The organism is Azospirillum brasilense (assembly GCF_005222205.1).
Lineage (GTDB): Bacteria > Pseudomonadota > Alphaproteobacteria > Azospirillales > Azospirillaceae > Azospirillum > Azospirillum brasilense_G.
The window spans coordinates 115343-173013 of sequence record NZ_CP032350.1 but is presented as its reverse complement, the minus strand read 5'-3'; the positions used below and the strand labels follow the sequence as shown (position 1 = coordinate 173013).

General features: G+C 68.6%; 40 protein-coding genes and 1 tRNA gene (2 of these 41 running past the window's edge). 24 read left to right on the top strand and 17 right to left on the bottom strand.

Annotation, left to right across the window (positions count from 1 at the left end; all coding sequences use genetic code 11):
* From D3869_RS32835 to D3869_RS32825, 3 genes are all read left to right on the top strand, one after another.
* Nucleotides 1-130: the final stretch of an NAD-dependent epimerase/dehydratase family protein gene (locus tag D3869_RS32835; protein WP_137143776.1), read on the top strand. Its footprint begins 950 nt before the window's first position; only the last 130 of its 1080 coding nucleotides appear in the window; the start codon falls outside the window, past its left edge; the stop codon is at nt 128-130.
* Nucleotides 131-180: 50 nt separating this feature from the next.
* The gene (locus tag D3869_RS32830; RefSeq protein ID WP_137143775.1) at nt 181-1251 is read left to right on the top strand and encodes an NAD-dependent epimerase/dehydratase family protein; all 1071 of its coding nucleotides are present in this window, start codon (nt 181-183) and stop codon (nt 1249-1251) included.
* Between the two features lie 63 nt (nt 1252-1314).
* Nucleotides 1315-3048 (top strand): B12-binding domain-containing radical SAM protein, encoded by a 1734-nt coding sequence (locus tag D3869_RS32825; RefSeq protein WP_137143774.1) that lies wholly within the window; start codon nt 1315-1317, stop codon nt 3046-3048.
* A gap of 34 nt (nt 3049-3082) precedes the next feature.
* Here the strand turns inward: D3869_RS32825 and D3869_RS32820 are convergent, their stop codons facing one another.
* Nucleotides 3083-5476, bottom strand: coding sequence for a glycosyltransferase (locus tag D3869_RS32820; protein WP_137143773.1), 2394 nt, complete (start codon nt 5474-5476; stop codon nt 3083-3085).
* Nucleotides 5477-5700: 224 nt separating this feature from the next.
* On the opposite strand from D3869_RS32820, the gene D3869_RS32815 reads away from it, so the two are divergent.
* The 3 genes from D3869_RS32815 to D3869_RS32805 all read left to right on the top strand — a co-directional run bounded on the left by D3869_RS32815 (nt 5701) and on the right by D3869_RS32805 (nt 11221).
* Nucleotides 5701-9051 (top strand): carbohydrate-binding domain-containing protein, encoded by a 3351-nt coding sequence (locus tag D3869_RS32815; RefSeq protein WP_137143772.1) that lies wholly within the window; start codon nt 5701-5703, stop codon nt 9049-9051.
* A 471-nt stretch (nt 9052-9522) separates the two neighbouring features.
* Entirely contained in the window at nt 9523-10335 is an 813-nt protein-coding gene (locus tag D3869_RS32810) for a uridine kinase (protein WP_137143771.1), read from the top strand.
* 13 nt (nt 10336-10348) lie between these two features.
* A complete protein-coding gene (locus D3869_RS32805; protein WP_137143770.1) occupies nt 10349-11221 on the top strand; it encodes a molybdenum storage protein subunit alpha in 873 nt (290 codons plus the stop codon).
* 81 nt (nt 11222-11302) lie between these two features.
* On the opposite strand, the gene D3869_RS32800 is transcribed toward D3869_RS32805, so the two are convergent.
* The 4 genes from D3869_RS32800 to D3869_RS32785 form a co-directional block, all read right to left on the bottom strand.
* Nucleotides 11303-11602: a hypothetical protein gene (locus D3869_RS32800; protein WP_137143769.1), complete on the bottom strand. Its 300-nt coding sequence runs from the start codon at nt 11600-11602 to the stop codon at nt 11303-11305.
* 292 nt (nt 11603-11894) lie between these two features.
* Complete coding sequence (locus D3869_RS32795; protein ID WP_137143768.1) at nt 11895-13100, bottom strand: glycosyltransferase family 4 protein; 1206 nt, start codon at nt 13098-13100, stop codon at nt 11895-11897.
* Between the two features lie 49 nt (nt 13101-13149).
* Complete coding sequence (locus D3869_RS32790; RefSeq protein WP_137143767.1) at nt 13150-13842, bottom strand: TVP38/TMEM64 family protein; 693 nt, start codon at nt 13840-13842, stop codon at nt 13150-13152.
* Between the two features lie 493 nt (nt 13843-14335).
* Nucleotides 14336-14914, bottom strand: coding sequence for an NUDIX hydrolase (locus tag D3869_RS32785; RefSeq protein WP_137143766.1), 579 nt, complete (start codon nt 14912-14914; stop codon nt 14336-14338).
* A gap of 611 nt (nt 14915-15525) precedes the next feature.
* Here D3869_RS32785 and D3869_RS32780 point away from each other — a divergent pair.
* From D3869_RS32780 to pgmG, 9 genes are all read left to right on the top strand, one after another.
* The gene (locus tag D3869_RS32780) at nt 15526-15948 is read left to right on the top strand and encodes a tripartite tricarboxylate transporter TctB family protein (RefSeq protein WP_137143765.1); all 423 of its coding nucleotides are present in this window, start codon (nt 15526-15528) and stop codon (nt 15946-15948) included.
* Nucleotides 15948-17450 (top strand): tripartite tricarboxylate transporter permease, encoded by a 1503-nt coding sequence (locus tag D3869_RS32775; protein ID WP_175426720.1) that lies wholly within the window; start codon nt 15948-15950, stop codon nt 17448-17450. The genes D3869_RS32780 and D3869_RS32775 overlap by 1 nt, the downstream gene beginning before the upstream one ends.
* 80 nt (nt 17451-17530) lie before the next feature.
* On the top strand, nt 17531-18199 hold the full coding sequence (locus tag D3869_RS32770) for a 4-carboxy-4-hydroxy-2-oxoadipate aldolase/oxaloacetate decarboxylase (RefSeq protein ID WP_137143763.1): 669 nt from the start codon (nt 17531-17533) through the stop codon (nt 18197-18199).
* Between the two features lie 397 nt (nt 18200-18596).
* Nucleotides 18597-18671: transfer RNA gene (locus D3869_RS32765), tRNA-Gly, on the top strand.
* 198 nt (nt 18672-18869) lie between these two features.
* Nucleotides 18870-19922, top strand: coding sequence for a UDP-N-acetylglucosamine 4,6-dehydratase (inverting) (gene pseB, locus D3869_RS32760; protein ID WP_432613454.1), 1053 nt, complete (start codon nt 18870-18872; stop codon nt 19920-19922).
* Entirely contained in the window at nt 19922-21175 is a 1254-nt protein-coding gene (pseC, locus tag D3869_RS32755) for a UDP-4-amino-4,6-dideoxy-N-acetyl-beta-L-altrosamine transaminase (RefSeq protein WP_137143762.1), read from the top strand. Before pseB ends, pseC begins: the two co-directional genes overlap by 1 nt.
* 100 nt (nt 21176-21275) lie before the next feature.
* Nucleotides 21276-21572, top strand: a complete 297-nt coding sequence (locus D3869_RS32750; RefSeq protein WP_014200327.1) for a hypothetical protein — start codon at nt 21276-21278, stop codon at nt 21570-21572.
* Nucleotides 21573-21880: 308 nt separating this feature from the next.
* A complete protein-coding gene (locus tag D3869_RS32745; protein WP_137143761.1) occupies nt 21881-23206 on the top strand; it encodes a UDP-glucose dehydrogenase family protein in 1326 nt (441 codons plus the stop codon).
* Between the two features lie 35 nt (nt 23207-23241).
* Complete coding sequence (pgmG, locus tag D3869_RS32740) at nt 23242-24648, top strand: phosphoglucomutase/phosphomannomutase PgmG (RefSeq protein ID WP_137143760.1); 1407 nt, start codon at nt 23242-23244, stop codon at nt 24646-24648.
* Nucleotides 24649-24806: 158 nt separating this feature from the next.
* Here pgmG and D3869_RS32735 read toward each other — a convergent pair whose 3' ends face one another.
* The 4 genes from D3869_RS32735 to D3869_RS32720 form a co-directional block, all read right to left on the bottom strand.
* Nucleotides 24807-25676, bottom strand: coding sequence for a ParB/RepB/Spo0J family partition protein (locus tag D3869_RS32735; RefSeq protein ID WP_137143759.1), 870 nt, complete (start codon nt 25674-25676; stop codon nt 24807-24809).
* A complete protein-coding gene (locus D3869_RS32730; protein ID WP_014200331.1) occupies nt 25666-26658 on the bottom strand; it encodes an AAA family ATPase in 993 nt (330 codons plus the stop codon). The genes D3869_RS32735 and D3869_RS32730 overlap by 11 nt, the downstream gene beginning before the upstream one ends.
* 184 nt (nt 26659-26842) lie before the next feature.
* The gene (locus D3869_RS32725; RefSeq protein WP_137143758.1) at nt 26843-29140 is read right to left on the bottom strand and encodes a DUF4347 domain-containing protein; all 2298 of its coding nucleotides are present in this window, start codon (nt 29138-29140) and stop codon (nt 26843-26845) included.
* Between the two features lie 409 nt (nt 29141-29549).
* Nucleotides 29550-32426, bottom strand: a complete 2877-nt coding sequence (locus tag D3869_RS32720) for a DUF4347 domain-containing protein (protein ID WP_137143757.1) — start codon at nt 32424-32426, stop codon at nt 29550-29552.
* Between the two features lie 1200 nt (nt 32427-33626).
* On the opposite strand from D3869_RS32720, the gene D3869_RS32710 reads away from it, so the two are divergent.
* Complete coding sequence (locus D3869_RS32710; protein WP_137143755.1) at nt 33627-34601, top strand: recombinase family protein; 975 nt, start codon at nt 33627-33629, stop codon at nt 34599-34601.
* Between the two features lie 122 nt (nt 34602-34723).
* Here D3869_RS32710 and D3869_RS32705 read toward each other — a convergent pair whose 3' ends face one another.
* From D3869_RS32705 to cysD, 5 genes are all read right to left on the bottom strand, one after another.
* A complete protein-coding gene (locus D3869_RS32705; protein ID WP_137143754.1) occupies nt 34724-35266 on the bottom strand; it encodes an HAD family hydrolase in 543 nt (180 codons plus the stop codon).
* A gap of 116 nt (nt 35267-35382) precedes the next feature.
* Entirely contained in the window at nt 35383-36321 is a 939-nt protein-coding gene (locus D3869_RS32700) for a replication protein RepA (RefSeq protein WP_137143753.1), read from the bottom strand.
* Between the two features lie 462 nt (nt 36322-36783).
* The gene (locus D3869_RS32695) at nt 36784-37743 is read right to left on the bottom strand and encodes a UDP-glucuronic acid decarboxylase family protein (RefSeq protein ID WP_014200338.1); all 960 of its coding nucleotides are present in this window, start codon (nt 37741-37743) and stop codon (nt 36784-36786) included.
* Nucleotides 37744-37914: 171 nt separating this feature from the next.
* Nucleotides 37915-39837, bottom strand: a complete 1923-nt coding sequence (gene cysC / locus D3869_RS32690; protein ID WP_137143752.1) for an adenylyl-sulfate kinase — start codon at nt 39835-39837, stop codon at nt 37915-37917.
* The gene (cysD, locus tag D3869_RS32685) at nt 39837-40742 is read right to left on the bottom strand and encodes a sulfate adenylyltransferase subunit CysD (protein ID WP_014200340.1); all 906 of its coding nucleotides are present in this window, start codon (nt 40740-40742) and stop codon (nt 39837-39839) included. Before cysD ends, cysC begins: the two co-directional genes overlap by 1 nt.
* Before the next feature lie 198 nt (nt 40743-40940).
* Here cysD and D3869_RS32680 point away from each other — a divergent pair, with 198 nt between their 5' ends.
* The gene (locus tag D3869_RS32680) at nt 40941-43109 is read left to right on the top strand and encodes a hypothetical protein (RefSeq protein ID WP_247896133.1); all 2169 of its coding nucleotides are present in this window, start codon (nt 40941-40943) and stop codon (nt 43107-43109) included.
* A gap of 139 nt (nt 43110-43248) precedes the next feature.
* On the opposite strand, the gene D3869_RS32675 is transcribed toward D3869_RS32680, so the two are convergent.
* From D3869_RS32675 to D3869_RS32665, 3 genes are all read right to left on the bottom strand, one after another.
* Nucleotides 43249-45786 carry a glycosyltransferase gene (locus tag D3869_RS32675; RefSeq protein WP_247896132.1) on the bottom strand — a complete coding sequence of 846 codons (2538 nt, stop codon included), beginning with the start codon at nt 45784-45786 and terminating at the stop codon, nt 43249-43251.
* On the bottom strand, nt 45783-46925 hold the full coding sequence (locus D3869_RS32670) for a glycosyltransferase family 61 protein (RefSeq protein WP_137143750.1): 1143 nt from the start codon (nt 46923-46925) through the stop codon (nt 45783-45785). The genes D3869_RS32675 and D3869_RS32670 overlap by 4 nt, the downstream gene beginning before the upstream one ends.
* A gap of 145 nt (nt 46926-47070) precedes the next feature.
* Nucleotides 47071-48045: a glycosyltransferase family 2 protein gene (locus D3869_RS32665; RefSeq protein WP_137143749.1), complete on the bottom strand. Its 975-nt coding sequence runs from the start codon at nt 48043-48045 to the stop codon at nt 47071-47073.
* 196 nt (nt 48046-48241) lie between these two features.
* On the opposite strand from D3869_RS32665, the gene D3869_RS32660 reads away from it, so the two are divergent.
* From D3869_RS32660 to D3869_RS32630, 7 genes are all read left to right on the top strand, one after another.
* A complete protein-coding gene (locus tag D3869_RS32660) occupies nt 48242-49678 on the top strand; it encodes a DUF2142 domain-containing protein (RefSeq protein WP_137143748.1) in 1437 nt (478 codons plus the stop codon).
* 169 nt (nt 49679-49847) lie between these two features.
* Nucleotides 49848-50957, top strand: coding sequence for a hypothetical protein (locus tag D3869_RS32655; protein WP_137143747.1), 1110 nt, complete (start codon nt 49848-49850; stop codon nt 50955-50957).
* A 117-nt stretch (nt 50958-51074) separates the two neighbouring features.
* On the top strand, nt 51075-52904 hold the full coding sequence (locus D3869_RS32650) for a class I SAM-dependent methyltransferase (protein ID WP_247896131.1): 1830 nt from the start codon (nt 51075-51077) through the stop codon (nt 52902-52904).
* A 25-nt stretch (nt 52905-52929) separates the two neighbouring features.
* Complete coding sequence (locus tag D3869_RS32645; protein WP_014200348.1) at nt 52930-53970, top strand: rhamnan synthesis F family protein; 1041 nt, start codon at nt 52930-52932, stop codon at nt 53968-53970.
* Between the two features lie 355 nt (nt 53971-54325).
* Nucleotides 54326-55489 carry a glycosyltransferase family 4 protein gene (locus D3869_RS32640; protein WP_082188333.1) on the top strand — a complete coding sequence of 388 codons (1164 nt, stop codon included), beginning with the start codon at nt 54326-54328 and terminating at the stop codon, nt 55487-55489.
* 31 nt (nt 55490-55520) lie between these two features.
* On the top strand, nt 55521-56741 hold the full coding sequence (locus D3869_RS32635; RefSeq protein WP_247896130.1) for a glycosyltransferase family 4 protein: 1221 nt from the start codon (nt 55521-55523) through the stop codon (nt 56739-56741).
* A gap of 450 nt (nt 56742-57191) precedes the next feature.
* On the top strand, nt 57192-57671 hold the 5' end (the start) of the coding sequence (locus tag D3869_RS32630; RefSeq protein ID WP_137143746.1) for a mannose-1-phosphate guanylyltransferase/mannose-6-phosphate isomerase. It continues 966 nt past the right edge of the window; 480 of the gene's 1446 nt are visible here — the first part of the coding sequence; the start codon lies at nt 57192-57194; its stop codon lies off the right edge, out of view.

Genomic DNA, 57671 nt, shown 5'->3' with positions numbered 1-57671 from the left:
CGTGACCGACAACGCGGACGTCACGCAGGCGACCGGCTGGCGCCCGCAACGGACGCCCGGCGCCATCATGGACGAGCTGATCGACTGGCTGGGCGCCAACCGGCGCATCCTGGAACCGATTCTGTTATAGACGACGCTTGGCGGTCCCCCCGCTTCACTTTTCCCGAGGAGAACTCCCTCATGTCCGTCGTCATCGTCACTGGGTCCGCCGGCCTGATCGGCGCCGAAGCCGTCGGCTTCTTCGCGGAGAAGGGGTTCGACGTCGTCGGCGTGGACAACGACATGCGCCGCTACTTCTTCGGCGACGAGGCGAGCACGGCCTGGAGCCGGGAGCGGCTGGAGAAGCGGCACCCGTCCTACAGCCATGTCACCGCGGACATCCGCGACCAGGACGCCATCGACGCGCTGTTCGCGCGGTACGGCTCGTCCATCGCGCTGGTGATCCACACGGCCGCCCAGCCCTCGCACGATTGGGCGGCGCGGGAGCCCTTCACCGACTTCTCGGTCAACGCCAACGGCACGCTGAACCTGCTGGAGGCCGCGCGGCGCCATTGCCCGGACGCCCCCTTCATCTTCACTTCGACCAACAAGGTCTACGGCGACACGCCCAACGCCCTGCCGCTGGTGGAGCTGGAGACCCGCTGGGAGCTGGACCCGTCCCACCCCTGGGCCGCCCACGGCATCCCGGAGGCGATGAGCATCGACCAGACCAAGCACAGCCTGTTCGGCGCCTCCAAGGTGGCCGCGGACGTGATGGTGCAGGAATACGGGCGCTATTTCGGCATGAAGACCGCCTGCTTCCGCGGCGGCTGCCTGACCGGGCCGGGCCATTCCGGCGCCCAGCTCCACGGCTTCCTGGCCTATCTGGTGAAATGCGCGGTCACCGGCACGCCTTACCGGGTGTTCGGCTACAAGGGCAAGCAGGTGCGCGACAACATCCATTCCTTCGATCTGGTGAACGCCTTCTGGCACGTCTTCCAGAAGCCGCGCAGCGCCGAGGTCTACAACATCGGCGGCGGGCGTCACTCCAACTGCTCGATGGCGGAGGCCATCACGAAGGCCGAGCAACTCACCGGCCGCCCGATGGCCTGGAGCTACGACGAGACCAACCGGATCGGCGACCACATCTGGTGGATCAGCGACATCCGGCGTTTCCAGGAGCATTATCCGGACTGGTCGCTGACCCGCGACATCGACGGCATTCTGGCCGAGATGCACGCCGAGATGGCCGACCGGTTCGCCCGCCAGTGATTGCCGGCCCGTGATGGCCGGTCCGAGCATGACGATCCGCAGGGAGCGGTGGAAGGAAGCGCGATGAAGGTCCTGTTCAGCAATCCGCCCTGGTGGATCAAGCGGTTCGAGTTCGCCGGCGACGACGCCCCGGCCTCGGCGTGGTTCAGCGGCGTGCGCGCCGGTTCGCGGTGGCCGCACACCAACCAGGCCCACTCCTCGCCCGGCAACTTCGTGTTCGGGGAATATCTGCCCTATCCCTTCTTCATGGGCTACGCCGCGACCTACGCCGCCAAGGCGACGGGCGCCAAGGTGACGTTCCGCGACTCCATCGCGCTGCGCGAGTCCTACGACAGCTATTTCCAGCACCTGCGGGAGGAGCGGTACGAGTACATCTTCATCGAGACGGCGACGCCCTGCTGGGATCACGACCAGACCATCGTGCGACGCGTCAAGGAGATCCTGCCCGACACCAAGATCGTGCTGACCGGCGCCATGTCCGCCAAGGGCGAGGCGGTGATGGAGCAGTTCCCCATCCACGCCGTCATCCAGGGCGAGTACGAGAAGGGCAGCGTGCGCGTGCTGAACGGTGCGTCGGGTGTGCTGCCCCACGAACTGCTGACGGTGGCGGAGATGAACGCCGCCCCTTACCCCTACTTCGACGACGTCATTGCCCACCGCTATTGGGACGTGAACCCCGCCGGGCAGAAGGCGCCGCAGCTCCAGGTCTGGGCCAGCCGCGGCTGCCCCTACAAGTGCATCTTCTGCGTCTGGCCGGCGACCATGACCGGCAACGACCCGGACGGCACCGGCAAGCGCTCGGTCCGCTTCTACGAGCCGGACTATGTGGAAGGGATGCTGCGCGATCTGGTTGGGCGCTACGGCTACCGGTCCATCTACTTCGACGACGACACCTTCAACCTCGGCGACAAGCACGTTCTGGGGATCTGCGAGGTGATGACCCGCATCGGCCTGCCCTGGTCGGCCATGTGCCGCGCCGACACCATCAAGCTGGAGACGTGGCAGGCCATGCGCGACAGCGGCTGCTTCGGCGTCAAGCTGGGCTTCGAGAGCGGCAACCAGTGGGTCAACGACAACATCGTCAACAAGCGCCTGAACCTGGAGACCGCGCGCGCCGCGGTGCATGAGATCAAGCGGCTGGGCATGACGGTGCACGGCACCTTCACCTACGGCCTGCCGGGCGAAACGCGCGAGCAGATGCAGGACACCAAGGCCTACATCGCCAGCCTGCCGCTCGACACCTTCCAGGAGACGGGCTGCGGCGAGATCGAAGGCACGCCCATGTCCACCCTGAGGGAGAAGGGCCATCTCGACCGCTACGCCGGGGCGGCGCTCGACGAGCAGTATCTCTACGTGCCGGACGGCGGCGAGAAGATGCGCCGTTTGTCCGAAGGCGACCTCGCCATCGGGGCCGACAAGGCCAAGAGCAGCTCCGACTACCTCATCCGCCAGTGGCGCGCGCTGGGCGCTGCGGTGACCGAAGCCGCGGCCGACGGCCCCGTGGCCCTGTGGGGCATCGGCACCGACTTCTTCGAGACGCTGGGGCAGGTGCCGGCGCTGAAGCCGCTCATCACGGAAGGCCGCGTGCGGCTGTTCGACGGCAAGCTGGCCGGCCAGTCGCTGGACGGCGCCCCGGTGGAGGCCCCCGCCGCTCTGCCCGGCTTCGCGGGGCCGGTCTTCCTCACGCCACGCATCGTCTCCTCCCGCACGGCGATGCGGCAGGACGCGGCGCGGCTGGGAATTTCCGCCGCCATCCTGCGCGATCTCTACGACGACGCGCCTGTGTTGGCGGAGTAAGGTCCGGCGGAGTGAAACCGGACGAAGAGGGCGGTCAGGCCAGGAACCCGGCCAGCCTCTCCCACCCGCCGTCCGGGGTATCGGCCCGCTTGCGGACGAACCAGACGGCGGTGATGTGCAGGGCCTCGCCGGTGCGGGCGGCGAAGTTCGGGTTCCCGGAACCCGGCGCGCCGGTCGTCACGAACCGGTCGAGCGTGGCGTCGCTGAGCGACAGGTCCACCGCCCCTGTCAGTTCCAGTCCGATGTCTGACAAGGCGTCTCCCAGGCCCTCGGCCTGACGCGGGGTGAGCCCCGGCACGCCCGGACGCCCGTTCAGCCGGATCTCCGCCGAAAAGGCCAGAACCCCGCCCGGGGCCAGACGCCGGTCGATCCAGGTCAGAAGCGCCGCCGCCTTTCCCTCCGCCACCAAGCGCGGCAGCGTGTTCTGGGGGAGGACAGCGATGTCCCACAGCGCGTCGGCGAACAGATCCGCCCCCGGCGCGCCATGGTGGATCACGATGCGGTCGCGATGGAAGCGGCGCGGCTTGGCGAGCCAGGGGTCGCGGTCGCCGCGCTCCACCCGCTCCGCGTGGGCCGCCGCCGCCGGCCCGACATCGACCACCCCGACGCACCGCGCCAGCTCGGTCAGCATGAGGTAGAAGCCGTCCACCTCGGCGCTCAGCACCAGGGCGCGGGGTCCCCGCTCCAGCAGGCCCAGCCGGTCGAGGCCGTAGAGGAACTGCGCGCGCTCCCAGGTGCCGCGGCTGCGCTTGAAGAAATTGTCGATGTTGTTGCGGGCGTCCTCGTCGCGGCGGCGCTCCGCGTCGGCGTCGTCGATGTAGGGGGCCTGGAAGGTCGAGACGTTGGTCCGCACCCGCACCGCCCAGGGCCGCCAGGACGGATCGTCCCAATCCTCCGCCGCGGCGAGCTTGCTGAGCGCCGGGGGGCCGGGGGGGCGTTCCCGCACCGGCAGGAGGATCTCCGGGCGCAGCCGGGCGGCGTTGCGATGGCGGGCCGCGGCGGCCTTCAGGGCGGCCACGCGGTCCGGCGCCACCCGCTCCACGCTGGTCAGGCCGGGCCAGTCGAGGGCGGCGACCAGCGGCCCGCTCCAGCGGCGCGGGTCGGCGGCCTCCAGCTCCTCGGTGGCCAGCAGGGCTTCCAGGTCGCGGCGCATCAGATGCACCTCGCGCGGGGCCGGCGGGACCGGCCGGGCGAGGCGAACCGTCAGGAAATCCTCCAGCGTCGTCACGGGCGGGGCCTCCGCCCGCTCCTGCGGTTCCAGCAGGCCGCGGACGACGGCGGCCAGCCGGGGGGCGATGCCCTGGAGGGAGAAACGCTCCATCGCCACCCGATGGGCGGCCTCGGCGACGCCCCGGCGGAAGGTGTCGTCGCCGATCAGCCGGGTGAGCGCGGCGGAGTAGCCCTCCATTCCTTCGGCCAGCAGTCCGGACACGCCGTTTTCCAGGCAGTGCGTCACCTCGCCCACCGGCGTGGCGCAGACCGCCACCTTGGCCAGCAGGAACTCGAACATCTTGGTCGGGCTCTTGGCCACGTTGAACTCGTTGGCCGAATAGGGCAGCACGCCGATGTCCATCTCCCGCAGCACGGCGGGGATCTCGGCGGGCGGAATGAACTCGTGCAGTTCGAGGTTGGGCAGATCCGGGAAGTGCTCTCTCAGGCGCCGCTTCAACTCTTCCCAGGCCCGCCCGAAGCCGATGATGTGGAAACAGGCGCGGTCGCGCACGGCGCGGGGGACCAGCGCGAAGGCGTCCACCGCGAACAGCACGTCCTTCATGGGGATGTCGCCCCAGAAGTCGCCGGAATAGAGGATGTTGACCCGGTTCCCGAAGCGGCGGCGCGGCGCGTCCCGCCCGTCCGCGGTGAACAGGTCCTGATCGGCCACCGTGTGGATCAGGTGCGTGTTCGGGTTCAGCGGAGCCAACAGCGTTTCCAGCCGGTGGCTGGCCGCCACGCAGGCCCCGGCCCGGTTGGCCACCGTGTGGAAGAGCTGGTCGGGGCGCAGGCTGGGGAACCAGGGCTCCAGCCGGCGGAAGGGCTGCATGTCCAACTCGTAGTCGTCGTAGTCGAGCACGATCCGGTTGCCGCCGCGCTCCGCCGCCAGGGCCGCGGCCAGCGTGTGGTAGCCCACCTTCTGCACATAGAGGACCGCCCGCGGGTTGCTCGCCAGCACCCGGTGGGCCTCCAGGTTCAGGCGGATCTTCTCCTCCTCGGGGATGGTGGAAAGGGCGCCGGCCTGGTCGGCGGCGCCCAGATGGTCGAAGAAGGACAGCACCTCCGCCCGCAGCCCCTGCTGGCGCAGCGCCTTGGCGAAGTTGTAGCAGCGCACCCGCGCGGAGGGCTGTCGGAAGCCGTCCTGGGCCAGGAAAATGACGTCCGCCGCCGCATAGCGGGCGAGGGCATCCGCGTCGAAGGTCGGCGGCAGGGTCATGGGGACTCGGTGCAGGAGGCGGGAGTGGCACCGCTATCTACCGCCGCTCCACGAGCCCCGGCAAGCCTTCCCGCATGGGCTGTGACCAGTGTCCCGGCTGTGGCCATTCTGGGACCAATGTCACACACCCAATCGATAGTGGTATGCCAGTTTTGGAGCGCGAGGGAGCATTCCGCAACCCTCGGGACGGGCGGTTTCCCCGCCCGCAGGCTCCAGGATCCCGCATGTCCACGTCCCCGCAACGGACCATCGACATCCCGATCGTCGTGAACGCCTGGGGCGTGTCCGCCGGCCAAGCGCCGCATTTCCGGCTGCTGGTCGACGGCGTGATGATCGGCGAGGCGTGGGTCGCCGCCACCTCCAGCACCCCCTACCGCTTCACCGCCACGCTCGATCCCGATCAGGCCCACCGGATTTCGATCTGGTACGACAACGACGGGGTGGTGAACGGGGTGGACCGCAACCTCTTCGTCGGCTCCATCCTCGTCGACGGGCAGGAGGTCAAATCCACCGACGCGCGGGCCACCTACGACAAGGGTGCGGTGGACGGGAAGGACGTGGTTCCCGGCCAGGTCGGGCTCTATTGGGGCGGACTGCTGTCCTTCGGTCTGGGCGAGGAGATGTTCGGCGGCCCTCTGGTCCGCCCGCCCCCCAAGCCGGAGGAGGTCATCACCCGGCCCATCCCCATCACCGTCGAGGCGGCGCGCGGCGCGTCCGCCACCGGGCCGGTGCGCTTCAAGGTCCTGGTGGACGGCACGCTGGTTGGGGAGGCGGAGGCCGCGTCCGGCACCGCCGAGCGCTTCACCTTCGGCGTCACCCTGGACCCGTCCATCGCCCACACGGTGCGGATCCTGCCGGTGGACGGGACACCGGCCGGCGCTCTGGCGCTCGGCGCCGTGACGGTGAACGGCAAGACCGTGGCCCCCCCGGCGCCGTCCAACGACGGCTCCGTCACCCTGGCGGTCGCCGCCCCCGTGTTCCAGGGCAGCGCGTCGGACGCCGCGGCTCCGCAGGGCGACGCCTTCTACGTGGCGAAGAACGGCAACGACGCCTGGTCCGGGCGGCTGGCCGCGCCGAACGCCGAGGGCACCGACGGCCCCTTCGCCAGCCTGGAGCGGGCGCAGGCGGCCATGCGCGCCGGCACCGTCAAGACCACCTACGTCCGCGAGGGCTCCTACAATCTGACGGGCACGCTCAGCCTCGGCGCGTCGGACAGCGGCGTCCGCATCCTCGGCTATCCGGGCGAGCAGGCGGTCCTCAGCGGCGGCGAGCGGGTCACCGGCTTCACCTATGAGGGCAACGGCGTCTGGTCGGCGCCCCTGTCCGCGGCGCCGGGGCTGGACGTCACCGTCGACGGCGTGCGCTACCGGCTGGCCTCCAAGGGCGCCTACGACCCGCAGGACCCGACCACCGGCTGGTTCGTCGCCGACGCGAGCGCCTATGGCGCCAGCAAGAACGCGCTGCGCTACCGGGCGGGCGACGTCACCACCGCCGATCTGGTGCCGGGCAGCCGGGTCCAGGTCTTCGACACCGAGCGGCTCCAGGACGCGATCCTGACCGTCGCCGGCATCGACACGGTGACGCGCACCCTGACCTTCACCGCCGACGCGCCCTTCACCATGCGCGACGGCTCGACCTTCAAGCTGCTGGGCAACAGCGCCCACGTCGATCAGGTCGGGGAGTTCGCCTACCGCGCCTCGGACGGGCGGCTGGTCATCAAGGCGGGGGAGGACTTCACCGGGACCGGGGTGGAGGTCGCCCGGCTCGGCACGCTGCTGCGGCTGAACGGCGCCAACGGGGTGACGGTCCAGGGGCTGACCTTCACCAACACGACGACGGACGGCAACGCTCTGGACGTCGTCAACGGCGACGTCAACACCATCGCCGGCAACGGCTTCGTGAATGTCGGCACCGGCATCCGGCTGACCCAGGGATCGGACCGCAATCTGGTCAGCGGCAATTACCTGGACCATCTGGGCATCAACGGCATCGCACTGACCGGCCAGTCGATCGGCAACACCGTCACCGGCAACCGCATCCAACACATCGGCGAGGTGCGCAAATACGCCGGCGGCATCATGGCGTCGGGGATCAGCGACACGGTGATCTCCCACAACGACATCGACCACAGCTCGCGCTATGGCATCTCGGTCAAGAACTGGGACACCGCGACGATCAGCCTGAACAACGCCATCCTTTACAACCGCGTCCGCAACACGGGGCTGGAGACGGCGGATTCCGGCGGCATCGAACTGCTCGGGCGGTCGAACCTGAACACCGGCACGCGGATCGAAGGCAACCGGGTCGAGCACACCGGCGGCATCGCCACCACCAGCACCGGCCAGTGGCTGCGCGACTACAAGGGCTACGGCATCTATCTGGATGACCTGACCAGCGGCGTGACCGTTCAGGGCAATTTCCTGCGCGACACCGCCTGGGCCGCCGTCATGATCCATGGCGGCCACGACAACACCGTGACCAACAACATCGGCGTGCTCGGCGCCAACGGCGAGAGCTTCATCCGCATCGAGTGGGTGCCCCTGGCCGGAGCGGCCGGCATCCCGGCGAACAACACGGTCACCGGCAACCTCGTGTCGGGGGCGGTGCCGCTCGGCGGCTACGTGACGATCCTGTCGGCGGGACAGAACGCCATCGACGCCAACTTCCTGCATCAGGTCGGCGCCTATGGGGCGAACGACCGGACCGGCGACCCGCTGTTCGCCGACGCCTACAACCACGATTACAGCCTGTTGCCGCTGTCCCCGGCCCTGACGGCCGGTCTCCAGGATCTCGCCTGGACGCTGATGGGCATCGTCTCCGGCGGCGGCTCGGCGCCCCCGCAGGACGGCGGCGGGACCACCCCCCTGCCCCCTTCCGATCCCCAGGCCAACGAGCCGCCCGCCCCGGTGCCGGTGCCGGTGCCGGTGCCCCAGCCCGACAACAGCACCCCCGCCGCCCCGCCCGCCCCCTCTCCAACGCCGTCGCCGGCCGCCCCGTCGGTCTCGGCGCCCCTCCCCGACCCGGCTCCGGCGCGGCCCTCCGTGCCTTTCAGCCGGATCGTGGACGGTGTGCAGACGACGGTGGTGGCCTACGCCTACGAGGGGCCGGTCGCCACCCTGCAATGGAGCTTCCTGGGAACCACCGAGAACGAGGTGGTCGGCGGGTCGGACGGCAACGACTTCATCAACCTGATGGGCGGCGACGACGCCGCGTCGGGCGGGGCCGGTGACGACGTGCTGGACGGCGGCTCCGGCTCCAACTGGCTGATCGGCGGGCCGGGCCACGACACCTTCTTCGTGGATGGGCGCGGGGGCGAGGTCACTTGGTCCACCATCGTCGATCTGGAACGCGGCGAGTGGGCGACCCTCTGGGGCTTCGTGCCCGGCCAGTCCCGGCTGACCTGGGAGGAGATGGGCGGCGCCGAAGGCTACAAGGGCGCCACCGTCCGCTGCGACATCGACGGCAACGGCACCATCGACGCCAGCATGACCTTCACCGGCAAGGCCGTGGGCGCCATGACCGTCACCACCGGCATGGCCGGCAGCGAGCCCTACATCGCCTTCATCACCCTGTAGCCGACTCCTCTTCCTTTTCCCCATTCTGGCCCAGCATGCGCCGCCGGGCCCACTAAAGCGGATTGCAATCCGCTTTGGACCGCGACGGCGGTCCCGGTCGCACATGCGACCGGAGCCCGCCGGCGAATGAGGCGCTATGAGTCTAAAGCGAACGGAAGTTCGCTTTAGCACGCCCCGGCGGATTGAACGGGGACAGAAGCGGCGTTTCATCGGCGTTATCACCACCCCCTTCATAACGCCATGAAAAACAACGGTATTTTCATTTTCCGGGTTGACGGGTAAACGGGAAGAGATCACGGTTCCGTCAACGTCTAATACAAAAGACAGTCTTCCATACGCCGTTCCACGGGATCCATGGAGCAGGACCGCACCCGCGTGCCCCGATTCCGGCGGATGCCCTTTCCCCAGACCGGACCGGGAGGAAACGGCCCCTTCCCGACATGCCTTTGAACCGAAAGGGAACAGCCCCTCATGACCAGCACGACAGCGGAGCTTGAAGCGCTCCTCATGCAGCGGTCGCTCACCGACACGCAGCTTCTGGCGGCGGCGGAGGCCGCGGCGGATTTCCGCATCCTGCCGAACGCGACGGTGCTCAAGATCGGCGGGCAAAGCGTCATCGACCGCGGCCGCGCCGCCGTCTACCCGCTGGTCGACGAGATCGTCGCCGCCCGCAAGGAGCACAAGCTGCTGATCGGGACCGGCGCCGGCACCCGCGCCCGCCACCTCTACTCGATCGCGGCGGGGCTGAACCTGCCGGCCGGCCTGCTCTCGCAGCTCGGCGGCTCGGTCGCCGATCAGAACGCCGCGATGCTCGGCCAGCTCCTCGCCAAGCACGGCATCTCCGCGGTGGACGGCGCCGGCCTGTCGTCGGTACCGTTATTCCTGGCCGAAGTGAACGCCGTCGTTTTCAGCGGCATGCCGCCCTACAAGCTGTGGATGCGCCCCGCCGCCGAGGGCGTCATCCCGCCCTACCGCACCGACGCCGGCTGTTTCCTGGTGGCCGAGCAGTTCGGCTGCAAGGCGATGATCTACGTGAAGGACGAGAACGGGCTCTACACCGGGAACCCGAAGACCTCCAGCAACGCCACCTTCATCCCGAAGATCTCGGTGGACGAGATGAAGGCGAAAGGGCTGCAGGACTCGATCCTGGAATTCCCGGTGCTCGACCTGCTGAAGAAGGCCCGCCACGTCCGCGAAGTGCAGGTCATCAACGGCCTGGTCCCCAGCAACCTGACCCGCGCGCTCGCCGGCGAGCATGTCGGCACCATCATCACCGCGAGCTGAAGGACCGTCTTCCATGTCCGACACCCAGCACAAGAAGCATGCCAACAGCATCAAGCATGTGGCCTCGCCGCTCGCGCGCCAGACCCTTCTCGACGGCAGCCTGACCGCCCCGGTCGCCGGCGTCCGCCCGATCCGCCTGCTGCCCTGGCTCCAGGTCGTGAAGATCGGCGGGCGGTCGATCATGGACCGCGGCCACGAGGCGATCCTGCCGATCGTCGAGGAGATCCGCAGCGTCCTGCCGGAGCACCGGCTGCTGATCCTGACCGGCGCCGGCATCCGCGCCCGCCATCTCTACAGCGTCGGGCTGGATCTCGGCCTGCCGGTCGGCTCTCTCGCCCCGCTCGCCGCGACCGAGGCCGGGCAGAACGGCCACATCCTGGCCGCGCTGCTCTCGCCCGACGGCGTGTCCTACGTCGAGCACGGCACCATCGCGAACCAGCTCGCGGTCCATCTGTCGGCCGCCCGCGCGGTGGTGGGCAGCGCCTTCCCGCCCTACCATCACCACGAGTTCCCCGGCTCGCGCATTCCGCAGCACCGGGCCGACACCGGCGCCTTCCTGCTGGCTGACGCGCTGGGCGCCGCCGGGCTGACCATCGTGGAGGATGTGGACGGCATCCACACCGCCGATCCGAACGGCCCCGAGGGCGGCGCGGCGGAGCTGCTGCGCGACACCACCGCCGCCGAGCTGGCCAAGCAGGGCGGCACGCTGCCGCTGGACGGCGCGCTGCTGGAGGTGATGGCGAACGCCCGCCACCTGGAGCGCGTGCAGGTCGTGAACGGGCTGGTGCCGGGCCGCCTGACCGCGGCGCTGCGCGGCGAGCATATCGGCACCATCATCCGCACCGGCATCCGCACCGGCATCCACACAGGCGCCCGGCCGCTCTGAGCGGGTTCGGTCCGGCAGGAACGACAAAGGCGCCCGGTGTCGTCACCGGACGCCTTTCGCGCAGCGGGCACCTTCAGGACTTCAGTTGCTCGCCACCGGCTTGCGGACGGCCTTCTGTCCGTCGGCCTTCGCCACGGCCTTCAGGACGGGCGGCGCCATGTCCTCCGAGGACGCCTGCTGAAGCCGGCCCTGTGGGCTCGCTTTCGACGGAAAAGCCACCGGCAGCAGCATCGCGGCGAAGACGGCGACGGCGATCAGGGTCTTCACGGCTTCCCAGGCGAAGCCGCCGCGGCGCGGGGACTTGGACAGCAAGAGGGCGTCATCCGCCTCCAGGGCGGTTGCCGAGGCAGTCGGCATCGGCTGGACTGCGGTCATGGACATGGCAGGCACTCGTGTTCGGGTTCGCCGGATTGGTACCCACACCATCGCAAGGGTCATGCCATGCCCCGCGCCCCGAACCCGCCGCTCCCAGGCCTTCGTTTGGAAATTATCTCAAAATCAAACCAATGCCGGGGAGTCCGCCCCGCTGCCGCCCTCGGTGCGGGCATCGCGTTTCGCGGGCGCAGAAAAGCCATTTCCAGCCCACGCGCTCGGCAAAAACCTCCCCATGGGCGGCGGCTTCTGCCCACCCGCCGGGAAAATATTGCCTCTTGGAGTAGGGGCTTTTCCCGCCTCAGGCCATCGCGCGGATCAACGCGATCTGGCGTTCCAGGCAATGGGACAGGTCGAACCGCTCGACCGCCGTCTCCCGCGCGGCGCGGGCCAGCGGGGCGAAGGCTCCGGGGTCCTGCAGCACCGCGACCGCCTTGGCGGCGATGTCGTCGGGGGAGAAGAAGTCAGCCAGCAGCCCGTTCTCGCCGTGCCGGATGACCTCCCGCACCGGCGCGGTGTCGGAGCCGATCACCACGCAGCCGAGCGCCATGGATTCCACCATCGACCAGGACAGGACGAAGGGATAGGTCAGGTAGATGTGTGCCCGCGACAGCCGCAGGACCGACAGATACCGGTCGTAGGGAAGGTGCCCCAGGAAATGGACGCGCGCCGGGTCCAGCGGCACCTCGGCCAGCATGGTTTCCCGCCAGCTCTTCCCGCCGGGGGGCGCCGAACCGTAACTGACCTCGTCGCCGCCGGCGATCAGCACATGGGCCTTCGGCCGCGCCTCCAGGATGCGCGGCAGGGCGCGCATGAAGCTGGGGAAGCCGCGGTAGGGCTCCAGGTTGCGCACGGCGTAGGTCAGCACCTCGTCCTCGCGCGTCAGCACCGTGCCATCGGCCAGGGTGACGCGGATGTCCGGATCGGGCAGGAGCTGCGCGGTGTCCACCCCGTCGTGGATGACCTCGATCTTCGGGTGGAACGGCGCCGGATGGGAGTTGCGCTGCCACTCGGTCGGGGCGATGCCGCGGTCGCAGGCCTCCAGGGCGAGCAGCAGCGGCGTGCTGCGCATGCGCAGCCGCAGCACCGTGTCCACATTGACCGGGACCGACGGGTCGAAGCCGACGTCCAGCCCCTGGGCGCGGTAAAAGAACTCGCAGTAATTCAGGTAGGGGGTGTTGGGGAACACGTCCTTGACGAACAGCGTCTCGCCCCAGCCCGGATGGCCGACGATGACGTCGGGGCGGAAGCCCTCCTCGCGCAGGCCCATCAGCAGCCGCGCGGCGGCTTGGCCGTGCAGCACCGCGTTTTCGGTGGACACCAGGTAGGGATGCGCGTTCTCCCGCGCCTTGCGGCTGGGCTGGTAGGACAGGCGGCGAACGTTCGGAATGTCCCGGTCGGTGCGCTTGGTGATGAAGACGACGCGGTTCGCCGGATCGGCGGCCAGACGGGCGGCCAGATGCTTGTACTGGCCCGGCATGTTCTGGTGGATGAAGACGATGTTCATGATGCCTCCGCAAGGGCCGCCGGCCGGACGTCTTGATGAAACCTGGCCGTCAGGCGCGCCCGGCGCCGAATTTCTCCCGCAGCTTCGGCCCGACCTTCGGCAGCAGAACCGACAGGATCAGCAGGCTGAGCCCGATGACGGTCGGCGCGATCCAGTCCGGCTTGCCGGCCAGGGCGTGATCGCCGGCGGCGCCGAACTGCACGAAGGCCACGGTCATCGGCAACTGCCCGACCAGCGACCCGAAGGCGTAGGCGCCGAGCCGCACCCGCGTCAGGCCGAGCGCGTAGTTCACCCCGCTGTGCGGCAGCACGGGAACCAGCCGCAGCATGGCGACGGCGCGCCAGCCGCCGGTCTCCAGCCGGCGCAGGACGTCGCCCCAGCGCGCCCGGTCCAGGGCCGGAACCAACCCGTCGCAGACGTAGCGGGTCAGCAGAAAGCCGGTGGAGGCGCCGATCACGCTGCCCGCCGCCGCCAGCACCCCGCCCCACCAAACGCCGAAGACCAGCCCGGCGACCATCGCCATGACGGAGCGCGGGAAGAACAGCAGGCTGGCCAGGATGTGCAGGAAGAGGAACAGGACCGGTGCCGCGGGGTGATGGCGCAGAATGTCCTGGAGCGCGTCCATCCCGAAGGCGCCATGCCATGCCCACCAAGCCCCGGCTCCACCGAGCAGAAGCAGGGCGAGCAGCCCCCGCCCGAGATTGCGGAGGGTGGACAGGGAGGGCGTGCGGCGCTCGGCCATGGTACGGGCCTTCGGTTCGACGAACAGGGCTTCTATGGTCGGCTTGCATATCACGGGCGCTACCGCGCCGCGAGAGACGATCGCGTGGGCGCCGGGCGGACATCCACGAGCCGCGGGCAAGAAAAAGGCCGCAGCCAGAACGGCGCGGCCTTCAAGTCTAGGGAGGAAACGCCCAAAGGGCATCCGGGATTCAATTTATGCTGCATCGCAGCAAAGGTCAAGCCCCCGGCGGATGCTCTCCGCTGAAAATATTTCTTTTCTTCCCCAGCTGGACCTGCCGCCTCTGCAGCCATGATGCCGGAAAAAGAAAAGGCTGCAGCCGGTGAGGCGCAGCCTAGTTCTGGGAGGGAGGAAACCAAGAGAACTTGGTGAAGCCATTTATGGACCGATTTGATTAACGGCTCGTAAACAGGCCATGTATTCCGAAGACATACCTATTTTTTGAGAAAGATCAACAAAGACAAGCTCACGCTCAAGCTTCAGACACGCCGCATCACGGCGTCTGGCTGGCGAGCGCCGTCCGGATGTCGTTCTGCCAGACCATGCTGACCAGGGCGATCTGGGTGAGCAAAGCGATCTCGCCGTGCCCGACGGCCGCCAGCAGTTCCTGCCGCGTCATGAACAGGATCTCGGTTTCCTCGAGATCATCGGACAGGGGATCGGCCACCCGGCGGCAACCGACCGCGTGGAACATGTGCGACACGGCACCGCCCTGGTTGGCGTTGACCGTGTAGCCGCCCAGCGATGTCCAACGGTCCGAGACGAAGCCGGTCTCCTCCAACAGTTCACGCCGGGCGGCCTCAAGCGGGTCCTCGCCCGGTGACAGGTGACCACCGGGAAAGGTCAGATTCACCCGCCGCGGTCCGTGGCGGTACTGTCGGTAGACGATCACATGCCCATCCTCCGTCTCTGCGAAGATACAGGCAAAAGACGGCATGTCGAACTGATAGTAATCCGGGATGATCCGGCCATCAGGAAGGGCCACCGTCTCCACATGGACTTTCAGGAACGGGTCTGCGTCAAGCAGTTCACGAGTTTCCAGCACGGTCCATGGGCGCAGACGGCGCGTCATTCCTCAATCTCCTTGATGGTGGCCTGCTGTGTGGCCGCGCAGCATGGGTAACGGCCCAAGGCCGCGAGGGCAACGGCGCAATCGGGGAGACGCGAGCAAGGCGGCTCAAACCGGGCTGCTCTGGCCGGGAGCGATGCTGCCGGGGCAAGCGTCCCGGATCCCTGGCCACCGAAGACACCAAACCGCGCCCGTCCGGAAAACGTCATCAACCAAAATAAGCCCCATTAAACCGAGAGACAATCTCAGGTTACTGATCCACACACAAATCCGACACCTAAAAAGGGGATTTTCGACGCTCTTGCTCTCTATAGGGATATTGGTAGGATGGATAAACAACGATGGATAATGGCGACCCATCAAATTTTACCCTTATATTTGCAAAAGCTTATGACGGAATATCTTCCGATGGAGCGCCGCCATCGACAACCGCCGACCGAAAGCCGTCCACCGAAAGCCGGAATCTCATGCCGAGCCTGCCCTTCCCCGATCTTCGTTCGACCTCTTCCGTGCCCACCCCGCTCCACGGCCCATCAACAGCACCGCGAGGCACGCCGGACGGCGCGTTCCAAGACCGCAAGGCCTCCGGCGGTCACGCCCCGGTACGGGCGCCGTTGGATCTGGGGGCCGGGTTGCTGATCGCCGCCTTCGGGATCGGCGCCTTGTGGCTGGGACGCGACTGGCCGACCGGCACGCTCGCCTCTGTGCAGTCCGGTTTCTTTCCGCGGATGATCGGCATGCTCATGGTTCTGGCCGGCGCCCTGGTGACCGGGCGGGGCCTGCTGATCCATGGCGCCGCCTGGCCGTCCTGGGGATGGCGCCCGCTGATCTGGGTGACCGCGGCGGTGCTGGCCTTCGCCGGAACAGTGGAGACCCTGGGGTTGGTGCCCGCGGTGCTGATCCTGGTCGGACTGGGCAATCTGGCCGGCCAACCGCTCCGTCCGGTTCCTTTGCTGCTGCTGGGGGGTGCCCTGGCGGCGGGCTGCGTCGCGCTGTTCGTCTGGGGCCTGGGCCTGCCCCTGCGGGTGTGGCCATGATGGACCTGCTTGGCAACCTGCTGCTCGGCCTGTCGGTTTCGCTGTCACCGGACAACCTGCTGCTCTGCTTCGGCGGGGCGCTGATCGGCACGCTGATCGGCGTGCTCCCCGGTCTGGGACCGACCGCCACGGTGGCGATGCTTCTGCCGCTGACCTTCTATCTGCCGCCGGTCGGCGCGCTCATCATGCTGGCGGGCATCTTCTACGGTTCGCAGTACGGCGGGTCGGCGACGGCCATCCTGGTGAACCTGCCAGGCGAGTCCTCATCCGTCGTCACTTGCCTGGACGGTCATGCCATGGCCCGGCAGGGCCGGGCCGGGGTGGCGCTCGCCACGGCGGCGCTCGCCTCGCTGTTCGCCGGGATCGTCACCACCATCCTGATCGCCGTGGCCGGCCCGCCGCTGGCCGGGGTGGCGCTTGCCTTCGGGCCGGCGGAATATGTGTCGCTGATGCTGCTGGGCCTGATCGGGGCGGTGACGCTGGCCCATGGATCGGTGGTGAAGGCCATCGCGATGATCCTGCTGGGCCTGCTGCTGAGCATGGTCGGCACCGACGTCAACTCCGGCGACACGCGCTTCACCTTCGGCCTGCCGCAGCTCTACGACGGCATCGACTTCGTTCCGCTCGCCATGGGCCTGTTCGGGCTGGCCGAGATCATCTCCAGCCTGGAGCAGACCGGCGGCGCCGGGCAGACCACCGCTCGCATCGTCAGCCTGTGGCCGAAGCGTGAGGACGTCCGCCAGGCCTGGCCGGCGACGGTGCGCGGGACGGTGATGGGGGCGCTGCTGGGCATCCTGCCCGGGGGCGGCGCCACGCTCGGCTCCTTCGCCGCCTATTCGCTGGAGAAGAAGGTGTCCCGCCACCCGGAGCGCTTCGGCCAGGGCGCCATCGAGGGGGTGGCGGCACCGGAAGCCGCCAACAACGCCGCCTCGCAGGCCTGCTTCATCCCGATGCTGAGCCTGGGCATCCCGCCCAACGCCATCATGGCCCTGATGATCGGCGCCATGACCATCCACGGCATCACGCCGGGGCCGCAGATCATGGCGAAGCAGCCGGAGCTGTTCTGGGGCATGATCGCCAGCATGCTGATCGGCAACGTGATCCTGGTGATCCTGAACCTGCCGATGATCGGGCTGTGGGTACGGTTGCTGCGGGTGCCCTACGGCTATCTGTTCCCGGCCATCCTGGTCTTCTGCTGCATCGGCACCTACACGCTGAACAACAGCGGCTTCAACGTGCTGCTGATGGCTCTGTTCGGCGTCCTGGGCTACGCGCTGCGCAAGCTGGACTGCGAGCCGGCGCCCTTGATGCTGGGCTTCGTGCTGGGGCCGATGCTGGAGGAGAATCTGGGCCGCGCCCTGCTGCTGTCGGGCGGCGATCCCACCGTCTTCGCCACCCGCCCGATCAGCGGCAGCCTGTTGGCCACCGCCGCCCTGCTCCTGATCCTGATGGTGATGCCGTCGGTGCGCCGCCGCCGGGACGAAGCCTTCAAGGACGAGTGAATCCCGAACGCCTTCCTATCCCCGCCCGCCTCTTCTTTCCAAAGGCCGGCGGCCTTCACGCCGTGAAAGGTGCCTGTGCGATGACCGTCGTCAAAGAGTTCCCCCGTCCCGCCCCCGATCTGGTCGCCGCCTTCCGCGGCCAGTCCCCGGCCACGCTGCACGAAGCGATGGGCAAGAAGGGCGCGATGTCCTTTCCGATCAAGCCGCTTTACCAAGGCATGGCGCTGTTCGGCACCGCGGTGACCGTGTCCGGCGGCCCCACCGACAATCTGATGATCCACGCCGCCATGGCGCTGACCCGTCCGGGCGACGTGCTGGTGGTCGATTTCAAGGGCATGACCGAGGCCGGCCCCTGGGGCGACGTGCTGACCGAGGCGGCGATCCAGCGGAGCCTGGCCGGGTTGGTCATCGACGGCTGCGTGCGCGACGCCGCGGCCATCCGCGCCATGGGCTTTCCCGTCTTCTGCCGGGGAACCAGCATGAAGGGCACCACCAAGACCCAGCCCACGGGCGACGTGAACACCCCCATCGTCTGCGGCGGCGTGATGGTCATGCCGGGCGACATCCTGGTCGGCGACGACGACGGGGTGGTGGTGGTGCCCCAGGCCGAGGCTGCGGCCACGCTCGCCAAGGCGGCGGAGCGCGAGCGGATGGAGGAGGGCCTGCGCGAACAGCTCCGCGCCGGGCGGACGACGGTCCAGGCGCTGACCCTGGAATCCTACCTGGAGGCCGGCGGCATCGCCCTGTGACGCGAAGCGCTGCGGAAAAGCGGGCGGGGCCAAGTCCCGCCTGCCGTTGCCCGGAGTGGTATTACCGGCTTCCGGCAAAGGAATGGCGATAGGCAAAAAAAAGCCGCGTCCGGACACGAGGTCGGCGCGGCAGACGAATGCTCTTAGAGCATCATGATGTTTTTGGTTTCCTCCCCAGACCTCAAGGCCTTTGTTTTGTGAGAGGAAATTTCCACAGTCGACGCAGGGAAGTCAACAGCATTGAGCGGGTTATAACTTTAAGCCTAACGTCTCCTTCCGATGCGCCAGGAAGGCGGATGGGGACGTCCGAAGAGAAAAATCTCAGCGCAAGCCAAACAGGGGGCTTGCGTTCCGCCGGGCGCGTGGGGTATCTCCCTGCCTCCTTCGTTGGAGCGGCGCGGGCGTAGCTCAGGGGTAGAGCACAACCTTGCCAAGGTTGGGGTCGAGGGTTCGAATCCCTTCGCCCGCTCCAGTATCACGAAGCCTTTCCCACATCACCGCCGGTCGGGCGGAACACAGGCCGCGGCCCAAGCGCCGCCGCGCCGCCGCGCCATCCCTGCGCGTGGAAGCCGCGGATTCCTTGCTGGAATGTTAACCCACTGCTAGGGGTCTCGGGCTAAGGTCGATCGAACCGGCCTGAATGAACCACGAAGCGCGGACGCCCTTGACCATGCAGCAGCTTGACCGTCCGAACGAATCGCCGACCGAGGCGCTGCTCCCCGGCTTCGGCATGCTGAACGGCCAGTCGATCCTGGTGACCGGGGGCAGCGGGTCCTTCGGAAAGCGTTTCGTGGAAACGGTGCTGCGCCACGCCAGCCCGCGCCGGGTCATCGTCTTCTCCCGTGACGAGTTCAAGCAGTACGAGATGCAGCAGCAGCTCGGCCCCGAATGGGCATCCACGCTGCGTTTCTTCATCGGCGACGTGCGTGACCGCGAGCGGCTGGAGCTGGCCATGCGCGAAGTGGACGTGTGCGTCCACGCCGCCGCGCTGAAGCATGTGCCCGCCGCCGAATACAACCCCATGGAATGCATCCACACCAACGTCTATGGGGCGGAAAACGTGGTGCGGGCCGCGCTGAACACCGGCGTGAAGCGGGTGATCGCCCTGTCCACCGACAAGGCGGCCAACCCGGTCAACCTCTACGGCGCCAGCAAGCTGGCCTCGGACAAGATCTTCATCGCCGCCAACAACCTGTCCGGCTCGCTCGGCACGCGCTTCTCGGTGGTGCGCTACGGCAATGTGGTGGGGTCCCGCGGGTCGGTGATCCCGCTGTTCCGCCGGATGATCGCGGAAGGGGCGCAGTCCCTGCCGGTCACCGACGACCGGATGACCCGCTTCTGGATCACGCTGCAGCACGGGGTGGACTTCGTCGTCTCCTGCATCGCGATGATGCAGGGCGGGGAGATCTTCGTGCCCAAGATTCCCAGCATGCGCATCACCGATCTGGCCCGCGCGATGGCTCCGCATCTGCCGCACAAGCTGGTCGGCATCCGCCCCGGCGAGAAGCTGCACGAGGTGATGATCACCGAGGACGATTCCCGCCAGACCTTCGAACTGCCGGACCGCTTCGTCATCGAGCCGGCCTTCGCCTTCTGGACGCACGAGCCCTATCAGCGGCTGGGCGCCAAGCCGGTTACCGACGGCTTCCGCTACGCCAGCGACACCAACGGCGACTGGCTGGACGGCGCGCGGCTGATGCGGCTGCTCGCGGAAGCGCCGTGATGGGCGAACCGGTGTCCCGGCCGCCGCTGCCCTTTCTGCCCTATGGGCGCCAGGACGTCGATCAGGCCGACATCGACGCGGTGACCGCCGTCCTGCGCGGCGACTGGCTGACCCAGGGGCCGACGGTGGAGGCGTTCGAGCGCGCGCTGTGCGAGCGCACCGGAGCGGCCCATGCGGTGTCCTGCGCCAACGGAACCGCCGCCCTGCATCTGGCCGCCCTTGCGCTGGGGCTCGGCCCCGGCGACGCGGTGGTGGTGCCCGCCGTCACCTTCCTCGCCACCGCCAACGCCGCCCGCTACGTGGGGGCGGAGGTCGCCTTCGCCGACGTCGATCCCGACACCGGCCTGATGGGGCCGGAACAGGCGGAGGCGGCGATGGAGCGGGCCGCCCGCGCCGGCTGGCGGGTGCGCGCCCTGGCGCCCGTGCATTTCGCCGGCCAGACCACGGACATGGCCGGGCTCGGCGCGCTCGCCGCCCGCCACGGGCTGGCGGTCATCGAGGACGCCTGCCACGCCATCGGCAGCGTGGACGTGACGCCGGATGGGCGCTCCCTGCCGGTCGGCTCCAACAGCTTCGGCACGCTCACCGCCTTCTCCTTCCACCCCGTGAAGACCATCGCGGCGGGGGAAGGCGGCGCCGTGACCACCAACGACGCGGATCTCGCCGCCCGGCTGCGCCGCTTCCGCAACCACGGGATGGAGCGGGACCCGGCGGGGTTCGAAGACCGCGAGGCCGCCTTCGCCGCCGACGGGACCGCCAACCCCTGGTACTACGAGATGGCGGAGCCCGGCTTCAATCACCGTCTGACCGACATCCACTCCGCACTCGCCCTCAGCCAGCTCGCCCGGTTGGATCGCTTCGTGGAACGGCGCCGGCACCTGATGGATCTCTATGCGGAGCGGCTGGCCCCGCTGGCCCCGCTGGTCCGGCCGGCGGCCCGCGTTCCCTGGTGCCGGCCGGCCTGGCATCTCTGCGCCGTCCGCATCGACTTCGCCGCCGCCGGACGGACCCGGGCGCAGGTCATGGCCGATCTGCGGGCGCGGAGCATCGGCAGCCAGGTCCACTACATCCCGGTCCACCGCCAGCCCTACTGGCAAAAGCGGTGCGGCCGCCTCTCCCTGCCCGGCGCCGACGCCCACTACGCCCGGACCCTGTCGCTGCCTCTCTACCCGGCCATGGCCGACTCCGACGTGGACCGGGTCGTCGGCGCCCTGGCCGAAACACTGGGCCTGCCAAGCCCCAATCCGCCATGATGCCCCCGGCCCGTCGCTCGGGGCGTGCTTGCTCGGAGGTTTTCTCCCTTCCAAAAATGCGCTATGCCAAGCGTCATCTCGAACGCTTCGGAGCAGGGTCATGGCCGAGGGTACTGTGGACTATTACGCGATGGTCGAAGAGGCCTGGCAGCTGAGCGACACCGCGCGCGACTATGTGAAGAACGCGGGCCGCGACGTGGACAATGGTGAGCTGTGGGAGAAGGTGTTCGCCGCCTCGCCCCTCATCGATCTCGAGCGCACCCGCGCCGAAGGCGGACAGCCCCTTCAAAAGATCTTCTTCAAGAACCCCTACGGCCTGCAGTACCGGGCCGACCACAAGGATTGGATTCCGTTCCGCCACGGCGCCCTCGACCCCGCCTACCTCCAGGCGATCTGAGCCGTACCGGAACCGGGCTTGTCTCGTGAAGGCCGGACCGTGCCGACAGGACGGGCATGCAGCCCTTTCTCCGGTCCGGCCCCGCCCCGCCTGCTGTTCCATGAGCCAGCATCCGACGGGCTGGCGCTCCACGGGCCGGCTTCGCGCCGTCCGATGAACGCCACTCCTCAAGACCTCCCCGGCAATCCGCAACCGGACGGATTCACCAGAGCAGCGACCCGAAACGCAACCTGCGGCGTTTGAACGCCAGGAACCGCCTCCCGGCCGGAGACGGGCAAAGGCGCGTGGCTTTCAGCAAAGGAACTTTCATGCGCATCGCGATGATCGGTACGGGCTATGTCGGATTGGTGTCCGGCGCCTGTTTTTCGGAGTTCGGCGTGCACGTCGTCTGCGTGGACAAGGACGCAGGGAAAATCGAACACCTGAAGCGCGGCGAGATTCCGATCTACGAACCGGGCCTGGACGATCTGGTGGCGCGCAACGTCGCCGCCGGCCGGCTGTCCTTCACGCTCGACCTGAAGGAGGCGATGGCCGGTGCGGACGCCGTCTTCATCGCCGTGGGCACGCCGACCCGCCGCGGCGACGGTCACGCCGATCTCTCCTACGTCTACGCCGCCGCCGAGGAGATCGCCGCCAACCTCGACCACTACACGGTGGTGGTCAACAAGTCGACCGTGCCGGTCGGAACGGGACGCGAGGTGGCGGCGATCATCCGCCGCACCAACCCCAACGCCGATTTCGACGTGGCGAGCAACCCCGAGTTCCTGCGCGAAGGCTCGGCCATCGGCGACTTCATGCGCCCCGACCGCGTGGTCATCGGCACCTCTTCCGAGCGCGCCGCCGACGTCATGCGCCGGCTCTACCGCCCGCTCTACCTGATCGAGACGCCGATCGTCCTGACCGCGCTGGAAACGGCGGAGCTGACCAAGTACGCCGCCAACACCTTCCTTGCCGCCAAGATCACCTTCATCAACGAAATCGCCGACCTGTGCGAGAAGGTGGGCGCCAACGTGCATGACGTGGCCCGCGGCATCGGCCTCGACGGGCGCATCGGCAAGAAGTTCCTGCACCCCGGACCGGGCTACGGCGGTTCCTGCTTCCCCAAGGACACGCTGGCCCTGGTGCGCACCGCCCAGCAGGTCGGCAGCCCGCTGCGCATCATCGAAACGGTCGTGGAGATCAACGACGCCCGCAAGAAGGCGATGGCAGGACGCATCGTCGCCGCCTGCGGCGGATCGGTGGAGGGGAAGACCGTCGGCGTGCTGGGCGTCACCTTCAAACCCAACACCGACGACATGCGCGACGCCCCGTCGCTGGACATCGTGCCGGCGCTGCAGGCCGCCGGCGCCACCGTGCGCGCCTTCGACCCGGCCGGCATGCACGAGGCCGAAAAGCTTCTGCCCGGCGTGGTGTGGGCCCAGGACGCCTATGGCGCCTTGGAAGGAGCCGATTGTGTGGTCATCCTGACGGAGTGGAACGAGTTCCGCGCGCTGGACCTGAAGCGGGCCAAAGCCCTGCTGAAGCGGCCGGTCATGGTGGATCTGCGCAACGTCTACAATCCCGAGGACATGGCGGCGGCCGGCTTCGCCTACAGCTCCATCGGGCGGCCCGCGGCGCCGTCTTCGAAGGCCTGAAAAACCATCCTGCCCCACGGAGGTCAGTCGAGAACATGGGCGAGCCCCACACCTTCCATCCGACTCTGCTGCGCGAGTACGACATCCGCGGCATCGTCGGCACGACGCTCACGACCGAGGACGCGCGCGCGGTGGGCCGCGCCTTCGGGACGATGATCGTGCGCAAGGGCGGCACGACCGCCTGCATCGGCTACGACGGGCGCCACAGCTCGCCGGCGCTGGAGGAGGCGCTGGTCGACGGGCTGGTCTCCACCGGCCTGCGGGTGACGCGCATCGGGCTCGGCCCCACCCCCATGCTCTACTTCGCCACCCGCGACCGCGCGGCCGACGGCGGCATCATGATCACCGGCTCGCACAACCCGCCGGAGTACAACGGCATCAAGATGATGCTCGGCAAGGGGCCGGTCTACGGCGCGATGATCCAGGAGCTCGGCGCCATCGCCGCCGCCGGCGACTACGCCACCGGCCCCGGCAGCGCCGAGCGCGTCGACGTCCAGGACGCCTACGTCGCCCGCCTGCTCAAAGATTACGACGGCGTGCGCGACCTCAAGATCGCCTGGGACGCCGGCAACGGCGCCACCGGCGAGATCCTGCGCCGCCTGACCGCCAAGCTGCCCGGCGAGCACATCCTGCTGTTCGACGCCATCGACGGCGACTTCCCCAACCACCACCCCGACCCCACCGTCGAGAAGAACCTCGTCGACCTCAAGAAGGCGGTCGCCGAGCACGGCTGCGACATCGGCATCGGCTTCGACGGCGACGGCGACCGCATCGGCGCCATCGACCATCTCGGCCGCGTCGTGTGGGGCGACCAGCTGGTGGCGATCTACGCCGCCGACGTGCTGAAGAGCCACCCCGGCGCCACCATCATCGCCGACGTCAAGGCCAGCCAGACGCTGTTCGACGAGATCGCCCGCCTCGGCGGCCAGCCGCTGATGTGGAAGACCGGCCACTCCCTGCTCAAGGCCAAGATGGCCGAGACCGGCTCGCCGCTGGCCGGCGAGATGTCCGGGCACATCTTCTTCGCCGACAAATGGTACGGCTTCGACGACGCGCTCTACTGCGCGGTGCGCCTGATCGGCCAGGTCAGCCGCTCCGGCGGCCCGCTGGCGGCGCTGCGCGACCGCCTGCCCGAGGTGATCAACACCCCGGAGACCCGCTTCCAGGCCGACGAGGAGCGCAAGTTCCAGGTCGTCCGCGAGGTCAAGGAGCGCCTCAAGGCCGAGGGCGCCCAGGTCAACGACATCGACGGCGTGCGCGTCCAGACCCCCGACGGCTGGTGGCTGCTGCGCGCCTCCAACACCCAGGACGTCCTGGTCGCCCGCGCGGAGTCCTCCACCCAGGAGGGCCTGGAGCGCCTCAAGAGCATGGTCGTCGCCCAGCTCGAAGCCTCCGGGCTCGAGGCCCCCTCCTTCGAAAACGGCGGCAACGCCGCCCACTGATACGGATGGACAAAGAAAAAGGCCCTTTCCTGCGGATGCGGGGAAGGGCCTTTTTCTTTGTCCGTGCCTTCGAGACGGGTCGGTGAGAATTCTCACCGACCCGTGTGAGGAAAAGGGTGTGGGGAAAAGCGATCGGTGAGAATTCTCACCGGTCCGGGTCAGCCCTCCCCGCCGTCCAGAATGGCGTCGATGGAGCGGCGGAGGTCGCGCAGAACCTCGCGGTCCACCTCCTCCAGCCGCTTCGGCTTTTCCTGGAAGGCCTGGAGAGCTTCGCGCGTGCGCAGGATGTTGCGGGAGACGCGCAGGCTGAAGGCGCTCAACACCACCTCCGGCTCGTCGCGCGCCGGCGCTGACCCCGTGCCGGTCTCCCGGGGTTCGGGCAGCGGCTGATCATTGGCCAGGCTGTCCAGAAGGCTCATCTGCGCCGCCGCGTCGTCGAGCGCCGCAATCTGGTAGAGCTTGTAGCGGGCGACCTTCCTCGCGGCATTCTCGTAGCGTTCCCGCACCGCCGGGGCGATCCGGGTCAGGCCGAGGGTCCGGGTGATCTCCGCCTTGTCGCGTCCCATGATCTGGCCGAGGTCGGCATGGGAATAGCCGTGCTTCTCCACCAGAGCCACGAAGGCGTCGGCTTCTTCGAAGGGGGTCAGGTCAGCGCGCAGGACATTCTCGATCACCGCGACCTCGGCGGTGTCGATGCCGTCCGGCACCAGGATGCAGGGGACCGTCTGCTGGCCCAGCGCGCGCACCGCGCGCAGGCGCCGCTCCCCGAAGACGAGCTGGAAGCGGCTCGGCCCCAGCTCGCGCACGCCGATCGGCTGCTGCAGGCCGTATTTGCGGATGGAGTCCGTCAGGGCGGCCAGCTCCGCCTCGTCGAAGCGGCGGCGCGGCTGGTCGGGATTGGCCTCGATCCAATCCACGTCGGGATAGACGAGGCGGACGCCCTGTTCGGGCTCCGCGAAGACGGCGAGGGCGCCGCGGCTCATGGCGTTCAGCCGGGCGAGGTTCCCGGTTCCGAGCTTACGCGACATTGGCCACCTCCACGCGCTTGCGCCGCTCCACGACGATGGCGTCGGCGAGCGCCCGGTAGGACGAGGCACCCGGTGCGTCCGGCACCGCCTCCAGGGCAGCGCGTCCGGCAAGGGCGGCGTCGCCGTAGATCGTCGCCCGCGGCACCGGCGGGAAGATGCGCAGCGTGCCGCCCAGCGCGCTGTGGAGCTGTTCCAGCGTCACCTGATGCTGGTTCAGGCGGGCGTTGTGCATGGTCGGCAGGATGCCCAGGACCGCGAGGCTGGGGTGGCAGCGCCGCTTCAGCTTGTTGATCGTCTTCAGCAGATGGTTCACGCCGATGGAGGACAAATACTCGGTCTGGCAGGGGATGACGATGAGGTCCGACGCCACCAGCCCGTTGGCGGTGCACTGGCCGAGGTTCGGCGGGCAGTCGATGAAGATGAAGTCGTAGGCCGATCGCGCGTCCTGAAGCCGTTCCCGCAAGGCCATAGGACCGCTGGGGTCGGCGGTCAGCTCCACCTCGACCGACGCCAGCTCGATGCTCGACGGGGCGATCTCCAGCCCGATGTCGCCAACCGGGACGACGATGTCCTCGACGGCGACCTCCTCGCGCAGCACATGGGCGAGCGACTTGCGCCGCCCCTCCTCATACTCGATCAGGTCGATGCCGAGATGCGCCGTGGCGTTCGCCTGCGGGTCGGCGTCGATGATGAGCACGCGGTAGCCCTCGCGCGCCAGGATGCTGGCGGTGTTCACCGTGCAGGTGGTCTTGCCGACCCCGCCCTTCTGATTGGCGAGGCAAATGACCAGGGCCGGGCCATGCTTGCCGTCCACCACCGCCGTCTCCTTCAGCAGGAAGCGGACCACCGCGTCGGGGATCTTCTCACTGTTGCTTTCCCAACGGGAAATCTTGGAACGGTCATAGCGCCGCTCCAGCCGCTCGTTCAGCCAGGCCGCGAAATCCGGCTGTGAAAGTTTGCGCTCCTCGCGCAGGAGCCTCATGTCTTCGCCACGCAACGTCAACCTCCACAGCGAATGCGCTTGCCGTGTTCAACCGATACGATGGACGCCCGAATCGGTCAAGGTTGACGGTCACCCCCGTTGCATCAACAGCCGGCATCAACAGGAAAAAGCCGGCCCAGGGGAGGGCGTCCCCCGGACCGGCGCGTTTCCGGCTGCCTTCAGCTCACAGGTTGATGAAGGCGATGTAGTTCTGGTCGCCCATGGTGCCGATCGTCGTGGTCATGGCGCCCACGCTCTTGCCGGTGAAGGTCATGCTGGCGTCGATGGTGCCGTTGCCGTCGATGTCGCAATGGACCGTCGCGCCCTTGTAGCCTTCGGCGCCGCCCATCTCCTCCCAGCGCAGGGTGGAGGTGCCTTCCTTGTAGCCCCAGAGGGTGGCCCACTCGCCCTGCTCCAGGTCAGTGACGGTGGACCAAGTGGTCTCGGTGCCGCGGCCGTCGACGAAGAAGGTGTCCTTGCCCGAACCGCCGATCAGCCAGTTGGAGCCCGAGCCGCCGTCCAGCACGTCGTCACCGGCCCCGCCCGCGGCCGCATCGTCGCCGCCCAGCAGGTTGATGAAGTCGTTGCCATCCGACCCGCCCAGCACCTCGCTGCGGGAGTCGCCCAGGAAGGTCCATTGCAGGGTGGAGACCGGCCCCTCGTAGGCGTAGGCCTTCACGTCCTCGGTCACGCCGTCCACGATGCGCTGCATGGCGGCGGAGGGGCGATCGTCCACCGGCGGGGTGGTGGTCGGCGGCTCCGTGGTGGGGGGCGTCGTGGTCGGCGGTTCGGTGGTGGGAGGCTCGGTCGTCGGCGGGGTGGTGGTCGGCGGTTCCGTCGTGGGAGGCGTCGTGGTGGGCGGCGCGTCGATCAGCGTGACGGTGTCGCCGTTGAGCTGGAACTGCCCGGCGGTGAAGCTGCCGACGAAGCGCAGGGTCACGTCGGCGCCCGCCGTGGCGTCGGTGCCGATGCGCAGGAAGGTGACGCCGTCCACCGTCTCGGCCTGCACCTGTCCGGCGCCGAGCTGGCTGCCGTTGCCGGCGGAGGCCGTCCCGGTCATGGCCGTCCCGGCGATGGTGAAGGCGTCGCCCACCATGGCTCCGGTCACCCCGCTGGTGAAGCCGCTGGCCTGGGCGGCGGTCATCGTCACCGTGTGGCGGACGCTGCCGACCAGATCGAGGTTCTCCACGCTGGTCAGGGTCATGCCGGAAATGTCGATCTGCGGCGTCGCCGTGGTGATCTTGCCTTCCGGATCGGTCACGTTGTCGGAGCTGATGCGCAGCGTGTCGGTGCCGGTGCCGCCGTCGTAGGAGACCGTTCCGGCGTCGCCCTGCGCGGCGATGATGAAGGTGTCGTTGCCGGCGCCGCCCTCGATGACGTCGGCCTCGTTCAGGTCGCCGTGCTCGCCGCTGTAGAAGACGTCGTCGCCGTCGCCGCCGATCATCGTGTCGGCGTCCCAGTCGCCGACCAGCGTGTCGTTGCCGGCCCCGCCCATCAGGCTGTCCTTGCCGCCGCCGCCGACCAGCAGGTCGTCGCCGTCGTCACCATAAAGCATGTCGTCGTCGGCGCGCCCGAAGATCTGGTCGTTCCCGGCCCCGCCATGGACGGTGTCGTTGCCGTTGCCGCTCTCCAGCGTGTCGTTGCCGGCCCCGCCGGTCACCAGGTCGGCGCCGTCGTGGGCCCAGAACCACACGGGGTCGTTCCCGGCCACCATGGTGTCGTCGAAGTTGGAGCCGACCCAGCGCTCAATGTCGATGAAGGTGTCGCCCGCAGCGTCTCCCGTGCTGTTGCCCGGGGTCAGCAGGTCCAGCACGAGGCCGGAGGTCGCGGTCTCGTAGGACGCCTCGTCGAAGCCGGCCCCGCCGTTCAGAACGTCGGCACCCGCACCGCCGATCAGCGTGTCGTTGCCGCCGCCGCCGATCAGCGTGTCGTTGCCGGCCCCGCCTTCGATCACATCCGGCTCATCATCGCTGGTCAGCAGGTCGGGACCCGCCGTCGGGGTGCCGGTCACGGCCAGGACATGGGTCCAGCCCTCAACCGCCGCGAAGGGGGAGGGAGCGCCGACCGGCGCGGTGCTCAGATCAAGCGTCCAGGAGGCGCCCTGCGCCGCCGGACCGACCAGACCCGAGGAGGCCGCGACCGCGGCGCCCGTGGCGGCGGCCAGCCGGTCGAGGAGGAGACGGCCCTCGGCACCCGCGCCGGCATGGCAGGCGTGGATATGGATCTCGGTGCCGCGCGCGTCCGGCCAGGAGCGGTCGAGCAGCGACCGCGCGTCCAGCGGCTGGGCGCCCAGCAGGACCCGTCCCGGCTCGCCATGGGCGACCAGATGCAGGACGGACGGGCGGGCGGCGAGCGCCTCGGCCAGAACGGCGTGGGCATCGTCGGCGGCGGAGACGAGCATGACCTGGACGTCCGGATGGCGGCGGCTGAGCAGCCCGTCGAGATCCTCAAGTCCAGCGTCCGCGATGATGACTTCGTTCAAGGGAAACTCTCCGTGCATTCTGTTGTGATCGCTGGGGCGCCCGATCGCATTGTTCGCGGTTGCGGGGGGTTCGCGAATACGGGGAAGCGCGACACCCAATCACATGCGCTTTCGGAGAGGGCTTCTGCAATTGCCCAAGAAGAAATAACTCTTCGTCTTCAATGAAACATAGTCGTCGGGTTATCTTGCAAGATAAAGGGGAATCTCAACGTCCTATGATATTTCGTTTATATATGACCTCAGAACACAGATATTAAACTTCAAGGGGGTGCTCCGGGTAAGGAGATAAAAGGGTTTGCGATTTCGGGGGAGCCGATCATCCGGATGGGGTGCCGCCTCCGGCGCTTCCGTCATGAAAACGCCGGCCTGGAGGATGACTCCAGGCCGGCGCGTTTCGGACCGCTTCAGATCACAGGCTGATGAAGGCGATGTAGTTCTGGTCGCCCATGGTGCCGGTCGTCGTGGTCATGGCGCCCACGCTCTTGCCGGCGAAGGTCATGCTGGCATCGATGGTGCCGTTGCCGTCGATGTCGCAATGGACCGTCGCGCCCTTGTAGCCTTCGGCGCCGTCCATCTCCTCCCAGCGCAGGGTGGAGGTGCCTTCCTTGTAGCCCCAGAGGGTGGACCACTCGCCCTGCTCCAGGTCGGTGACGGTGGACCAGGTGACCTCCGTGCCGCGGCCGTCGACGAAGAAGGTGTCCTTGCCCGAACCGCCGATCAGCCAGTTGGAGCCCGAGCCGCCGTCCAGCACGTCGTCACCGGCCCCGCCCGCGGCCGCATCGTCGCCGCCCAGCAGGTTCAGGAAGTCGTTGCCGTCCGACCCGCCCAGCACCTCGCTGCGGGAGTCGCCCAGGAAGCTCCACTGCAGGGTGGAGACCGGCCCCTCGTAGGCGTAGGCCTTCACGTCCTCGGTCACGCCGTTCACGATGCGCTGCATGGCGGTCGAAGGACGGTCGTCGACCGGCGGGGTGGTGGTCGGCGGCTCCGTGGTGGGGGGCGTCGTGGTCGGCGGTTCCGTGGTGGGCGGTTCGGTGGTCGGCGGGGTGGTGGTCGGCGGGGTCGACGGGGTCCCGCTCAGGGTGATCCCGCTGCCGCTGACCTGGAACTGGTCCGCCGTGAAGCCGCCGGCGAAGCGCAGGGTCACGTCGGCACCCGCCGTGGCGTCGGTGCCGATGCGCAGATAGGTGACGCCGTTCACCGTCTCGGCCTGGACCTGCCCGGCGGTGAGCTGGCTGCCGTTGCCGGCGGTGACCGCGCCCGTCATGGCCGTTCCGGCGATGGTGAAGACATCGCCGCCGGTGGCGCCGGTGATGCTGGCGAAGCCGTTGGCCTGGGCGGCGCTCATCGTCACCGCATGACGGACGCTGCCGACCAGTTCCAGCCTCTCCACGCTGGTCAGGGTCATGCCGGAGATGTCGATCTGCGGCGTCGCCGTGGTGATCTTGTTCTCCGGATCGGCGACGTTGTCGGAGCTGATGCGCAGCGTGTCGGTGCCCTCGCCGCCATCGTAGGAGACCGTGCCGGCGTCGCTCTGCGCGGCGATGATGAAGGTGTCGTTGCCGGCACCGCCCTGGATGATGTCGGCCTCCGGCAGGGGATCATGCGCGCCGCTGTAGAAAACGTCGTCACCGTCGCCGCCGATCATCGTGTCGACGCCCCAATCGCCGATCAGCGTGTCGTTGCCGGTGCCGCCATCGAGCATGTCGTTGCCGCCGCCGCCGGCCAGCAGGTCGTTGCCGGCCTCGCCGTAGAGCATGTCGTCGTCGGCCCGCCCGAAGGCCCGGTCGTCGCCGCCGCCGCCGTAGATCGTGTCGTTGCCGATGCCGCTTTCCATCGTGTCGTTGCCGGCGCCGCCGATCTCGACATCGTTGCCGCCATGGCCCCAGAACCAGACGCCGTTGTCGTTGCCGACCAGCCGGTCGTCGAACTCGCTGCCGATCCAGCGCTCGATGTTGGTGAAGGTGTCACCCGCGGCGTCGCCCGTGCTGTTCGCCGGGTTGCGCAGATCCAGCACGACGCCCGCGGTGGCGTTCGCGTAGGTCACCTCGTCGAAGCCGTCGCCGCCGTCGAACACGTCGGCTCCGGCGCCGCCCTCCATGGTGTCGTGGCCGATGCCGCCGATCAGCGTGTCGTTGCCATCGCCGCCATACATCAGATCGTTGCCTTGGCCGCCGTCCATGCTGTCGTCGCCGGCGCCCCCGTACATGGTGTCGGTATCCCCTTCACCGAACAGGGTGTCGTTGCCGTCGCCGCCGTCGAGCATGTCGTTGCCCCAGCCGCCGTAGATCAGGTCGTTGCCGGCCTCGCCGTAGAGCACGTCGTTGTCGGCGCGGCTGTAGATCTGGTCGTCACCGGCGCCGCCGTGGACGGTGTCGTTGCCGTCGCCGCTCTCCATCGTGTCGTTGCCGGCGCCGCCGATCTCCACGTCGTCGCCGGCATGGCCCCAGAACCACACGGGGTCGTTGCCGGCCACCATGGTGTCGGCGAAGTTGGAGCCGATCCAGCGCTCGATGCCCGTGAAGCTGTCGCCCGCGGCGTCGCCCGTGCTGTTCGCCGGGTTGCCGATGTCGATGACCATGCCGGTGGTGGCGTTCTCGTAGGTGACGACGTCGAAACCGTCACCGCCGTCGAACACGTCGGCCCCGGCGCCGCCGTCCATGGTGTCGTGGCCGATGCCGCCGATCAGCGTGTCGTTGCCGCCGTTGCCGATCAGGATGTCGTTGCCGGCCCCACCGTTGATGTTGTCCGCGGCGTCATCGCTGGTCAGCGTGTCGTTGCCGTCGGTCGGGGTGCCGGTCACAGCCAGTTCATGAGCCCAGCCGCGCGCGCCGGCGCCCTCGACCCCGGCGAAGGGGGAGGGGGTGAACACCGGCGCGGTGCGCACGTCGAGTTTCCAGGACGCGCCGCGCGCCGCCGGACCGACGGGACCCGAGGAGGCCGCGACCGCGGCGCCCGTGGCGGCGGCCAGCCGGTCGAGGAGGAGACGGCCCTCGGCACCCGCGCCGGCATGGCAGGCGTGGAGGTGGATCTCGGTGCCGCGCGCGTCCGGCCAGGAGCGGTCGAGCAGCGACCGCGCGTCCAGCGGCTGGGCGCCCAGCAGGACCCGTCCCGGCTCGCCATGGGCGACCAGATGCAGGACGGACGGGCGGGCGGCGAGGGCGGCGGCCAGAACGGCATGGCCGTCGTCGGTGGCGGAGACGAGCGTAACCTGAACGTCGGGACGGCGGTGGCTGAGCAGCCCGTCAAGATCCTCAAGCCCAGCGTCCGCGATGATGACTTCGTTCAAGGGAAACTCTCCGTAAATTTTGTTGTGATCGTTGGGATGACCGGGCGCCCCGCCCGCGTATATGGCAAAGCGTGCGACTTCCTATGACATGAATTCCCGAGGCATATTCCCGCAAGTTCCTAATAAGGAATAACTCCTACTCCTCATTAAAACTGCCGCTTCTATTGGCATCCATTCCATATGGAGGTCTTCATCAGAACCATCACTTTAGGACAACTTAAGTCCTTTGGATGGATCGGCGCTCCGTGCGGTGAAGGGCGGGCGCAATCGATATTGCCGGAGCGTATTTCGAAGGCGTGGCGGGCGGCGGCGGTGACACGGATGCGCCGCCCTCTCCTTCGCGCTAAGCCCCCCGCCCAGGCGGTGGCCTTCTGCGCTCTCGCAGCCATCATGATGCTCATCCCGGACATCACGGGCGCATTCCATCGCACACGGCGCGGGACCGCCGCGGCGTGTATCTGCCGCATCGGCTTCATGAGCCGATGCCGTTGTCGGGCGGTTCAGTTCAGGGTCTGGCAAGGCTTGAGCCGGTCAAGAGCGGCGGCGAAGGCGCATCCGGTCGCATTGATCCTGCTGTCCTCGGCAACCGCCAATCTTTGGAACAGGCAACCGTCCAGGGCGCTGGGTCAGCCGCACCGCGATGATAGTTATTCGGATATTCACTTCCGAATGAGGGGCGCCATTTCGCAAGCTGGTCTGCGGGGGCTTGCCGCGCAAAACCTTCCCATTTCGGTTGTCGTTTGTCGCCGTCTTGTGGTTCGTGCGAAAGGCCGGATTCCAAGGGGTTCGACACCCTGCCTGCCCCCGCTTTGCAGACCGGATCGTGCAAAATGTGGCGGTTCATGCGAAAAGTTCCCCGTCGGCGCGCGGGGCATCGCCCTATATCGTTGAAAAGCCGACGCTTTTTCAGGAAGGCAGATCGAGACGCGGTCCATCCGGCGGGCGTCCCTTGCCCGATGTCCCAACGCCATTGAGGCCGACGCGGCTTGGCATCTTGTCTCGCGCCGGCTTGTGAACCGCGGCGATCAGCGGAGCGCATGGCGACCCACGACTCACAGATATTTTACCAAACAACCGTTACGTGACGTCTGCGTGTTTGGTAAAACGCCCCGGCTGGACGCCGGCGACGGTGTCTGAAGCTCAATCGGATGAGATTTGGCGGTGTGCACCGTTTCCGGGCCGCTGCGCTGGGAGAGGTTCATGGCCCTGATCGGGTACGCCCGCGTGTCGACCGACGAGCAAACCACCGACCCGCAGTTCGACGCGCTGGAGGCTGCCGGTTGCTCGACGATTCACCGGGAGCATGGGTCCGGCGGCGACCGGTCGCGACCGGAGCTGAAGCGCGCCATCGCGCGCTGCCGCGCCGGCGACGTGCTGGTCGTCGTGCGCATCGACCGGCTGGCCCGCTCGCTCGCCCATCTCCTGGAGATCATCGAGGCGCTCGACGCCCAAGGGGCGGGCTTCCGCTCGCTGGGCGATCCCATCGACACCACCAGCCCACAAGGCCGCTTCACCCTGCAGATCCTTGGTGCGGTGGCCGAGTTCGAACGCGCGCTCATCCGCGAGCGCACCAAGGCCGGGCTGAAGGCCGCCCGGGAACGCGGCCGGATCGGTGGCAATCCGGGCCTGCGCTTCCGCTCCGCGTCGGCGGTGCGCGCCGTCAACGACGCCCGCGAGGCGCGACGCGACGCCGATGTATTGCGGGTGGCCGACGACATCCTGCCCCACGTCCGCGCGATGCGCCCCGGCTATTCCTGGGCGACCGTGGCCCGCATCCTGGCCAGGAATGGCTCACGGCGGCCCGACGGCGGCCCTTGGACCGGAGCGGCCCTGGCGCGCGCCGTGCGTCGCCTCGCCCGCGACGGGTTCGTGGACGACCGGGTGCTGGAGCGCACCCCGCGGCGGCGGGACAGCGACGATCTCGTCACCTTGGTCGCCTCGGCGGTGAAGACGCTGGACAACCCGACCCTGACAAACATCGCCCGGCATCTTGAAGAGCTGCATTGCCGGACGCCCCGCGGCGAAACGCGCTGGTCGGTCTCGTCGGTTCAGAACCTGTTGGCTCAGGCCGTCGCCCAGGGGCTTCTGGAAGACCGGCCGCTTCCTGCAGCGGAAGCGCCCCGCCGGCGTGGCCGCCCACCCAAATCGCTCAAAAGCCTGAAAGGCAACCCATAACGGTGACGGCGGATATGTCTGGTCGGCCCAGCTGTTTTGGCCTCCCAAAATTTTTCCGGGGGCCGGATTGGTTGAGCCACGCCCTCATGACGGCGTCGTCCGGTTTGTGCGGGAGCCGCCGGTCAGGCCAAATAAGGGATCAGCTCGGTCAACCCGTGAACCGTCAGCGTTGCCGCTGTTTCCCGTGGCGGTTCCCCGGCCGGTTCGAGCATGACCCGCTGCGCCACGCCTGCGGTCTGCGCCGCGGCCATGTCGGTCGGCTGGTCGCCCAGGAAGACCGACCGGGACAGGTCGAGGTCCAGCCGCCGTGCCGCCTCCAGGATCATGCCGGGGTTGGGTTTCCGCCAGAAGCTGTCGCGGGCGTAACGCTCCACCGTGCCGCCTTTGTGGTAGGGGCAATGGAAGACTCCAGCCACTTCCACGCCCTGGGAGCGGAACATGTCCCGCATCCAACCGCTCAACTCCAGGAACGCGGTTTCGCTGAAATAGCCGCGCGCGATGCCCGATTGGTTGGTGATGACGGCGATCCGGAAACCACGGTCCGCCGCGTGCCGCGTCAAGGGAAAAATGCCGTCCATGAACGTGAAACGGCCACGGTCGCCGACATAGCCGTGATCGACGTTCACAATCCCGTCGCGGTCGAGCAGAAGGGCTCTGTGGGGCATGGAATCCTTTGCTGGAGCGGGGCCGTCTGGAGTGTTGTCGCGAGCGCCGCCGGCGGGGAGTTTGGAGTCTTGTCGCGTGTCCCGAAAAAGCTGAGCCGCCTTGCAGAGAGTTGCGCTCAGCGCATGAGCTGGCTCATCTTCCGTTCGGGAATCGGGGGAGGCGAGGGGTGCAGGAGCAGTCCATGATCCTCCACGTCGACGCGCGCCTCGGGATAGACGGCGAGGGCCAGTTGAAGAGCTTCGATGAAGCGCTTCCGGAAATCGCGCAGACGCGAATAACCGGCCCCGAACTGTTCGAACACCGCCGGCCAAGTGATGGTCGTGGATTTGTTCAGGCTGTGCAGCCGGTAGGCCAGCCAGATGTAGATGTCGATGCTCGTGCTGTTGTTCTGGATGTGCCGCAGCGCCGGTTCCCAGATCGGCACGGGATGCGCTTTCAGCTCACGGAAGAAGGCCTCGGACAGCAGGACCCTGTCTTCCCACAGCGTCCCCTGGGGGGAATTGTGCTCCGAGGAGAAATGGATGCCTCCCTTGACGATCGAGTCCTTCTCGAAGCCGAGGCTGTTAGCGTCTTCCCAGGCGAAGGTCAGGTTGCAGGCGGCGATCCGCGAGGCCTGTTCTCGGATGTCGCGGTAGGTCTGCCCGCCCACCGACAGTCCCATGCGATCCAGCCAATCATGCATGCTGCGGCCCAGTTCGACCTCACGGCTGTCCGTTTGCAGCGCGCGGGTCTGCAGATACAGCAGGATCATGCGGGCCCGGCTGCCATAAGGAACGCCGTAGAGTTTGAAGCCGCCGCCACGAACGGGCAGTCGGCCCGGCTCGATCAGCAAACGAATACGATGCCCGCGCCTTTCCCAGGGCTGATCGTCGGGAAGGCGGCGATGCGGAAGCGCGGTCAAGGCAAAGCCTGAATAGGTAATGCCAAGGTCCTGCCGTTCTTCCTCCAGTACCGCCGCGGCGATGTCGACCAGCGAACGCTGATCAGGGTCGGTCTGGAGTGCTTTGGCCTGCTCACGGCCCACTTGGCTGATCAGGCGATGCAACTGGCCCATAGCGCGCTGTTCTCGCCGTTTGTTCCGGGTCCATTTATGGTCCGATCCATAACACGGCAGGTTGACAGCCGCAATTTGGAATCTTGTCGCGCAGACTATTTGTAAGGTTACTAGATTCACCTATTAGTTTGAGCGACAAGACTCCAGTAGAGAATCGCGAGTCGCGCGACAAGAGTCCAGGAATCGCGCGACAACATTCCAGGGGATAACCCATTCTTCCTGTGGAAGCTTGGTCACACGCGACAAAACTCCAGTTCTACGTTTCCGAATCGCTTTTGAAGGCGATTCGGAACGCGACTCGGTGAATTGGGCAGGGACGGCGGGGTGTTCCGGTCTTGCGGGAGCCAGCCGGCGCGCCTGAGTCGGGGGAGGGGCGCGACAAGACTCCAAACCCATGGCCTTCCGTATTCGGTCCGGACGGTGTGCGGGGGGCTGGACGCGCCGTCCGGATGGGCCGCTGGCTCAGTCGATGAAGCGCTGCCGGAAATAGGCGATGGTGCGCTCCAGCCCGTCGCGGAGCGGTACGGTCGGCTCCCAGCCGAGCAGGGCCTTGGCCTTGGTGATGTCGGGGCGGCGCTGTCTCGGATCGTCCTGGGGAAGCGGACGGTGCTCGACCAGCGAACGCGATCCGGTCAAGGCGATCACCTGCTCGGCCAGTTCCAGCATGGTGAATTCGCCGGGGTTGCCGACGTTCACCGGGCCGGTGACCTCGTCGGGGGAATCCATCAGCCGGATCATGCCCTCGATCAGGTCGTCGACGTAGCAGAAGGAGCGGGTCTGCTGGCCTTGGCCATAGACGGTGATCGGCTCGTTGCGGAGCGCCTGCATGATGAAGTTCGAGACGACGCGCCCGTCGTTGGGGTGCATGCGCGGCCCATAGGTGTTGAAGATGCGCATCACCTTGATCGCCAGCCCGTGCTGGCGGTGATAGTCGAAGAACAGCGTCTCCGCGCAGCGCTTGCCCTCGTCGTAGCAGGAGCGCGGCCCGATCGGGTTGACGTTGCCCCAATATTCCTCCGGCTGCGGATGGATGGCGGGGTCGCCGTAGACCTCGCTGGTCGAGGCCTGGAGGATGCGGGCGTTCAGCCGCTTGGCCAGCCCCAGCATGTTGATGGCGCCATGCACGCTGGTCTTGGTCGTCTGCACCGGATCGTGCTGGTAATGCACCGGCGAGGCCGGGCAGGCCAGGTTGTAGATCTGGTCCACCTCGACATAGAGCGGAAAGGTCACGTCGTGGCGGATCGCCTCGAAGTTCGGGTGGCCCAGCAGGTGGGCGATGTTGCTCCGCGATCCGGTGAAGTAGTTGTCGGCGCACACCACCTCGTCGCCGCGGGCCAGCAGGCGTTCGCAGAGGTGGGAGCCGAGGAAGCCGGCGCCGCCGGTCACCAGGACGCGCCGATTGTAGCTGCGGATTGCGGTCATGGTGTCTCTCCAGGCGGTTTCAGCGGACTGGGCGGTTTCAGCGGGCATGATGGCCTCGCGCCGGCGTCCGGGCGCGGAACGGCCTTGCAGATGGCCGCAAGCGTCCGGCTTTGGCAAGCGATTGTGCCGTGCCGGCGATGTCAGGCCAAGAGATCCAGCCTACGGCCCGCCTCAGGCTCCGGCAATGCCTCTCCGCCGCAGTTCCTCCACCACGCGCCGGGCGAGCGCGTCGGCGTCCTCCGCCGCCGTGTCGAGCCGCAGCTCGGGCGCGATGGGCGGTTCGTAGGGGGAGTCGACGCCCGTGAAGTTCTTCAGGGCCCCGCTGCGCGCCTTGGCGTACAGCCCCTTGGGATCGCGCCGCACGCATTCCTCCAGCGGCGTGTCCACGAAGACCTCCAGGAAGGCGCCCTCGGGGAGCAGGGCGCGCACCGCTTCCCGCTCCGCCCGGAAGGGGGCGATGAAGGCGCACAGCACGATCAGCCCGGCGTCCGTCATCAGCTTCGCCACTTCGCCGACGCGCCGGACATTCTCCACACGGTCGGCGTCGGTGAAGCCCAGGTCGCGGTTCAGCCCCAGCCGGACGTTGTCGCCGTCCAGCATCATCGTGTGATGGCCGAGCGCGTGGAGAAGCCGCTCCACCCGGTTGGCGACGGTGGATTTGCCGGCTCCCGACAGGCCGGTGAACCACAGCACCGCCGGGCGCTGCCGCTTGAGGTCCGCCCGTTCCGCCGCGGAGACGGCCAGCTCCTGGGGGTGCAGGTTGGCGGCGCGGCGCAGCGGGTGCTGGATCATCCCGGCCCCGACGGTGCGGTTGGTGTAGCGGTCCACCAGGATGAAGGAACCGGTGTCCCGGTTCGCCGTGTAGGGATCGAAGGCGAGCGGGGCCGCGGTCGACAGGTTGCACAGCCCGACCGCGTTCAGCTCCAGCGTCTGCGCCGCGGTGTGTTCCAGCGTCTCCACGTTCAGCGCGTGGCGCAGCGTGGTGACGGTGGCCGGGACCCAGCGGCTTCCGGCGCGCAGCAGATAGGAACGGCCGGGCATCAGCGGGTCTTCCGCCATCCACAGCAGATGGGCGGCGAACTGGTCGGCCACCTCCGGCGCGTCGCCGGGGTGGCTCAGCAGGTCGCCGCGCCCGGCATCCACCGCATCCTCCAGCGTCACGGTGACCGCGTCGCCGGTCGCCGCGCGCGCCACGTCGCCCTCGAAGGTCAGGACGCGGGCGATCCGGGCGGGCCGCCCCGACGGCCACACCGTCACCGCGTCGCCCGGCGCCAGCGACCCCGACAGCACCGTCCCCGACAGGCCGCGAAAATCGGGGTCCGGACGGTTCACCCATTCCACCAGGAAACGCAGCGGCCCGTCCGCCGTCCGCTCGTCTCCGACCTCCGCCGTCTCCAGATGCGCCAGCAGGGTCGGGCCGGCGTACCAGGGCATGGCGCCGGAGGGGTGGACAACGTTGTCGCCGCGCCGCGCCGACAGGGGGATCGCCGTGACCGACCGGAAGCCGAGCGGCTCCGCGAAGCTCTGGAAGTCCCGTGCGATGGCGCTGAAGACCGCCTCGTCGCCGCCGGCCAGATCCATCTTGTTGACCGCCAGCACGACGTGCCGGATGCCCATCAGCGAGCAGACGATGGCGTGGCGGCGGGTCTGGGTCAGCAGGCCCTTGCGCGCGTCGGCCAGCAGCACCGCCAGCGACGCGGTGGAGGCGGCGGTCGCCATGTTGCGGGTATACTGCTCGTGCCCCGGCGTGTCGGCGACGATGAAGCTGCGCCGTCCGGTGGCGAAGAAGCGGTGCGCGACGTCGATGGTGATGCCCTGCTCGCGCTCCGCCTCCAGCCCGTCCACCAGCAGGGAGACGTCGATGTCCCCCTCGGTCTCGACGCGGCCGCGGCTGTCGCGCCGCGCCTGTTCGAGCTGGTCGTCGGGCACCAGCCCGGCGTCGTGGAGGAGGCGGCCGATCAGCGTGGACTTCCCGTCGTCCACCGAACCGCAGGTCAGGAAGCGCAGCAGGCCGCGACCCGCGGCGGGTTCGGCAACGAGAGCGGCGGCAGACGTGACGGAGGAATTGAGGGTGGAATTGAGGGGGGTCGTCATCAGAAATAGCCCTCGCGCTTCTTGCGCTCCATGGAAGCCGGTTCGTCGCCGTCGATCAGGCGCCCCTGCCGTTCGGAGGTCCGCGACGCGCGCATTTCCGCCAGGATGTCCTCCACGGTCGCGGCGTCGGAGGGGATGGCCCCGCTCAGCGGGTAGCAGCCCAGCGTGCGGAAGCGGACCCGCATGATCTCCGGAACCTCGCCGGGGTTCAGCGGCAGGCGGCCGTCGTCCACCATGATCAGCGCGCCCGACCGGCGCACCATCGGGCGCTCCGCCGCGAAGTAGAGCGGCACCACCGGCAGGCGCTCCGCCGCGACGTAGCGCCACACGTCCATCTCGGTCCAGTTGGACAGGGGGAAGACGCGCACCGACTCCCCCGGTGCGAGGCGCGTGTTCCACAGCCGCCAGGGTTCCGGCCGCTGGTCGCGCGGGTCCCAGCTGTGGGCGGCGCTGCGGACGGAGAAGACGCGCTCCTTCGCGCGGCTCTTCTCCTCGTCGCGCCGTGCGCCGCCGATGGCGGCGTCGAAGCCGTGCCGGTCGAGCGCCTGGCGCAGCGCCTCGGTCTTCATGACGCGGGTGTGCAGGGCCGAGCCGGAGCGGATCGGGTCGATGCCGCGGGCCACCCCGTCCTCGTTGCGGTGAACGAGCAGCCGCAGGCCCAGCCGGCGCACCGTCTCGTCGCGGAAGGCGATCATCTCCCGGAACTTCCAGCCGGTGTCGACGTGAAGAAGCGGGAAGGGGATCGGCGACGGGTGGAAGGCCTTGCGCGCCAGGTGCAGGAGAACGCCGCTGTCCTTGCCGATGGAATAGAGCATCACTGGGCGGGTGAAGGCGGCTGCGACCTCCCGCAGAATGGCGATGGACTCGGCTTCGAGAAGCCGGAGGTCGTCGGGCAGCGTCGGCATGGGATTCCAAGGCGGTGCTTCGGGGGCGGCGCCACCCTATGCGCCCGGCCGACCGGGAGTCTAGTGTCCTATCCGTGACAGGTTTCGTTTCGCTTGTTCGTGTCTACGGATGATAGCGGTACCACCGCTTCATTATGTCCACCCGCAAAATTCCTGACGGCTCCGTGTTTTTTGGTATGTTCGACGCCCTTCCGCAACGTGATCGAATTGGTAGAGATGGGAAGAGAGAACCACCGCATCTCATCGGGGGGTGCCGCGACGCGCATTCTACTGCCCGCAGCGTGGCTGTTGGTGTTGATAACGGCGCTGTTGAACGGTTTCCGGCTCAGCCTTCACAGCGATATGCTGTTTCAAGCCGACCTGTTCCAGGATCTGTTCGACCTCGGCGGCGCATGGTCCCATTGGCGGTTCACCCCGGCTCCGGCCTACGTTCCGGACACCGCCTTGAACGCTCTCGCCTATTTTCTGCTCGCTCAGCCAGGCGACCGCATTCTGTTGGTCACCATCCTTCAGATCCTGATCCTCGCCGGGTCCGCCATCTTTCTGGCGCGGCAGATCATGCCCGACGTCTCGAAAGTCGGAATCGCGTTGTTGTTGATTGCCCTGTCGCTGGCAAATCTCGTGGCCGTGGACCATGGTTGGTTCTACCACATCCACAACAACGTGCATGTTCCGACGACCATCTTTGGATTGCTGTGCCTGGGCGCGTTCCTGCGTTTCATCGATCGGGGCGGTGTTGTCTGGCTGCTGGGCCTTGGTCTTGGCGTGGTCGTTGCGGTGCTTTCGGGCTCGCTGTTCATCCTGGCCTTCGTTGTGCCGATGGCCCTCGTCGGATTGATGACGGCCGCGCTTGCGGGAAGGGATGCACGGACGCGAAACCGGGTGATTCTCGCAACCCTGATGGTTCTGGGGGCGTTTGCCGTGGCCAAGGGGCTGGAAGGCTACGTGACCTACAACGACCCGCTGCTTGGCCGGGCGTCGATCTCGCGTGTGCGGATGATCGCGTCCTTGAACAAGTTCCTGGACAGCTTTGAGCTTCTCTACAGCGCTGCCGATGCCCTTGTCTGGGTTTTTCTCGGGTCCATGGCCGCGGCCTTGCTGTATTCGATGGCGGCGTTGCCCGGCATCGTGCAGTTCCGCCGCGAAACTGGCGCACGGACCGAAGGGCTGTCGAGCCTGCGGGTCGGCATGGTCGAGTGCGATGGCAAGCTGACCATCGCCTGGGCATTTTTGTTGGCGTCATGCGGTGTTCTGATCACGGGGTCGATCATCTCCGGCGGGTATGCGGACGAATTCGGCCTGCGGTACCTTATGCTTCCCGGCGCCCTAGTCTTTTTGTTGAGCCTGATCGTTCACGACCGCCGGTGCGCCGGGCGGCCGACCCGCTTCCGCTGGTCCGCCTACGCCGCAGGGCTGTGCCTCGTTGGCTTGGGAGCGACAGGTGCGGCGATGGCGACGTCCCGGATCATGACCCCCAACTTTAGCTTGCTCGATTTGCGCGAGAGCGGAAACCTCCCAATTCTCGGACTGCAGGGCGACAACCGCCTTAATGAACGGGAGATCGGCGCTTGCCTTGACGATCTGGGCGGCAAGCATAAGCTGCGCACCGGTATTTCCGATTACTGGCATGCTCGGGGCGTTCAGTACCAGACCCGCTCCATCGACCGGATGATCGCGGTGCAACCCGATCTCCGTCCCCTTTTCTGGATGTCGACCGTCGGCCCCCTCATCCGCCAGCAGCACTACGGGACCCACATCAACTTCGTGATCGCCGCAAGGAATTCGGCAGCCGCCGGCTCCACCCCGTTCCTGGCCGACAACATTGAGGCTCAGTTGCCTTCCGGATACGAGCGCCACCGGTGCGAACAGGCCGCCTTCGATGTTTTCTATTACAGCGGATCGGAACTGCACGATTTCATGATGAAGCGGCGTGTTCCGCAGACCAAGCTTGAGACCGGCCTATGGGGCGGGTCCGCAGTCGCGCTTGTGGCGGCCGATCTGCCGGGCATCGTCGGGCATGTCCAGGGAGACGCGCGAACGGTCCAGGGAGGGGATGGGCAAGGTGGTGTCCTGACCTTCGGCCCCTACGCAAATCTGTCGCCGGGGAAATACGTCGCCTGTGTCGACTACCAATCCAGCACAGGGGGTTCGGGTGGGGCCGACGTCGGCTCCTGGGACTTTGTTGGCGTCGTGGACGGCCCGGAAACGTTTTTCCAAGCACCTTTGAAAACGGGCGGGCAGAGCGCTTGCAGTGGTGAGGTTTCAGTTCCAAAAGGTGCCAAGAATGTGGAGGTTCGCACCTTCTTCAATGGTGTCGGGGACCTGTCGGTTTCAGGCATTGCACTGAAGCGCATTGATTCAAAATAAGACGATTCCTTGTCTGTTAAAATCTGCGCCGTATCTTCGGTTTGCCGGCGAGCGCAAAGCCCGATGTGCCGGGCTTTGCGCTCGCCGGCATGAAGCCGGAGCGAATACAAATTGGCTTCGATAAAGCCCGGCAGCGGCGTCAGGGTGCGGGAGGCGCAGCCCGCCCCGTCACCTGAAGCAGGGCCGACAGCGCCGCCTCCGCCGTGACCGTCGGGACGACGAAGCCGTTCGGCCAGTGGCGCAGCCGTTCGGCGGGCGCGCCGACACCGAAGACGCCCACCGGCAGCCCCAGCCCGACCACCTCGTCCAGCACGTAGCAATGGGTTTCCGGCCAGATCGAGGGCAGGAAGACGGCCCGGCACCCCCGCCCGGCCAGCAGGCGCGGCAGCTGGTCCGGCTCGTAGGGGCCGTTGTCGTGGAAATGGGCGGAGGGGATCGGGCGGTCGATGTTGCCGAACAGCTCGAAGACGAGAGGAAGCCGGTGCGCCTCGGCCAGGCGGACCATCGCCTCGACGATGTTGGACCCCTTGGCCACCCCGATGCCGCCGACGATCGCCACCCGCGCCGCCGGATCGGATCCGGCCGGCGGAGGGGACGGGGGCGGCAGCGGGGTCACCGTCACGTGACCGGCCAGATGCGGGATGATCCTCAGCCGTCCGTCCTCGAGCGAGAAGGCCCGCCGCATGGTGGCGAGCGCGCTCCGCGAGAAGAAGACGTGGCGGTCGGCGAGGTCGAAGAAGGCCTGCCACAGGCGGCGGTGTCCCGCCAGATCGAAAGCGGGGTCCGGCGTCACCGTCCCCACCGGCCCGTGGCGGTGCGGGTTGGCCGGCAGGCAGGCGCGGCAGCGCTCCAGTTCCGGGACGCCGCAGAACCGGTCCTGCGCGTCGATCAGGTTGAGCGACGGGCACACCGGGAAATAATCGTGGTGGAGAAGGCGCAGCGGCACGCCCCGCGCGGCGCGCAGATCCCGGATGAAGGCCATCACCGCCGCCGGGTCGGCGTAGCCGACCAGGGAACTGACCGTGATCCCGGCCAGCGGCAGCGCGCCGGCCAGGGCCGCGAGGTCGGACAGGTCGTTGGCCGGCCAGCGGAAGCTCAGCCCTTCCTCCGACGGTTCTTCCTGCGCCGGGTCGCGAAGCCGCAGTTCCAGGTCGAGCGCGCCAGCCGGCATGCCGGGCATCGGCCGGCCGGCCGGGCGCACCAGCAGGACGGCATGGCCCGCCGCCTGAAGGCGCGCGATCTCCGCGGCGCGGAAGGTGGCGGTTCCGCCGCCGCCCGCATGGTCGAACAGCAGAACGGTCCGTTTGCGGCCGAGCCGGCCCAGGGCGACCACCGCGGCGGCGGCGCGGATGGGGCGCAGCGGATCGGCGCGGATGAAGTCCTGGACCTCCGCGTCGAACTCCGGATAGCGCTGCCGGATGACCGCGCCGGAGGCGGCGATCAGGCGTTGCCTCTCCTCGCCGGGGAAGCTGCCGCCGTGGCGGTGGTGGACGTAGAGGTTGGGCACGGCGACGTTGACGAAGCCGTGCCGTTCGGCGCGCCGGCACCAGTCCACCTCCTCGCCGTAGCCGCGTCCGAAGGCGTCCAGGTCGAAGAAGCCGGCGGCGCGCAGGGCCTTGCGGTTCAGCGCCATGCAGAAGCCCACGCCGGTCGGCACCTCCACCGGCGGCAGCTCCGCCAGCGACGCGAAGGCCGCGTCGATCTCCCCGACCGTGGCGCCGAGGAAGGGGGCGTTGTCCTCCGGCATGGTGGGAAAGCCGCAGATCGTGCCGGCGTTGGTCAGCGGCGTGGTGCTGGCGACCCGCGGCATGCGCTCGATCGGGCCGACCAGCCGCTCCAGCCAGCCCGCCGGCAGCTCGACGTCGGTGTTCAGCAGGACGACGTGCCCGTCGGGGTTCAACCGGGTCGCCACCTCCAGCCCGTCGGCGACGGCGCGGGGATAGCCCTCGTTGCGCGGCTTGGCGACGACCGTGACGTTGTCCAGCGACACGCCGAGCGCCACCAGGAAGGCGGAGACGCTGCGGTCGGGGTTGCCGTCGTCCACGAAGACGATGGGGTGCCGGGATTCGACCGTGTCGAGCAGGCTGTGGAGCAGCGGGGTCAGGAACGTCTTGCCGCCATAGACCGGAACCACGATGGAGACGGGCGCGGCGAGCGGCGCGGCGGCGTGGGGCATCCCGGCGTGCCGTGGCGTGGCGAACAGGCCGAGCGCCGCGCCCGCTCGGCCCAGCGCCGGGGGGAGGGCGGTGGCGAAGGACACCCCGCGCTCGGTCAGGAAACGGTGCTCCATCACCGCGATGCCGCTGCCCATGGCCGGTTGCCAGCCGCGCAGCGACGGGCCTTCGCGCACCAGCAGCGGCAGGCTGGCCCCTTCCTCGCCGGCGCCGGGGGTTCCGGCGGCCAGATGCAGGGTCACCGACGTGGCGCCCGAGGGCAGGGCGGCCACCAGCTCGAAGCCGGAGCGGTCGGCCTGCGGCATCCTCAGGGCGAGGCCCACGTCGTGACGGCCGATCCCCATCAGCAGCCGGTCGGCGGGAGAGGGCGGCGCGCCGTCGACGGAGGCCGCGACGAGGCAGGGGCCGTGGCGGTGGTGGAAGGCCCAGCCCTCGACCCGCAGCTCGGTGCCGACGGTCACCCTGTCGATGCCGATGGTGAAGCTGGAGGCCGTGTCGGTCATGGAACGCATCCGGAAACGGGTGTCGCGTCGGGGAGCGGGAACTCGCGGCTTTCGAGCCCAAGGACCTCCGCCGCGTCCTCCGGGTCCAGGAGCAGATCGGTGTCCCAGGGCATGTTGCCCCGCACCGGGCCGCTCGGGGTGCAGCGGATTTCCGTGTAGTCCAGGCCGCGCAACGTGGCGATGAACCAGAAGAAGGTGTCCGGCATGCCGGCCGGGGCCAGGGCGGTGACGCGGGTCCCCGGTGCGGCGAAGGCGATGTTGGTCAAGGCCGCCCCCATGACCCCGGCGATCCGCGACGCCCCCTTGAACAAAGCGATCTGGTCGGCCAAGGGCAGAAGGGCCGGTTCCACCGGAACGCCGCCCGCCGCCATGGCGTGCATCAGCAGCGCGTCCTCATCGACCAGACGGCGGAAGCCGACGCTCTGGCGGCTGACCAGCAGGGGGCGGGGCGACTGGGGGGGAACGGCCGCGGCGAGGGCCTCCACGCACTCCATGACCAGGGGGGACATGTAGGCCCCGTGATCGGTCAGCCCCTCGACCAGCAGCAGCTCGCCGAAGGCCCGGGGGGCGTCGCCGGCCACCACGGCGTGGGCCGGGTCGATGCCGAGAAGGGCGAGCGACGCCGCCATGGAGGCGCGCAGCTGGCCGGGCACGTCGGCCACCAGGACGCGCGCCCCAAGGTCGGGACGATGGCGGTGGACGAGGTGCGCCCTGGGCAGCATCTCCATCAGCCAATGTCCGTAGTTGCCGACGCCGCGCTTCTTGCACAGCACGACCGGGCCGTCGCGGTCGGGCGTGGCGCCGCCCCGCGCGATGGCCTCCCGGACGGCGGCCTGCGCCACGGCCACCTCCGCCGCGCCGTGCTGGGTGACGGTCCTGTGATAGAGCGCGCCGTCGCGGTCGAAGACCAGCCCTTCCTTGGCGACCCAGACGTCGCGCAGCCGCAGCACGCTCACTTGGCGCTCCTCGAAGCGGCCCGGCGCCCAGGTGGCCTCCATGGTGCGCAGGACGTCGGGGGGCACCCGTTCCCTGTGGCGGATGGACGGGGGCGGCGCCTCGAAGGCGGGCGACAGGAGAGTCAGAAGATCCGCGCCGGCCGGCAGTTCCGTTGTGATGGGCGGGATCGGGGTGGACGGCATGCAAAGGTCCAGTCAGCGTGTCCGGATCGGCGAAGCCCGGCCAGCCGGCGCCGTGGCGACTATAGCCGCAAGGCGGTTGTGGGACAAAGAGTTGTGGGACAAAGGGATGAGCGGAAGGTGAGGCGATGAGCGGAAGGGTGCCGGGTCACTCCGCCGCTCCGCCTCCGGCGGGCTTGCGGGCCAGCAGGCGCGGCAGGGCACGCCAGAGCATCGCGCTGCCGCGCAGAACGGCGCGGGCGTCCGCCGGCGAGCGGGCCAGCAGCGCGTGGGCCAACCGCACCAGCGGCTCCAACCCCAGCGTGGCCGCCGTGGCCAGGGCGGCGCCGGCGGGCGGGAAATGCTTGGCGGCGAACAGGATCCGGCTGCGCAGCCCGTAGAACAGCCGCAGGTCGCGCACTTGGTCGCTGGTGCCGCCGCCGCGGTGATAGGCTTCCGCTCCGGCGAAATGCACGACCGCCCAGCCGGCCCTGCGGGCGCGCAGGCACAGGTCCACGTCGTCATAATAGACGAAGAAGCGTTCGTCGAAGCCGCCCAGCTCCTCGAACAGCGATCGGCGGATCAGCAGAAAGGCCCCCATGACCTGATCGACCGGCCGGCTGTCGGCGTGGTCCCACTCCGTCATGAAATGCGGCGGGAACAGCCCGGGCCAGAGCCGGTCCAGCCCCACCGCCTGGGCCAGGATGCGGCCCGGCGTCGGCGCGCGCGCGCAGCAGCGCTGGGTTCGCCCCGTCCCGTCCACCAGCCGGACGCCGAGGACGCCGACGCGCTCCTGCGCGGGCTCCGCCAGGAAGGCGAAGGCCGGCGCCAGCGACCGCTCCGACAGCCGGGTGTCCGGGTTGAGGAACAGCAGCCAGTCGGCCCGCGACCCGGCGGCCCCCTGGTTGCAGGCGGCGGCGAACCCCCGGTTGGACGGGTTGCGCAGCACGGCGAGCGGAACGCCGTCCGCCGTTAGCCCGTCCGCCGAACCGTCGGTGGAGGCGTTGTCGACGACTGTCATGAGTTCCAGCGCGAAGGCGCCGGTCAGCGCCGCGGGAATGGAGGCGACGCACTGGCGCAACAGGTCGCCCGCGTTCCAGTTCACGGTGACGATGCGGAGGCTGGGTCGGTCGGCGGGCGGCATCGGCGGGGGAAACAGGTGGGGGATGCGGGCGAGGCGGGGAGCGGCACCATGGCACGCCCCGGCGCGCGGGGGGAAGGTTCGGCGTTTCCAGCACCGGCGGAATATGGTCTGTTACCGCCGCGGCCCGGACCGGGGCCGCGTCTTCCGTTCGGATTCCCCTGTCGCTGTCGAGCCGGTGTGGATGTTGAAAGAGTCGATGAGCCGTTCCGTGCCCGTCCGCCTGCGCGCGGCCTTCCGGTTCGAGCCGCTTCTGATCGCCGTTCCATCCATCCTCTTCTTCCTGCTGTTCGGCGTGTTCCTTCTGGTCAAGACGCCGCCCTACGCCGGGCCGGACGAACCGTTCCACTGGCAGCGGGTGCTGCAGATCGCGCAGGGCCGCTTCCTGGCGGACACGCTGGGGCCGAACTCCTGGGGCGGGCCGATCGACGAGGCCGGCTACCTGCACATGATCCATTACTTCGTGCTGATCCAGAAGCATGAGCCGGTGGACGCCGCCCAGGCGCGCGCCCTGTCGGACCATCTGGCCGGCAAGCCTCCGGCCGACCGGGTGGTGCCCTTCCCGAGTTCGGCCAGCTTCTCGCCGCTCGCCTACATGCCCCAGGCCGCCTTTGTCGCCGCGGCGCGCGCCTGGGGGCTGGGTCCGCTCGAGCAGGCGCACGCCGGACGGATCGGCAACTTCGCCGTCTACGGCCTGATGATCCTGGCCATCCTGCGGGCGTTGCCCGGCGGGCGGCTGGTGTTCCTCGCCCTGGCGCTGTCCCCGGGGGCGCTGCAGAGCGCCTGCTCGCTGAGCGCCGATCCGCTGAACCTGATGCTTCCCGCCCTGATGCTGGCGCTGGTCTGGGGCTACCGCGAGCGAGGCACGCCGCTCGGTCCCTGGGACATGGCCGGGCTGGTCGCGCTGTCGGCGGCGCTCGGCCTGCTGAAGCTCACCATGGCGCCCTTCGCCGGGGTCGTCCTCTACCTGCCCGCCGCGGTGGCGGGAGGCAGCACCCGGTTCCGGATCGGTCTGGCCGCCCTGTGCCTGGGCGTCGCCCTGGGCATCGCCCTGCTGTGGAACATGGCCTATCCCTTCGTTCCGGGCCCCTATTGGGGGACCGGCGCCGACCCGGCGGCGCAGCTCGCCCGGCTGCGGGCCGATCCGCTGGGAACGCTGGAGCTGTTCGCCGTCAACGCGTGGGAATGGGGCCTGACGTGGTGGCGGGACAGCTACGGGCGCTACGGCGGACACCCGTCGCCCTGGAGCGGCTACGCCCCCGACCGCTGGATTCTGCCGGCGCTGTTCGTCCTGCCCCTTCTGGCGCTGTGCGACGGCGCCCGGCGCCGCGATCCGGTGGTTGCGGTGGGCTACCTGCTGCCGGCGCCGGGCTACGTCCTGCTGATCATGACGGCCTTCTGGATCGGCTACACCACGGTGGGGTCGACGACGGTCGAGGGGGTGCAGGGCCGCTACTTCCTGCCCGCCCAGCTCCTGGTCGTCCTGGCTCTGGCCGCGGCGGCCGGGCCATGGACGCCCGCCGGGCTTCGCCGCGGCCTGCGCCTCGTCCTCTTCGCGGCCGCCCTGGCGCTGAGCGGGGCGGTCCTGGTGCATGTGCTGACCGCTTGGAGCGCCCTGTGGGTTCCCGCCGGCTGAGGGAGCCCAGGCTGACGGAACCCGGGCCGGCGTCCGCTCCAGCGCCGCTCGCCCCGCCGTCCCGACGGGGCGGGCGAATTGACAGGGCGTGAGTGCCACGCCTATCTGTTGCGGCCTTTCCCCTTCGCTCGCGGGCCGCGTCTGCCTGCATGGACATCAGGACGGTGGCATGGAACAGCGCCCTTCTTCTCTCCGTCTCGCGGCCAGGACCATCCGCGGGGCCCTGTCCAGGGCCGGCCTCGCGAAGGCCGCGACAGGGCGGGCCCCGGCGCGCAAGCCGTTTGTCCACGCCATCGAGGTCTTCTGGTGCGACCGCGACGGGGCCTATCTGGAGGGCTGGATACACGCCTACGACAAGCGGATTCTCCGCCTGCGCGTCGCCGCCGGGGAGGACGCCTACGAGATCGCCAGCTTCGCGCCGCGCCCGGACGTCCTGTCCCATTACGCGGACTTTCCCAACAGCGGGGAGAGCGGCTTCAAGCTCTATCTCCCCTGGCGGGCCGGGACGCCGCTGACCTTCGAGGTGGTCACCGCCGACGACCGCTTCGTCGAGACGATCGAGCTGCCGCGATCGTCGTCGTCGCTCCGCACCCCCTTCTGCCTGACCGACGGCAGCGCCTGGCGGGACCCCCACCCCGAGCAAGGCCCGGCGGAGGAGGCCTACGCCGCCTTCCAGCGCGAGGTGAACGAACGCGCCCTGGTCGTGGCGGAGGTCGGCGCCCGGGTGGTCAGTTCGCAGATGAGCCCGCTGCGCGCCGCCTTCGCGGGGGCGGAGCGCTACATCGGCATCGACATCCACGCCGCCCCCAACGTCGACGTGGTGGGCGACGCCCATTACATCGACGCGCTGATCGGCCGGGACGCCGCCGGGGCGGTCTTCTCCCTGTCGGTGATGGAGCATCTGGCCCAGCCGTGGCTGTTCGCCTACGGGGTGAACCGCGCGCTCCGGGTCGGCGGCCTGACCTACCACCTGACCCACCAGACCTGGCCGCTGCACGAGGAGCCGAACGACTTCTGGCGTTTCAGCGACGAAGGGCTGAAGGTGCTGTTCGGACCGGCCACGGGGTTCGAGGTGCTGGCCGCCGGGCTGTCCAGCCGCGCCCGCATCTATCCGGACCATCGCCAGCCGGCGCAGGCGCTGATGCCGCTGGTTTCCGCCTTCGGCGGCGCCTTCGTGCTGGCCCGCAAGGTGCGGGATCTGCCGGACGGGGCGGTGGCCTGGCCGACCGACCAGGACCGTTCGGAGGAGCGCGCCCGCCATTATCCGCAGCGCGGGTGAGGAAGACGGCCCTGCGGCAATGGCGACATGGCGCTCCGGGCAAGGCCCCCGCCCTTGTTGCCGTCGGACCGGGCTGTTAAAGACAACGAGTGTGTTGGATCGAGACCGGGGATAGGAATGGAAAAGATCGCCATGGGTGGCGCCGAGATCATCAATTGGACCCAGACGATCGCCTGGGAAGCTGGTGATCGCCACCTGGAGGCCACCTGCCCGGCCTGCGGGGACGCCGGCGCCAAGCCGGTGCGCCTGGCGGTGCGCTCGCCCTGGCCGCCGCACCCCGAACAGCCGCTGGTGACCTGCGCGGCCTGCGGCACGGCCTTCCACCCGACCATGGGGCAGCCGCCCTACGAGGCGGTCCTCGATCCGCTGGTGGATGTCTATCTGGAGCAGAACGCCGGCATCGACGTGATGGCCGAGCTGCTGGCGGCGGTCGATCCGTCCGGTATCCGGCGCTACATCGAGATCGGCTGCGGCTTCGGCTTCCTGCTGGACTATGCCCGCGTGGCGTTCGGCTGGGATGCCCGCGGCTTCGATCCGGGCTACAGCGCGCGCTTCGGGCGCGAGGCGCTCGGCGTGGACATCCAGCACATCTATCTGAACTCGGCGGCGGACGCCGGGTCGGAGCCCTTCGACCTCGCCCTGTGCGCCGAGGTGATCGAGCACGTCTTCGAACCGGAAAAGCTGCTGGTCATCCTGCGCGACTCTCTGACCGCCAACGGCACGCTCCTGCTGACCACGCCGAGCGCCAGCGGCATCCGGCCCGAGACCCAGCCGGGCACGCTGCTGTCGCTGCTCTGCCCCGGCTACCATTACGCGCTCTACAGCCCCAAGGGCATGGAGGCCCTGCTGCGGCGCGTCGGGTTCAAGAGCGTCTCGGTCATCGACCGCGGCCACACGCTGCGCGTGGCGGCCTCCGTCGGGGACGAGCTGCGGGCCGACCTCGCCCGGCCCTTCGACCGGCGCTCCTACCACGACTATCTGCGCACGCGCATCGGCACGACGGACCCGGTCAGCCCGCTTGGCGTCGGCTACCGCTACCGGCTTCTGAAGGAGCTGACCAACGCCGGCCAGTTCGAGGCCGCGCGCGCCGCCCAGGCCCAGGTGGCCGCGGTGATCCGGCAGCGCTGGAACATCGACCTGAGCGATCCGGCCGCCCTTCACGCCGCCCTGTCCGAGGCCCCGCTGCCGGCGAGCATCGAGGCCTACCACGAGCGCTATCCCTTCTGCCTGGGCAGCGTCCTGTATTTCAGCGGCATCCTCGCCTGGCTGGCCGACGGGCGCCGCGACATCGCCCAATCCTGGTTCCAGGCGGCCACCCTCGCCGGCGAGCGGATGCGCGCGACCCTGCACATCATCGGCGCCGACGACGAAGAGAGCGAGGAACTGATGTGGCGCGCCCGTTGCTACGTCAGCCATCTGCGGGTGTGGAGCGAGCCGGCAAAGGCGGCGGAGGACATCCGCCAGCTCGCCAACACGCCGAGTCCGCTGCTCGGCGAGCGCGTGCCCGCCCGCATCCTCGAGGACGCGCAGCGCAAGATCTTCGTGGATCTCGTCAATCTCGGCCAGTACGCGGCGGCCGACAGGCTCGCCGGGCCGGTCGAGGCCGCCCTGCCGTCCGGTGGCGAGGGGCTCGCCTCCCTGGCCTTCGCGCTCGGCATCCTGACGCTCAACCACCGCAAGGCGCCGCGCGCGGCCGCGGCCCTCTTCGGACGCGCCCATCAGGCCTGTCTGGATCTGCCCGACCGCGAGACCGCGCCGGTCGTCCAGTCGCTGCTGTGGCCGGCGCTGTACCATCAGGGCCAGTCCCTGGCCAACGCGGGCCTCCGCCAGGAGGCCGGCGAGGCGCTGCGCGGCCTTCTGAAGCCAGCCGCCGGCCTGCCGTCCGTGCCGCTCGACCTGCGGGCTCGCACCGAGCTGTTGGTCCGCACCCAGCGTCTGCCGGTTTGACCGTGAGCAAGGACATGCCATTTTGATGATCGGCATTATGTACCGTCTCGTTCAGCGGCTGCGCATCGCGTTGGCGTGGAGCCTCGCGCAGCTGAAGCTGGGGGGCGCCTATCTGTCCTACTGGGCCTCGTTCCTTCGCCGCGAGAGCTACGTGCAGGAGCGCTGGGAGGGCGCGCAGTCCCTTGCCGGGGCCAAGCGCGTCGCCGTCTTCGTGCATTACGACCGCCAGGGCGTCGTCCACGATTTCGTCGAGCACTATCTGCGCCAGCTCCACGATCTCGGCTTCGCCATCGTGTTCACCAGCAACGCGCCCCGGCTGGCGCAGTCGGACACGTTGCGCGACCTGTGCGCCCTGGTCATCCGGCGCGACAACGTCGGCTATGACTTCGGCGCCTACAAGGAGGGCATCGCCGCCATTCCCGAGCTGGCGGCGGTGGACACGCTCCTGCTCGCCAACGACAGCGTCTATGGCCCGCTGTACCATCTGGCGGGCGTCCTGGACCGGATGGACCCGCAAGGGGCCGACGTCTGGGGGGCGTCCGACAGCTGGGAATTCTCCTTCCATCTGCAGAGCTATTTCCTGGTCTTCCATCGGGCGGCCCTGGCCTCTCCGGCCTTCACGGCCTTCTGGACGAAGCTGCGCTACGTCCAGTCCAAGACCTGGGTCGTGCGCCGGTACGAGGTCGGCCTGACCCGCGCCCTGCGCCGCGCCGGCCTGCGCTGCCGTGCGGCCTTCCCCTACCGGCAGGCGGCCTCCGCGCTGATCGAGGCGGTGGTGGAGCGCAACGTCGCCGGCGATGGCCTGGACCCGGTGCGCAAGACCTTCATCCAGCAGGTCTTCCGCACGGTCAACGCCGGAGTGCCGTTGAACGGCACGCATTTCTTCTGGGACTATCTGATCTCCCAGATGGATTTTCCGTTCCTGAAGCGCGATCTGCTGCAAAAGAACCCGGCGCGCATTCCGCTCCTGAACTATTGGGAACGCGTGGTGAGGCAGTCCACCGACTACGACACCGACCTGATTCTGCGCCATCTGGAGCTGTCGTTGAAGAACCGCAGCGTTTGAGCGCCGGAACAGGGCGGGCGACGGAGGGGCGCGCTGTCCGTGGTTCGCTGGCGGCTTGCCCGTGGCTCAATGTCGCGGGCGGGCGCGGGCCGCTTCGCGCTTCAACCTTCGGGGACGAGCCGCGTTGCCGGGGGATGGGCCTTTTCCACCAATGCGGGTCCGATGTCGCGGCGGACTTGGTTTCAGGACCAACCGATGGCCGCGGATACCCGCGACCCGAAGGCTGCTGGACGCGACGGAAAGGCGATGATATATCGTTTTCCCCCAACCGGCACGAATTGCGCTCAGCGAGCCTGATGACGATCGCCCGCGACGCCCTTGGCCATTTGTCCCCCAGCCCCTGCGTGATCACTTGATGTGCGAAGCCGCCTCTTCTTCGCTTTCCGCAGCGGCCGGGCGCCGACGGAAACTGTTGATCTGGTATTGGGGACGACGCGGCGGGGGAGCGCAGTACTGTTACGAGATGGCGCGTGCGCTTCAGCGGCAGGGCGAGTTCGATCTGTGCCTGTCCTTGTCGCGGCAATCGGATCTGTACGACCGCTTCCTGGAGTTGGGAATCTCGTCGCTGGACATCGACACCTACACGGACATCGGCAGCGCCATGCGGTCCGTGATGCGGTTGCCGCGGCTGCGGCGCGCCTTCGCCCGCTTCCTGGACGAGCAGGGGGTGGATGCGGTCCTGTGCACCATGGCGCATCTGTGGAACCCCCTCTTCCTCGACCTGATCCGCAGCCGCAACCTGCCCTATGTGGTCACCGTCCATGACGCGAAGCTGCATCCGGGGGAGCAGTTCAAACCCTATCAGCGATGGCTGGACCATGAGATCGGCCGTTCCGACGGCGTGGTGACGCTGAGCCGTCATGTCCGCACCGTTCTCTGCGCCCGCCATGTCCTGCGGGAGGATGCGGTCATCACCGCGCCGCTCGGGCCGCTCCTGAACGAACGGCTGCACCCCCTGCCGCTCGACGGGCGTCCGCCGCGGCGCCTGGTGTTTTTCGGCCGGATCCTCGAATACAAGGGGGTTGACCTCCTGCTGGATGCCTTCGCGGCGCTTCTCCGCGACTTTCCCGACATCACCCTGTCGATCCACGGCAGCGGCAATGCCGCGCCTTACGCGGACCGCATCGCGGCGCTTCCCAACATCACGCTCGACAACCGCTACATCCCGGAGAACGAGATCCCGGCCATCATGGGCAAAGCCGATCTGGTGGTCCTGCCGTACCGGGAGGCCAGCCAGTCGGGCGTCATCGCCATGGCCCAGTCCTGCGGCGTTCCGGTGGTGGTCACGCCGGTGGGCGGTCTTGTCGAGCAGGTGATCGACGGAGAGACCGGGCTGGTCGCCAGCCAGGTCACGGCGGACTGTCTGGCCGCCTCGATCCGGCGCATGATCGAGGACGGCGCCCTTTATGAGCGCTGCGCCCGGGGCGGGGTCCGGCATTCCGCTTCCGTCTGGACCGAAGCCGCAGCGGAGGTGTCCCGTCTCATCACCCGCCTCAGCGCGGAACGGCAGCGCGTCTAGCTCCCCGCGGAGCGCCCTGGAACACGGACCCATGCGAACTCTTGCCCACACCGCTTGGCGGTTGATCCCGCCGGGGCTGCGCCGTTCCCTGCTGCACAAGGCGGCGGCGCTGCTGGCGGCCCGCCCCGCAACCGGCCCGGTCGCCGAAAGCCGTGCGGCGGCCCCCTTCATCGTGGTGGGGCCCATCGACACGGCAAGCGGCATCGGCGCGGGCGCGCGGCATTGCCTGCACGAGCTGCAGGCCGCCGGGGCCACGGTGGGCGGCATCGACATCGGCCGCTGGTTTCTGGGCGGCGACCCGCAAGGGCCCGTGGCCTTCCAGGATGCCCGCGACTGGACGGGGCCGGGGACCCTGATCCTGCACATGAACGCTCCGCTGGTTCCGGTCGCCCTGGCCACCCTCGGCCGGGATCTGGTGTCCGGCAAGAAGATCATCGGCTACTGCGCGTGGGAGCTCCCCGACCTGCCGCCGGCCTGGCGCGCGGCCTGCCGCTTCATGCACGAGGTCTGGGTGCCGAGCGCCTTCAACGCCGAGGCTTTCCGCCGCGCCGCGCCGTGTCTGCCGGTGACCGTCGTTCCGCATCCCATCGCGGCGCCGGCCCCGTCCGGACGGCCGCCGGCAGCCGAAGGGCGTCCCTTCACCGTCCTGACGCTGTTCAACATGGGCTCCGGCTTCGTGCGCAAGAATCCGCTGGCGGCCATCCGCGCCTTCCTGGAGGCCTTCGGCGACGATCCCGGCGTTCGGCTGGTGGTGAAGACCCACCATACGGAGGCCTATGCCGACCAGCGGAACGCCTTGCGCGCGGCGGTGGCCGGCCGGAGCAACATCCACCTGATCGACCACACCCTGAACCGGGACGAGCTGAACCGGCTGATGGCCGACTGCAACGTCCTGCTGTCCCTTCACCGCAGCGAGGGCTTCGGGCTTCCGCTGGCCGAGGCCATGGCGTCCGGCATTCCGGTGGTGGCCACCGGCTGGTCGGGAAATCTGGAATTTATGACGCCGGATACGGCCGGCCTGGTCGCCCATGGGCTGGTCCCGGCCGCCGACCCGGGAGGTCCCTATCATCATCCCGAGCAGCTCTGGGCGGAGCCGGATGTGCAGGACGCCGCCCGCTGGCTGCGCCGGTTGCGCGGGCATCCGGACGAGGCGCGGGCCATGGCGGAGAGGGCACGCGAGCGCATTCTTGCCGACTTTTCGGCGGAGGCGTGGCTGCGCCGCGTGCGGGAGCGTCTGGATCTTCCGTCCTGAACCGCCATCCATGGAACAATGAAGAAGCGGTCGGAGGATTTTTGTTATCTTTCAAGATAATGAACGGCTTTTTTATTCGTGCTGGAGAGGGGATTGCTTCTCTGAAGAAGCGGATTGACACGGCTTTCCTGTCTCGCCATAAACCCTGATTGAAAATCGGGGCTTCCTCCGATCGCTGTGACGTTTTTCGGCGGTGCTTCCTTTTCTGGTGCAGGTCCTTTACCAGGAGGGAGATTGTGGGAAAGTGTTTCGCCTGGCTTCGGGCTTGTCTGTTCCGGCGCCCCCATGGCATGAAGCTGGACAATCGGAAGTCTTCCAGGGAATGAGTGGAGACGCCATCGCCATGCTTTCCCACGCGCCGGCCGAGAGCCAATATGATGGCGAACTGCAGCGTGGTTTCGGGTAAACATCTGCGCAAACGTGGAACTGAACGGGATCAGGAACGATCTGATGGGTAGCAAAGCCTCCGCAAGCACAGTCACGCCGGTCATCCTGTCGGGGGGAGCGGGAAGCCGTCTTTGGCCGCTGTCGCGCGCGTCCTATCCCAAGCAGTTCCTGCCGCTGGCGAGCGAGCAGACGATGATCCAGGAAACCGCGCTGCGGGTGTCGAGCGATCGCTTTGCCGCGCCGCTGGTCATCTGCAACGAGGAGCACCGCTTCATCGTCGCCGAGCAATTGCGCGCCGCGTCCGTGTCCCCGGCGGAGATCATCCTCGAACCCGTCGGCCGCAACACCGCGCCGGCGGTGTGCATCGCCGCCCTGGCCCTTCTGGAGTCCGGCGAGGACCGGCTGATGCTGGTCATGCCGTCCGACCACGTCATCGCCCGCTCCGACCGTTTCCTGGAGGCGGTGGAACAGGCCGCCGTGGCCGCCGCCGCCGGCTCGCTGGTCACTTTCGGCATCACGCCCGTGGCGCCGGAAACCGGTTAC

Coding starts and splice junctions, on each gene's coding strand:
- D3869_RS32770 (WP_137143763.1), top strand. CDS start 17,531: ATGACCGTCGTCAAAGAGTTCCCCCGTCCCGCCCCCGATCTGGTCGCC.
- D3869_RS32675 (WP_247896132.1), bottom strand. CDS start 45,786: ATGACCGACACGGCCTCCAGCTTCACCATCGGCATCGACAGGGTGACC.
- D3869_RS32825 (WP_137143774.1), top strand. CDS start 1,315: ATGAAGGTCCTGTTCAGCAATCCGCCCTGGTGGATCAAGCGGTTCGAG.
- D3869_RS32750 (WP_014200327.1), top strand. CDS start 21,276: ATGGCCGAGGGTACTGTGGACTATTACGCGATGGTCGAAGAGGCCTGG.
- D3869_RS32640 (WP_082188333.1), top strand. CDS start 54,326: ATGTGCGAAGCCGCCTCTTCTTCGCTTTCCGCAGCGGCCGGGCGCCGA.
- cysC (WP_137143752.1), bottom strand. CDS start 39,837: ATGACGACCCCCCTCAATTCCACCCTCAATTCCTCCGTCACGTCTGCC.
- D3869_RS32785 (WP_137143766.1), bottom strand. CDS start 14,914: ATGACGCGCCGTCTGCGCCCATGGACCGTGCTGGAAACTCGTGAACTG.
- D3869_RS32745 (WP_137143761.1), top strand. CDS start 21,881: ATGCGCATCGCGATGATCGGTACGGGCTATGTCGGATTGGTGTCCGGC.
- D3869_RS32830 (WP_137143775.1), top strand. CDS start 181: ATGTCCGTCGTCATCGTCACTGGGTCCGCCGGCCTGATCGGCGCCGAA.
- D3869_RS32655 (WP_137143747.1), top strand. CDS start 49,848: ATGGAACAGCGCCCTTCTTCTCTCCGTCTCGCGGCCAGGACCATCCGC.
- D3869_RS32735 (WP_137143759.1), bottom strand. CDS start 25,676: ATGTCGCGTAAGCTCGGAACCGGGAACCTCGCCCGGCTGAACGCCATG.
- D3869_RS32805 (WP_137143770.1), top strand. CDS start 10,349: ATGTCCGACACCCAGCACAAGAAGCATGCCAACAGCATCAAGCATGTG.
- D3869_RS32645 (WP_014200348.1), top strand. CDS start 52,930: ATGATCGGCATTATGTACCGTCTCGTTCAGCGGCTGCGCATCGCGTTG.
- D3869_RS32665 (WP_137143749.1), bottom strand. CDS start 48,045: ATGCCGCCCGCCGACCGACCCAGCCTCCGCATCGTCACCGTGAACTGG.
- D3869_RS32660 (WP_137143748.1), top strand. CDS start 48,242: ATGAGCCGTTCCGTGCCCGTCCGCCTGCGCGCGGCCTTCCGGTTCGAG.
- D3869_RS32705 (WP_137143754.1), bottom strand. CDS start 35,266: ATGCCCCACAGAGCCCTTCTGCTCGACCGCGACGGGATTGTGAACGTC.
- D3869_RS32820 (WP_137143773.1), bottom strand. CDS start 5,476: ATGACCCTGCCGCCGACCTTCGACGCGGATGCCCTCGCCCGCTATGCG.
- D3869_RS32800 (WP_137143769.1), bottom strand. CDS start 11,602: ATGTCCATGACCGCAGTCCAGCCGATGCCGACTGCCTCGGCAACCGCC.
- D3869_RS32790 (WP_137143767.1), bottom strand. CDS start 13,842: ATGGCCGAGCGCCGCACGCCCTCCCTGTCCACCCTCCGCAATCTCGGG.
- cysD (WP_014200340.1), bottom strand. CDS start 40,742: ATGCCGACGCTGCCCGACGACCTCCGGCTTCTCGAAGCCGAGTCCATC.
- pgmG (WP_137143760.1), top strand. CDS start 23,242: ATGGGCGAGCCCCACACCTTCCATCCGACTCTGCTGCGCGAGTACGAC.
- D3869_RS32695 (WP_014200338.1), bottom strand. CDS start 37,743: ATGACCGCAATCCGCAGCTACAATCGGCGCGTCCTGGTGACCGGCGGC.
- D3869_RS32795 (WP_137143768.1), bottom strand. CDS start 13,100: ATGAACATCGTCTTCATCCACCAGAACATGCCGGGCCAGTACAAGCAT.
- D3869_RS32650 (WP_247896131.1), top strand. CDS start 51,075: ATGGAAAAGATCGCCATGGGTGGCGCCGAGATCATCAATTGGACCCAG.
- D3869_RS32815 (WP_137143772.1), top strand. CDS start 5,701: ATGTCCACGTCCCCGCAACGGACCATCGACATCCCGATCGTCGTGAAC.
- pseB (WP_432613454.1), top strand. CDS start 18,870: ATGCAGCAGCTTGACCGTCCGAACGAATCGCCGACCGAGGCGCTGCTC.
- pseC (WP_137143762.1), top strand. CDS start 19,922: ATGGGCGAACCGGTGTCCCGGCCGCCGCTGCCCTTTCTGCCCTATGGG.
- D3869_RS32670 (WP_137143750.1), bottom strand. CDS start 46,925: ATGCCGTCCACCCCGATCCCGCCCATCACAACGGAACTGCCGGCCGGC.
- D3869_RS32810 (WP_137143771.1), top strand. CDS start 9,523: ATGACCAGCACGACAGCGGAGCTTGAAGCGCTCCTCATGCAGCGGTCG.
- D3869_RS32635 (WP_247896130.1), top strand. CDS start 55,521: ATGCGAACTCTTGCCCACACCGCTTGGCGGTTGATCCCGCCGGGGCTG.
- D3869_RS32730 (WP_014200331.1), bottom strand. CDS start 26,658: ATGAGGCTCCTGCGCGAGGAGCGCAAACTTTCACAGCCGGATTTCGCG.
- D3869_RS32700 (WP_137143753.1), bottom strand. CDS start 36,321: ATGGGCCAGTTGCATCGCCTGATCAGCCAAGTGGGCCGTGAGCAGGCC.
- D3869_RS32710 (WP_137143755.1), top strand. CDS start 33,627: ATGGCCCTGATCGGGTACGCCCGCGTGTCGACCGACGAGCAAACCACC.
- D3869_RS32775 (WP_175426720.1), top strand. CDS start 15,948: ATGGACCTGCTTGGCAACCTGCTGCTCGGCCTGTCGGTTTCGCTGTCA.